The sequence below is a fragment of the Micromonospora sp. NPDC049374 genome (assembly GCF_040677165.1).
Lineage (GTDB): Bacteria > Actinomycetota > Actinomycetes > Mycobacteriales > Micromonosporaceae > Micromonospora.
In genome coordinates, this window is sequence record NZ_JBFAQH010000001.1 from 571783 (window position 1) to 628120 (window position 56338).

Annotated in this window: 53 protein-coding genes (1 of these 53 cut by a window edge); 20 read left to right on the top strand and 33 right to left on the bottom strand. The window is 70.2% G+C overall.

The features are described 5' to 3' along the window. The 3 genes from AB0J93_RS02660 to AB0J93_RS02670 form a co-directional block, all read right to left on the bottom strand. A partial coding sequence (locus AB0J93_RS02660; protein WP_363917394.1) for a lytic polysaccharide monooxygenase auxiliary activity family 9 protein occupies nucleotides 1–892 on the bottom strand: 892 nt, incomplete at its 3' end. Between the two features lie 207 nt (nucleotides 893–1099). Next, entirely contained in the window at nucleotides 1100–1540 is a 441-nt protein-coding gene (locus AB0J93_RS02665) for a GNAT family N-acetyltransferase (RefSeq protein WP_363917396.1), read from the bottom strand. Between the two features lie 124 nt (nucleotides 1541–1664). Then, complete coding sequence (locus AB0J93_RS02670; RefSeq protein ID WP_203994429.1) at nucleotides 1665–1925, bottom strand: Prokaryotic metallothionein; 261 nt, start codon at nucleotides 1923–1925, stop codon at nucleotides 1665–1667. Between the two features lie 151 nt (nucleotides 1926–2076). Between AB0J93_RS02670 and AB0J93_RS02675 the strand changes: the two genes are divergently transcribed. Beyond that, a complete protein-coding gene (locus tag AB0J93_RS02675; protein WP_332908026.1) occupies nucleotides 2077–2826 on the top strand; it encodes a lytic polysaccharide monooxygenase in 750 nt (249 codons plus the stop codon). 86 nt (nucleotides 2827–2912) lie between these two features. Continuing rightward, complete coding sequence (locus AB0J93_RS02680; RefSeq protein WP_363917399.1) at nucleotides 2913–3641, top strand: DUF305 domain-containing protein; 729 nt, start codon at nucleotides 2913–2915, stop codon at nucleotides 3639–3641. A gap of 85 nt (nucleotides 3642–3726) precedes the next feature. Here AB0J93_RS02680 and msrB read toward each other — a convergent pair whose 3' ends face one another. Beyond that, nucleotides 3727–4137 (bottom strand): peptide-methionine (R)-S-oxide reductase MsrB, encoded by a 411-nt coding sequence (msrB, locus tag AB0J93_RS02685; RefSeq protein WP_099846960.1) that lies wholly within the window; start codon nucleotides 4135–4137, stop codon nucleotides 3727–3729. Nucleotides 4138–4184: 47 nt separating this feature from the next. On the opposite strand from msrB, the gene ligD reads away from it, so the two are divergent. Continuing rightward, nucleotides 4185–5210, top strand: a complete 1026-nt coding sequence (ligD, locus tag AB0J93_RS02690; RefSeq protein WP_363917401.1) for a non-homologous end-joining DNA ligase — start codon at nucleotides 4185–4187, stop codon at nucleotides 5208–5210. 3 nt (nucleotides 5211–5213) lie between these two features. Here ligD and AB0J93_RS02695 read toward each other — a convergent pair whose 3' ends face one another. Genes AB0J93_RS02695 through AB0J93_RS02705 form a run of 3 tightly spaced genes read right to left on the bottom strand, consistent with a single transcriptional unit; the run spans nucleotide 5214 to nucleotide 6631 of the window. Then, entirely contained in the window at nucleotides 5214–5507 is a 294-nt protein-coding gene (locus AB0J93_RS02695) for a hypothetical protein (protein ID WP_363917403.1), read from the bottom strand. 58 nt (nucleotides 5508–5565) lie between these two features. Next, entirely contained in the window at nucleotides 5566–5760 is a 195-nt protein-coding gene (locus tag AB0J93_RS02700; RefSeq protein WP_363917405.1) for a DUF397 domain-containing protein, read from the bottom strand. After that, entirely contained in the window at nucleotides 5753–6631 is an 879-nt protein-coding gene (locus AB0J93_RS02705) for a helix-turn-helix transcriptional regulator (protein WP_363917407.1), read from the bottom strand. The genes AB0J93_RS02700 and AB0J93_RS02705 overlap by 8 nt, the downstream gene beginning before the upstream one ends. Before the next feature lie 389 nt (nucleotides 6632–7020). Here AB0J93_RS02705 and AB0J93_RS02710 point away from each other — a divergent pair, with 389 nt between their 5' ends. Further along, entirely contained in the window at nucleotides 7021–7305 is a 285-nt protein-coding gene (locus AB0J93_RS02710) for a hypothetical protein (RefSeq protein ID WP_363917409.1), read from the top strand. On the opposite strand, the gene AB0J93_RS02715 is transcribed toward AB0J93_RS02710, so the two are convergent. From AB0J93_RS02715 to AB0J93_RS02725, 3 genes are all read right to left on the bottom strand, one after another. Beyond that, on the bottom strand, nucleotides 7295–7747 hold the full coding sequence (locus tag AB0J93_RS02715) for a GNAT family N-acetyltransferase (RefSeq protein ID WP_363917411.1): 453 nt from the start codon (nucleotides 7745–7747) through the stop codon (nucleotides 7295–7297). The genes AB0J93_RS02710 and AB0J93_RS02715 overlap by 11 nt on opposite strands. Before the next feature lie 48 nt (nucleotides 7748–7795). Continuing rightward, nucleotides 7796–8164: a hypothetical protein gene (locus AB0J93_RS02720; RefSeq protein ID WP_363917413.1), complete on the bottom strand. Its 369-nt coding sequence runs from the start codon at nucleotides 8162–8164 to the stop codon at nucleotides 7796–7798. A 271-nt stretch (nucleotides 8165–8435) separates the two neighbouring features. Then, nucleotides 8436–9161, bottom strand: a complete 726-nt coding sequence (locus tag AB0J93_RS02725) for a DUF899 family protein (RefSeq protein WP_363917415.1) — start codon at nucleotides 9159–9161, stop codon at nucleotides 8436–8438. Between the two features lie 62 nt (nucleotides 9162–9223). On the opposite strand from AB0J93_RS02725, the gene AB0J93_RS02730 reads away from it, so the two are divergent. Then, on the top strand, nucleotides 9224–9898 hold the full coding sequence (locus AB0J93_RS02730; RefSeq protein ID WP_363917417.1) for a helix-turn-helix domain-containing protein: 675 nt from the start codon (nucleotides 9224–9226) through the stop codon (nucleotides 9896–9898). Nucleotides 9899–10304: 406 nt separating this feature from the next. After that, nucleotides 10305–11063, top strand: a complete 759-nt coding sequence (locus AB0J93_RS02735) for a hypothetical protein (protein ID WP_363917419.1) — start codon at nucleotides 10305–10307, stop codon at nucleotides 11061–11063. 18 nt (nucleotides 11064–11081) lie between these two features. On the opposite strand, the gene AB0J93_RS02740 is transcribed toward AB0J93_RS02735, so the two are convergent. Further along, nucleotides 11082–12644 carry an alpha/beta hydrolase gene (locus AB0J93_RS02740; protein WP_363917707.1) on the bottom strand — a complete coding sequence of 521 codons (1563 nt, stop codon included), beginning with the start codon at nucleotides 12642–12644 and terminating at the stop codon, nucleotides 11082–11084. Between the two features lie 54 nt (nucleotides 12645–12698). Further along, nucleotides 12699–13799: an ATP-dependent DNA ligase gene (locus AB0J93_RS02745; RefSeq protein WP_363917421.1), complete on the bottom strand. Its 1101-nt coding sequence runs from the start codon at nucleotides 13797–13799 to the stop codon at nucleotides 12699–12701. A gap of 136 nt (nucleotides 13800–13935) precedes the next feature. Here AB0J93_RS02745 and AB0J93_RS02750 point away from each other — a divergent pair, with 136 nt between their 5' ends. After that, entirely contained in the window at nucleotides 13936–14148 is a 213-nt protein-coding gene (locus AB0J93_RS02750) for a hypothetical protein (RefSeq protein WP_363917423.1), read from the top strand. A gap of 10 nt (nucleotides 14149–14158) precedes the next feature. On the opposite strand, the gene AB0J93_RS02755 is transcribed toward AB0J93_RS02750, so the two are convergent. After that, on the bottom strand, nucleotides 14159–15076 hold the full coding sequence (locus AB0J93_RS02755) for a DNA-3-methyladenine glycosylase 2 family protein (protein WP_363917425.1): 918 nt from the start codon (nucleotides 15074–15076) through the stop codon (nucleotides 14159–14161). A 450-nt stretch (nucleotides 15077–15526) separates the two neighbouring features. Here AB0J93_RS02755 and AB0J93_RS02760 point away from each other — a divergent pair, with 450 nt between their 5' ends. After that, the gene (locus AB0J93_RS02760) at nucleotides 15527–17326 is read left to right on the top strand and encodes a stealth family protein (protein ID WP_363917427.1); all 1800 of its coding nucleotides are present in this window, start codon (nucleotides 15527–15529) and stop codon (nucleotides 17324–17326) included. A 109-nt stretch (nucleotides 17327–17435) separates the two neighbouring features. Here AB0J93_RS02760 and AB0J93_RS02765 read toward each other — a convergent pair whose 3' ends face one another. From AB0J93_RS02765 to AB0J93_RS02820, 12 genes are all read right to left on the bottom strand, one after another. Further along, nucleotides 17436–20285 (bottom strand): stealth conserved region 3 domain-containing protein, encoded by a 2850-nt coding sequence (locus AB0J93_RS02765; RefSeq protein WP_363917429.1) that lies wholly within the window; start codon nucleotides 20283–20285, stop codon nucleotides 17436–17438. Beyond that, nucleotides 20282–20950, bottom strand: coding sequence for a hypothetical protein (locus AB0J93_RS02770; RefSeq protein ID WP_363917431.1), 669 nt, complete (start codon nucleotides 20948–20950; stop codon nucleotides 20282–20284). The genes AB0J93_RS02765 and AB0J93_RS02770 overlap by 4 nt, the downstream gene beginning before the upstream one ends. A gap of 314 nt (nucleotides 20951–21264) precedes the next feature. Continuing rightward, entirely contained in the window at nucleotides 21265–22908 is a 1644-nt protein-coding gene (locus AB0J93_RS02775) for a stealth family protein (protein WP_363917433.1), read from the bottom strand. A 553-nt stretch (nucleotides 22909–23461) separates the two neighbouring features. Beyond that, a complete protein-coding gene (locus tag AB0J93_RS02780) occupies nucleotides 23462–24121 on the bottom strand; it encodes a hypothetical protein (protein WP_363917709.1) in 660 nt (219 codons plus the stop codon). Nucleotides 24122–24349: 228 nt separating this feature from the next. Beyond that, complete coding sequence (locus AB0J93_RS02785; RefSeq protein WP_363917435.1) at nucleotides 24350–25126, bottom strand: zf-HC2 domain-containing protein; 777 nt, start codon at nucleotides 25124–25126, stop codon at nucleotides 24350–24352. Beyond that, nucleotides 25123–25815 carry a sigma-70 family RNA polymerase sigma factor gene (locus AB0J93_RS02790; protein ID WP_363917437.1) on the bottom strand — a complete coding sequence of 231 codons (693 nt, stop codon included), beginning with the start codon at nucleotides 25813–25815 and terminating at the stop codon, nucleotides 25123–25125. The genes AB0J93_RS02785 and AB0J93_RS02790 overlap by 4 nt, the downstream gene beginning before the upstream one ends. A gap of 83 nt (nucleotides 25816–25898) precedes the next feature. Next, nucleotides 25899–26756, bottom strand: coding sequence for a fused MFS/spermidine synthase (locus AB0J93_RS02795; protein ID WP_363917439.1), 858 nt, complete (start codon nucleotides 26754–26756; stop codon nucleotides 25899–25901). Further along, nucleotides 26756–27724: a hypothetical protein gene (locus AB0J93_RS02800; protein ID WP_363917441.1), complete on the bottom strand. Its 969-nt coding sequence runs from the start codon at nucleotides 27722–27724 to the stop codon at nucleotides 26756–26758. The genes AB0J93_RS02795 and AB0J93_RS02800 overlap by 1 nt, the downstream gene beginning before the upstream one ends. A gap of 7 nt (nucleotides 27725–27731) precedes the next feature. After that, a complete protein-coding gene (locus tag AB0J93_RS02805) occupies nucleotides 27732–30206 on the bottom strand; it encodes an SMC family ATPase (RefSeq protein WP_363917443.1) in 2475 nt (824 codons plus the stop codon). Then, a complete protein-coding gene (locus AB0J93_RS02810; protein WP_363917445.1) occupies nucleotides 30206–31354 on the bottom strand; it encodes an exonuclease SbcCD subunit D in 1149 nt (382 codons plus the stop codon). The genes AB0J93_RS02805 and AB0J93_RS02810 overlap by 1 nt, the downstream gene beginning before the upstream one ends. A gap of 21 nt (nucleotides 31355–31375) precedes the next feature. Beyond that, nucleotides 31376–33127 carry an ATP-binding protein gene (locus AB0J93_RS02815; RefSeq protein ID WP_363917447.1) on the bottom strand — a complete coding sequence of 584 codons (1752 nt, stop codon included), beginning with the start codon at nucleotides 33125–33127 and terminating at the stop codon, nucleotides 31376–31378. A gap of 169 nt (nucleotides 33128–33296) precedes the next feature. After that, nucleotides 33297–34043 carry a pyrimidine reductase family protein gene (locus tag AB0J93_RS02820; protein WP_363917449.1) on the bottom strand — a complete coding sequence of 249 codons (747 nt, stop codon included), beginning with the start codon at nucleotides 34041–34043 and terminating at the stop codon, nucleotides 33297–33299. Nucleotides 34044–34194: 151 nt separating this feature from the next. Between AB0J93_RS02820 and AB0J93_RS02825 the strand changes: the two genes are divergently transcribed. The 6 genes from AB0J93_RS02825 to AB0J93_RS02850 all read left to right on the top strand — a co-directional run bounded on the left by AB0J93_RS02825 (nucleotide 34195) and on the right by AB0J93_RS02850 (nucleotide 40787). After that, complete coding sequence (locus AB0J93_RS02825) at nucleotides 34195–34740, top strand: plasmid pRiA4b ORF-3 family protein (protein WP_363917451.1); 546 nt, start codon at nucleotides 34195–34197, stop codon at nucleotides 34738–34740. Nucleotides 34741–35007: 267 nt separating this feature from the next. Next, nucleotides 35008–36297, top strand: a complete 1290-nt coding sequence (locus AB0J93_RS02830) for an extracellular solute-binding protein (protein ID WP_363917453.1) — start codon at nucleotides 35008–35010, stop codon at nucleotides 36295–36297. Nucleotides 36298–36406: 109 nt separating this feature from the next. Continuing rightward, on the top strand, nucleotides 36407–37375 hold the full coding sequence (locus AB0J93_RS02835; RefSeq protein ID WP_363917455.1) for a sugar ABC transporter permease: 969 nt from the start codon (nucleotides 36407–36409) through the stop codon (nucleotides 37373–37375). Nucleotides 37376–37385: 10 nt separating this feature from the next. Beyond that, complete coding sequence (locus AB0J93_RS02840) at nucleotides 37386–38228, top strand: carbohydrate ABC transporter permease (RefSeq protein WP_363917457.1); 843 nt, start codon at nucleotides 37386–37388, stop codon at nucleotides 38226–38228. After that, nucleotides 38225–39658 (top strand): GH1 family beta-glucosidase, encoded by a 1434-nt coding sequence (locus AB0J93_RS02845; protein ID WP_363917459.1) that lies wholly within the window; start codon nucleotides 38225–38227, stop codon nucleotides 39656–39658. Before AB0J93_RS02840 ends, AB0J93_RS02845 begins: the two co-directional genes overlap by 4 nt. A gap of 82 nt (nucleotides 39659–39740) precedes the next feature. Next, nucleotides 39741–40787 carry a LacI family DNA-binding transcriptional regulator gene (locus AB0J93_RS02850; protein WP_363917461.1) on the top strand — a complete coding sequence of 349 codons (1047 nt, stop codon included), beginning with the start codon at nucleotides 39741–39743 and terminating at the stop codon, nucleotides 40785–40787. Nucleotides 40788–41347: 560 nt separating this feature from the next. On the opposite strand, the gene AB0J93_RS02855 is transcribed toward AB0J93_RS02850, so the two are convergent. Together AB0J93_RS02855 and AB0J93_RS02860 are read right to left on the bottom strand one after the other, a co-directional pair. Then, the gene (locus tag AB0J93_RS02855; RefSeq protein ID WP_363917463.1) at nucleotides 41348–42568 is read right to left on the bottom strand and encodes an acyl-CoA dehydrogenase family protein; all 1221 of its coding nucleotides are present in this window, start codon (nucleotides 42566–42568) and stop codon (nucleotides 41348–41350) included. Next, the gene (locus AB0J93_RS02860; RefSeq protein WP_363917465.1) at nucleotides 42568–43620 is read right to left on the bottom strand and encodes a phosphotransferase family protein; all 1053 of its coding nucleotides are present in this window, start codon (nucleotides 43618–43620) and stop codon (nucleotides 42568–42570) included. The genes AB0J93_RS02855 and AB0J93_RS02860 overlap by 1 nt, the downstream gene beginning before the upstream one ends. 148 nt (nucleotides 43621–43768) lie before the next feature. Between AB0J93_RS02860 and AB0J93_RS02865 the strand changes: the two genes are divergently transcribed. Next, entirely contained in the window at nucleotides 43769–44470 is a 702-nt protein-coding gene (locus AB0J93_RS02865; RefSeq protein WP_363917467.1) for an amino acid-binding protein, read from the top strand. Nucleotides 44471–44571: 101 nt separating this feature from the next. Next, on the top strand, nucleotides 44572–45630 hold the full coding sequence (locus AB0J93_RS02870; RefSeq protein ID WP_363917469.1) for a GNAT family N-acetyltransferase: 1059 nt from the start codon (nucleotides 44572–44574) through the stop codon (nucleotides 45628–45630). A 97-nt stretch (nucleotides 45631–45727) separates the two neighbouring features. Here AB0J93_RS02870 and AB0J93_RS02875 read toward each other — a convergent pair whose 3' ends face one another. Both AB0J93_RS02875 and AB0J93_RS02880 read right to left on the bottom strand, forming a co-directional pair. After that, entirely contained in the window at nucleotides 45728–47296 is a 1569-nt protein-coding gene (locus AB0J93_RS02875; protein WP_363917471.1) for an aldehyde dehydrogenase family protein, read from the bottom strand. Nucleotides 47297–47645: 349 nt separating this feature from the next. Then, nucleotides 47646–48407, bottom strand: coding sequence for an LPXTG cell wall anchor domain-containing protein (locus AB0J93_RS02880; RefSeq protein WP_363917473.1), 762 nt, complete (start codon nucleotides 48405–48407; stop codon nucleotides 47646–47648). A 460-nt stretch (nucleotides 48408–48867) separates the two neighbouring features. Between AB0J93_RS02880 and AB0J93_RS02885 the strand changes: the two genes are divergently transcribed. After that, nucleotides 48868–51720, top strand: a complete 2853-nt coding sequence (locus AB0J93_RS02885; RefSeq protein WP_363917711.1) for a glycoside hydrolase family 9 protein — start codon at nucleotides 48868–48870, stop codon at nucleotides 51718–51720. Between the two features lie 498 nt (nucleotides 51721–52218). On the opposite strand, the gene AB0J93_RS02890 is transcribed toward AB0J93_RS02885, so the two are convergent. The 3 genes from AB0J93_RS02890 to bioB are packed head-to-tail and all read right to left on the bottom strand — an operon-like array spanning nucleotide 52219 to nucleotide 53919. Next, nucleotides 52219–52722, bottom strand: coding sequence for a GNAT family protein (locus AB0J93_RS02890; RefSeq protein ID WP_363917475.1), 504 nt, complete (start codon nucleotides 52720–52722; stop codon nucleotides 52219–52221). 4 nt (nucleotides 52723–52726) lie between these two features. Further along, nucleotides 52727–52924, bottom strand: a complete 198-nt coding sequence (locus tag AB0J93_RS02895) for a hypothetical protein (protein WP_363917477.1) — start codon at nucleotides 52922–52924, stop codon at nucleotides 52727–52729. Next, the gene (gene bioB, locus AB0J93_RS02900; RefSeq protein WP_363917479.1) at nucleotides 52924–53919 is read right to left on the bottom strand and encodes a biotin synthase BioB; all 996 of its coding nucleotides are present in this window, start codon (nucleotides 53917–53919) and stop codon (nucleotides 52924–52926) included. Before bioB ends, AB0J93_RS02895 begins: the two co-directional genes overlap by 1 nt. On the opposite strand from bioB, the gene AB0J93_RS02905 reads away from it, so the two are divergent. The 3 genes from AB0J93_RS02905 to bioD are packed head-to-tail and all read left to right on the top strand — an operon-like array spanning nucleotide 53918 to nucleotide 55946. Then, a complete protein-coding gene (locus tag AB0J93_RS02905; RefSeq protein WP_363917481.1) occupies nucleotides 53918–54052 on the top strand; it encodes a hypothetical protein in 135 nt (44 codons plus the stop codon). The two genes, bioB and AB0J93_RS02905, sit on opposite strands and share 2 nt — an antisense overlap. A 32-nt stretch (nucleotides 54053–54084) precedes the next feature. Next, on the top strand, nucleotides 54085–55221 hold the full coding sequence (locus tag AB0J93_RS02910) for an 8-amino-7-oxononanoate synthase (protein ID WP_363917483.1): 1137 nt from the start codon (nucleotides 54085–54087) through the stop codon (nucleotides 55219–55221). After that, nucleotides 55209–55946, top strand: a complete 738-nt coding sequence (gene bioD / locus AB0J93_RS02915; RefSeq protein WP_363917485.1) for a dethiobiotin synthase — start codon at nucleotides 55209–55211, stop codon at nucleotides 55944–55946. Before AB0J93_RS02910 ends, bioD begins: the two co-directional genes overlap by 13 nt. A 13-nt stretch (nucleotides 55947–55959) precedes the next feature. Here bioD and AB0J93_RS02920 read toward each other — a convergent pair whose 3' ends face one another. Then, nucleotides 55960–56338, bottom strand: the final stretch of a protein-coding gene (locus AB0J93_RS02920; RefSeq protein WP_363917713.1) for a cytochrome P450. 776 nt of this gene lie beyond the right edge of the window; the window shows 379 of its 1155 coding nt (coding positions 777–1155); its start codon lies off the right edge, out of view — the gene reads right to left on this strand; its stop codon occupies nucleotides 55960–55962.

Consider the following 56338-nt stretch of genomic DNA (forward strand, 5'->3'; position numbering starts at 1 on the left):
CGCGGATGGCCGCGTTGCCGGCGGTTACCTGGACCTCGCCCTGGAATCCGCCGGACCAGGTCGAGGTGACCCGGTACGTCGCCGAGCAGGCACCCGCCGGGGGCGGGTTGGTGGGCGGCGGCGTGGTCGGCGGGGCAGTGGTGGGCGGCGGCGTGGTGGGCGGGGGTGTGGTCGGCGGCGGCGTGGTGGGCGGAGGGTTGGATCCGCCGCCGAACTGCACGTCGCTGCAGATGTAGTACGACTGGTCGGAGTGACTGGCCTGCCAGATCGTGTAGATGACGTGCCGGCCGGTGCGGCCCGGGGCGTTGACCGGGATCTCGATGGAGACCCCGCCCGGCTCCTGCTGCCACTGCGAGGCCGGCGTGTTGCCGATCTGACCGACAAGTTCCAGGTGCGACCAGGCCAGCGGCGTGTTCAGCGCGTCGTAGCCCTGCCGGGTGGCGTACACCCGGATGTAGTCGGCACCGTGGCTGGCCTGGTCGTAGAACTTCAGCCGGAAGTTGTTGCCGACCGAGGTGGTCCGCCAGGCACCCGGCACGTCCATCGCCCGGTAGCGCCCGTTCTCGGTGCGCCCGCCGGAGCAGAGCTGGCCGTTCGGGATGGCGGCCTGGTGGTTACCGGCCACGCCCTCGCGGTAGAGGCCGTTCCAGTTCCACATGGCGTTGGTGTCGGTCTGCCACGCCTGCCAACACATCGGGTCCTCGGTGGCCATCCGCGGGTTCTGGAAGTCACCGCCCCAGCGCTGCCAGCAGCCGTAGTTGCGGGAGATGGGGTTGGCCACCGAGCCGTGCGCGGAGGCGGATGGCACAAATGCCGTGGTGAGCAGCAGAGCGGCGACGGCCGCGACGGCCAGCAGCCAGAGCGCCCGCGATGATCTGAGTGAATTGGACATGGAGCCCCCAGGGGGAGTCGTCGGATCTATCTCGACATCGCCCGGACGCTCGGGAGTTGCCCTCTCCCGTGCTGTAAGCGTCGCCCTCGTGTACTGGCTCGACCGGAAGGATGGCACGTTAGATCGTCACACGTCAATGAGGAAAGCGATTTCCAGCACGGTGTGCGAGGCGTCGTCGAAGCGCTTCCACCACCGGGTTCGGGCGTCTCACCACTTCCGGCGCATCGGTGTGTGGGGGATGCCGTCCTCGACGTACTCCGGCCCGCTGACCGTGAAGCCGTGCCGGGTGTAGAAGTCGACCAGATGCGACTGCGCGTCCAGCACGCACGGCCGGTCACCGATCTCCGCGAGCGCCGCCGTTATCAGATGTCCCGCGTGCCCGGCACCCCGGGCCTCCGGGGCCACCACCACCCGTCCGATCCTGGCCACCCCGCCGGGGTCGGCCAGGATCCGCAGGTACGCCACCGGAGCGTCGTCGCGGGCAAGCCACAGGTGTCGGGTGCCGGGTTCGACGTCGCGCCCGTCGACCTCCGGGTACGCGCACTCCTGCTCGACCACGAAGACGTCGACGCGCAGCCGCACCAGGTCGTGGAAGGTGCGGGCGTCCAACTCGGCGAAACTGGCTGCCCGCAACTGTGTACTCGACATCCCGTCAGGCTAGTGCGGTGCCCAGGATTCCTGCCGGCCGCCGGTGTGGCATTGGTGCTGGTGCTGGTGCTGGTGACCTGCGGCGCTGGTGCTGCTCGTGCCGCGGTCTGTCGGCGCGGGGCGGTCAGGCGGGACGGGCACCCACCGCGTCGCGGATCTCGGCGCCGCGCTCGGCCTCCACTGCCCGGGCGCAGTGACCACAGCAGAAGAACCGGCCGGAGACCTCGACCCCGTGGCCCGAGATCTTGATGCCGCAGTGCTCACAGATCGGTGCCAGCTTGTGGATCGCGCACTCGAAGCTGTCAAAGGTGTGCACGTCGCCGCTGACCGTACGCACCTCGAACGCCAGCCAGTAGTCGTTGCCACAGACCTCGCAGGTAGCCACGCCCCGTACCTCCATCAGAAGACCTTTTGTCCATCTTGCGGCATGACGTCGGGCGGCTCGTCTTTTATCGACAGTGGTCTTTACTGTTAACAAGGTTTAAATTATGTTGGTGGCACCTCACCAGGCATCACGCCGACAAGGAGCTGCCGCCATGCGCCGAAGAATCACCCTTCCGCTCGTCGCGACGGGCGCCATGGTCTCCACCCTGGCCGTCGCCACCCCCGCCCAGGCCCACGGCTACGTCTCGTCGCCGCCGAGCCGCCAGGCGCTCTGCGCCCAGAACCGGGTGCCCGACTGCGGGCAGATCAGGTGGGAGCCGCAGAGCGTCGAGGGCCCCAAGGGGCTGCGCAACTGCCACGCCAACATCTCGCACTTCGCCGTCCTCAACGACGACAACCGTGGCTGGCCGGCCACCTCGGTCGGTACCACCGTGACGTTCACCTGGGTCAACACGGCCATGCACGCCACCCGCGACTGGGAGTACTTCATCGGCAACACCCGGGTCGCGGTCTTCTCCGGCGGCGGACGCCAGCCCGGCGCGACCGTCTCGCACACCGTCAACCTGTCCGGCTACTCGGGTCGGCAGAAGCTGCTGGCGGTATGGAACATCTCCGACACCGCAAACGCCTTCTACTCCTGCGTTGATCTGCAGATCGGCGGTGGCGGCGGCAACCCCACGCCCAGCCCGAGCCCGACCACGAACCCGCCCGCCCCGTCGCCCACGCCGACGGTCGCACCGACCACCAACCCGCCGACCGGCGGCACCTGGGCAGCCGGTCGCGCGTACGCCGTCGGGGACCAGGTCACCTACGGTGGCCGCACCTACCGCTGCCGGCAGGCGCACACCGCCATCGCCGGTTGGGAGCCGCCGAACGTACCGGCGCTGTGGAGCCAGATCTGACCAACGGGAGGTGCGACCGGACCCGGCCGCACCTCCCGTTCGCCGTACCGTCGCTCCTTCGTGCCCTGCTGTGGGCGGGAGCTGGTGTGCTGTCGGCCGGAGCCGCCGTGTCGCGGGCCGGAGCCGCCGTGTCGCGGGCCGGAGCCGGCGTGCTGGGGGCCCGAGTCGTCGTGTCGTCGGCCCGGCCGCCCGAGGGGTGCGCCGTGGTGCGGGCGCGGCGTGCCACGCTGCGTGTGCTGCCGCTGCACCTGCTCGCGGTGCTGCTGGTTGCCGGCTGCGGCGGCTCGCCCGCGCCGTCCGGGCAGCCCGCGCCCACCGACGCCACGCCTCCGGTGGCCGCCGCCCCTGCTCCGGCGCCTGTAGTCACGAGCGTGATGGCCGGCATCGACCTGCTGTTCCTGTCGATGATGGCCGGGCACACCGAGCAGACCCTCCAGATCGTCCGGCTGGTCCGGGACCGGCTGACCGACAGCGAACTGCGCACCCTTGTCGCCGCCGTCGAGGCGACCGAGTCCGACGAACTGGTCACCGCGCGCGGCTGGTTGGCGCAGGCCGGGCGCAGCGCCCGTGCCGACGACCACGCTGGGCACGGCACCGGCCCCGAACAGTTGGCGCGGCTGCGCGACGCCCCGGACGCCGAGGTCGACACGGTACTGATCGAGGTGTTCAGCGCGCACCAGCAGGCCGCCGCCGACCTGGCCCGGGCGCATCTGGCCGCCGGTACCGACGCGCGGGTGCTCGACCTGGCCCGGCGCGTCGAGCAGTCGCGTACCGCTCAGGTTGCGTTGATGGCCGGCCGGCCCGCAGCCGGTTGACCGCCCGGCCGCGCGGATCCCGGCCGGCGCGGCGCGGGCCGGCACCGGCTTGCGCGGCCGGAGTGGCCGCGGGCGGGGTGCCTGGTCAGGCGTCGTTCGGGTCCAGGCGGATGGAGAGCGAGTTCACGCAGTGCCGGGTGTCCTTCGGGGTGAAGCCCTCACCGCGGAAGACGTGCCCGAGGTGGCTGTCGCAGCGGGCGCAGCGGATCTCGGTGCGGCTCATGCCGAGGGAATTGTCCTCGATCTCCTTGATCGCGCCGGGGATGGCGTCGTCGAAGCTCGGCCAGCCGCAGTGCGAGTCGAACTTGGTGTCACTCGGGTACAACTCGACACCGCAGGCCCGACACCTGTACATGCCGGGCGTCTTGGTGTCGACGTACTCACCGGTCCACGCCGGCTCGGTGCCGTGCTCACGCAGCACCCGGAACTCGGCGGGGCTGAGCCGGACCCGCCACTCGTCCTCGGTGCGGGGCAGTTCGCTGTCGGGAAGAGTCACAGGTCAACGGTACGCCGAAGGTCGGACCCATCGCATATGGTCGCGCAATGGGTGGCACGAAGGCTGCGGCCGAGCAGATCGAGGTGGCCGGGCAGAGCGTACGACTGTCCAGTCCTGACCGGGTGATCTTCCCGGAGCGGGGCTTCACCAAGGCCGACGTCTTCCACTACTACGTCAGCGTCGGCGACGGCATCATGCGCGCGCTTGGCGACCGACCCACCACGTTGCAACGCTTCCCCGACGGCATCGAGGGGGAGATGTTCTTCCAGAAGCGGGTGCCGACCCGGGGCGTGCCGCCCTGGGTGCAGACTGCCGAGATCAGCTTTCCAAGCGGCCGAAAGGCCGCCGAGCTGTGCCCGGCGGACCTGGCCCACGTGGCCTGGGCAGCGCAGATGGGCACCGTGGTGTTTCACCCGTGGCCGGTACGCGCCGCCGACGTCGACCAGCCCGACGAGTTGCGGGTCGACCTCGATCCGCAGCCCGGCACCGACTTCGCCCACGCGGCGACGGCCGCCGCCGAGCTGCGCGCGATCCTCGACGAGCTGGGCGTACCGGGCTGGCCGAAGACCTCCGGCGGTCGGGGCGTGCACGTCTACCTGCGCATCCAGCCACGCTGGACGTTCGTCGAGGTACGCCGGGCCACAATCGCGCTGGCCCGGGAGTTGGCCCGCCGCCGACCCGACCTGGTCACCACCGCCTGGTGGAAGGAGGAGCGCGGCGAGCGGGTCTTCGTGGACTACAACCAGATGGCGCGGGACCGCACCATCGCCTGCGCGTACTCGCTGCGCGCCAACGCCCGGGCGACAGTCTCCACCCCGGTCACCTGGGACGAACTGCCCGACGTCGACCCGGACGACTTCGACCTGCGTACGGTGCCGCAACGGCTGACCCAGCGGGGCGACCCGCACGCCGGCATCGACGACGCCGCGTGGGACATCACCCCGCTGCTGGAATGGGCCGAGCGGGACGCCGCCGCCGGCGAGGGTGACCTGCCCTACCCACCCGACCACCCGAAGATGCCCGGCGAACCAAAGCGGGTCCAACCCTCCAAGGACCGCGACCGCCCCCGCTGACGGTCACCTGCGCGTGTCGCCCGCCTCCACCACGGTCTTGGCGGTCAGCAGGTCCGCGCCGGTGATCTTCCGGTACTCCGCGATCGCCTTGATCTTGTTACCGCGGGCGAGGTGCTCCCGGACGACCGGGGGCAGCGGGTCGGTGTCGGCGACGCCGAGATGATCCATCACCAGGGTCAGCCGCCGCTCCAGCTCGGTCAGCCGGTATGCGGTGCGGGCCACGTCGCGACGGCTCGGTGCCTGCGCGAGCAGAAGGCCGACGACCAGGGCGAGGAGTGTGGCCAGAACGATGTCCATGCCGGTGATCGAACCAGCCCCGCGCTACGGCGGGCAACGCGCCCGCGCCGATCGGGCGTCAGCTCGGGGTGCCACCCTTCACACCGTTCACGAAGGAGCGCCACTGGGCGGGGGCGAACAGCAGCACCGGCCCGCCGACGTCCTTGCTGTCCCGCACCCCGACCGCGCCGGCCAGATCGTCGGCCACCTCGACGCACTCGCCTTCACCGCTCCGGCTGCTCTTGCGCCACCGGGCATTGGTCAGGTCATTCATCGAAGGTCTCCTTGATAACCGTCCCGATCAGATCTTCAGACTCGCGCACGCCCAGTGAAAGGTCCAGAAGGGTGGTCCAGGCGTCAGCGTACGCCGCCACTTCTGTCGGCTTGTCCAGGTAAAGGCTGCCGGTCAGCGACTCGCTGTAGACGGTCGACGGCTCTGCGGGCCGTGTGCCGACCGCTGGAAAGTCCAGCATGATGAACGACCCGGCAACGGATGCCGCGTGGGGGCCGCTGCCCAGCGGCAGCACCCGGACCGAGACGTTCGGTCGCTGTGCGGCGTTCACCAGGTGTGCGAGTTGGCTGCGCCAGGCGTCCAGGTCGGTGATGGGGCGGCGGATCACGGCCTCGTCGATGATGGCTTCGAAGCTGGGAGCCTTTGGGCTGCGGCGAGCGAGCAGCTTCTGACGCTCCATGCGTAGTGCGACCTTCTGCGCAATCTCATCCTGGCTCCGGCCAGCCTTGGCGCTGAAGATGACCACAGCGTATTCGGCGGTCTGGAGCAACCCAGGGATCAGCGTCGGCTCGTACTGACGTACGCGGCGGGCCGCCGCCTCCAGGCCGACGTACAACTCGAACCACGCCGGGATGGCCTCACCGTAGGCGTGCCACCAACCCCGACTCTTGCTTTCCCGGGCCAGGCTGACCATGACCTCGGTCAGCTCGGCGGAGGTGCCGTAGTGCTGGCACATCAGCGTCACATCGTGGGTACGCAGCGAGGTCTGTCCGCTCTCCAGGCGGTACATCTTGGCGCGCGACCATTCGAGGGCCTCGGCGGCAGCCTCCAGGTTGATGCCGGCTTCCTCCCTGGCCTGGCGCAGCAACCTACCCAATTGCCGCCGTGGCACCGAAGACCCAACGTCGCTCATGTCACCCCGTCTCACATCGGTGCTGCCAGTGTCTCGTTTGGAACAGCATCGAGGCCCAGATGACACACCGTAAATTTTTTATCCCGAATCTCCGTATGAGACGTTGCAGATTGGCGAAGCGCGGGCCGATGGTGGCGGGCATCGGCGATATCGATGCGTGTTCGCGGGAGGCTCGTGGTGGCTCGGTGGAAATGGTTTCAACGGCAGGACGAACCGATCGATGTGGTGCAACGGCCCGCGTACCACGAGCGGGCCGGTGCGTACCGCGCCGTTCAACCGGAGCGGAACGCCCCGACGGCGGGCCAGCCGCAGCAGCGGCTGTTGCTGCGGCTGGCCAGGCTGTGGCGGTCCCACCACACCGTGCGGCGATGCCACCGGCGGAGCTACCGGTGAGCGGGGATCAGGGGATCAGGTTCGTCGAGGTGGCGGACCTGCCCGAGATCGAGGTCGACAGCAAGCCGGAACTGCTGGTGCTCGTGGCGGAGAACGACATCCCGATCGGCTGGGCGGTCGTTCTGCCCGAGGGGGACTTCTGGCTGATCCGGAGGTCTACCCGACACTTGACCCACGGGTCGAGTCTGGCAACGCTGACGACCTTCTGGGCCACCGTCCTCGGTTGCGACGTGGGACGACCCAGGCTGGCCGGACCCCCGTCCGCCGGTGTCAGAGACTGAGCTTCATGCCCTCGTGGCTGGCGACGAAGCCGAGACCGAGATAGAAGCGGTGCGCGTCGTGGCGGGCCTTGTCGGTGGTGAGCTGCACCAGGCCGCAGCCGCGCTGCCGCGCCTGGTCGATCGCCCACGTCATCATCTGCCGGCCCAGGCCCCGTCCGCGCTGATCCGAGCGGACCCGGACCGATTCGATCAACTGCCGCTCGGTGCCGTGCCGGCCGAGCCCCGGAATGTAGGTGAGCTGCATGCAGCCGAGCAGCTCACCCCCCGCCTCGGCCACGACGAGCTGGTTACGCGGGTCGGCGGCGATCTCCGCGAACGCCTTCTCGTACCTGGCGTCGACCTCGCCGACGTCACGGGTACGCCCCAGCATGTCGTCGGCGAGCAGGTCGAGGATGGCCGGCAGGTCGGCCCGGACCGCCTCACGGAAGATCACGTCGCTCATCCCGCGAGCGTCCCACAACGGCGCGCCCTGATGCGCGGCAGAGCACCGTCAACTGTCGCTGTGCCGGGTGACGCGTTCGAGCACCGCGACGAAGGTGCCGACGGAGGCGCACGCGACCGGGACGGGTGGCAGATGTTCCGGCGGGCCGTCCTCGGTGAGCGGAGCCTCGAAGAATCCACCGCTGCCGTCGACCCGATCACCCACGACGATCTCTCCGACGTCAGGCACGTGTACGCCCGCCCGGCCGTGCGGAAGCAACGTGGTGCCCGGCGGCCAGACCACTACCTCTACGGCCCCTGCCTCGTCCCGCAGGGTCAGACAGCCGCCATCACCGACGGCCACTCGACCGTGCATCGCCGCGAGAAAGTCGTACGTCGCACCGGCGACCAGGGTCCGGTAACCGTTACCGTCCAGCACCCGGCCGCTCCCGACCGCCGGGGCAGGCGCCGGTTCCGGCACCTGCCCCGGCGAGATCCCAGGGGCCTTCTCGGTGTTGGTAGGTGTCCGAGGGCTACCGGTGCAGCCGGTCAATGCCAGCAACGACCCGGCAGCAACGACATTGATCCTTAGCACCGACCCATCAGATCCGTAATGTCCACGTCCATCCCTTAGCGACATGCCGGTCGGTGTGGCGTGGTCTCTGCCGCCGATGGCCCCGGGGTCGGTGGCAACCGTTCGGCTCAGGTCTTCAGTGGCAGTGGTGCTGGTCCGACTGGACGGGCGTGGCGCCGGGGCGGGTCCACTGGGCTACCGGGCGGCCGTCCTTGCGCCACCAGCTGTACGTCGGGTCGGCCTGCGGCCAGCCGTCGGGGGAGTCCTCCCAGGCTTCCTGTCGTCCGTAGGCCGTCATGTCGAGCAGCTTGAGCGAGCTCATGATCGCCTCGACGCCGCGTCCGGTCGTCTCGTAGGTGAGGAACACCCGGTCACCCCGGCGCAGGTAGCAGGCGATGTTGCCACCGCCGGCCACAGCGGGCTCGTCGATGCCGTACGTCGAGTACCACGGGTGGAGGTAGCCCATGAACTCGCGGAACGGTGCAATCTCCTCGTACGGTCCCTCGGCGAAGACCGCGAACCTGATGCCCCGTGCCTCCAGGTAGCTAGCCTCGTGGAAGTTCCAGATGCTGATTGTGCAGCCTTCGCACTGCTCCTCGAACGGCTTGCCGAGGTGCCACATGTGCTTGTAGACCACGAGTTGGTCTTGCCCGTCGAAGAGGTCCAGCAGCGGGACCGGGCCCTGCTCGCCGACCAGTTTGACCGGGTTGACCTCGGTCATCGGAAGGCGACGGCGGGCAGCGGCGATGGCATCACCCGCCCGGGTGTGCTCCTTCTCCCGTACGAGCAGTGCGTTGCGTTCCCGGAGCCAGGTGTCGCGGTCGACCACTGGAGGTGCTGGCTGGGTATCCATACTCGACATGCCACTACTATAAACATAGCGTCTACTCGTGTGAAAGAAGTTGATGAGGATTGCCTGCCAAGTTGACCTACGCGCACCACGGTGACGCCTGCCGGGCCGCCAACGCCCTCGACCTGGTGGGCGACCGGTGGACGCTCATCGTCGTCCGCGAACTGCTCCTCGGTCCGAAACGCTTCGCCGACCTCCAGGAGTCGGTCCGTGGCATCACCCCGGCCGTCCTCAGTGACCGGCTCAGATCCCTGCGTCAGGCCGGCATCGTCGACCAGGTGACGCTTACCGACCTGGCGCGCACCCGCGCGTACGCCGTCACCGAGTGGGGTCGCGGCCTGGAGTCGGTCCTCGCGTCCCTGGGCCGCTGGTACACCTCCGGACCGGACCCCCGCACCAGCGGTGGCATGACCCCCGACGCCATGGTCCTCGCCATGCGCACCATGGCACCCTCCGTCCCCGAGGGCCTGCCACCGACCGCCCTGCGCCTCTACGACGCCCGCCAGCCCGACCCTCCCGTACGCGAATATCGGCTGGCCGCCGTCGACGGGCTGCTGGACGTCCGCCCCGGCGCTGCCGTCGAGCCGGTGGCGATCGTGACCGCCGACTCGACGGCCTGGAGCGAGGTGCTCTTCGGTGGCCTGCCGCTCACCGACGCCGAACGCGCCGGCACCGTACGCGTCGAGGGCGACCGCGACACCGTCCTCGGCGTCGTACGCCACTACCTCACGGCCGTAGCCCCCTCATGAGACGCTACGGCGACCTACCCGCCCTGTAGCGGGTTGCTGCAACGCCTTGTTCGGGTGCGGGATTGGATCTCAAGATTGACGGAATGGCCTTCATGTGAGCGCTTGTGACTACTCGAACTGGACGGTTCGGGCGATCCTTGTTCCGGCCTTCGGAAGAGCGTCACATGGCGGTCGAGCATCCGTCGGATCGGGTGACCTGCTGCTGGAGTGCTGTCGGAGGATGGGCCGCAAGGTGCCCCTCCTGAGGTCCGTCCTGAGGTCAGACGGTCCGGCGTCAGACGGCGCGAGGTTTGACAACAAGGGAAGCGCTGGAACCGTAGACCCGCTCTCGTTGTACGGGGCTCGTGCCGTCCTGCGCGAGGTTGTGCGCGAGGGATCGGACTTTCTTCTTGGTGAGCAGCCCTCGATGTCGCCCGCGTGGACGGCGGGAGCCGTGCAGGTCCTGGCCGATGCGCGAGCAATGTCTGCGGAGCGGGGACTTCCGTGGGTCGGCGACCGCGAGGTGCTACTCGCGCTTCTCGCGAGCGAGGGAACGACGGCGAGTGTCCTCGTGACGCGTAGCGGCGTCGATCGCGGTGAGCTGTTGTCGGAGGTCGGCCGGTTGAAGCCATTCCAGGGTAAGCACCCGTGGGCACCTGCGGTCGATTCGCCGGAACGGACAGGTTTCCTGCGGGTGAACGTGGTGAGCCGCTTCCTGATGTGGCCCATCACCGTGCTTTCGAGGAAGGTCGACGGGCCGAGTTCCGGCCTGCTGACGACGCTGGAGGAAGAGGCTAGCCGCCAGGCGGTCCGCGAGGGGACTACCGAGGTTCATTTCGAGCACGTGGTGCTCGCTGCGGCTTCGATCATCCATCAGTTGGCGCTGAGTGAGATTACTGAGCCGAAGGAGTTGCATCGATCCCGGCCCATACTTGACGGGTACGGCCTCGCCTACGCCGACTTGATGGGTCGCCTCGTTGGCCGCGCCGGATATGTGCTGTCCCCGTCCACTGCGGAAACAATCCGCGTCCCGGCCCGCCCTCCGGCCGCCTCGCCCGAAGTTGAGACGGCATTAGGACTAGCGCGTGGCCGAGTCGCGCAGGGTGCTAGTTACCCGGAGGTCCTGGAGCAACTGTTCGCGATACCGCAGGCGAGGTCCGCGATCTCTGCGCTCACTGCCGAGTAACCCCGATGTCTGAACGACCTAGCGCGCTGGGCAGCGTTTGCCGTCGGGCGGGACGGTCAGGTCGATGAGGTACGCGTTGACGGCCTGGGTGATGCAGGCCGTCTGCGGGTAGGCGGTGTGGCCTTCGCCCTCCCAGGTGAGCACTCGCCCCACGCCCAGCATCTCGGCCAACGCCGGGGTCTGCTCGTACGGGGTGGCGGGATCGCCTGTGGTGCCGACGACAAGGATCGGCGGGGCGCCCTCGGCGCGGCCGGTCGGGTAGGGGTCGCTGCCGCCGGGCCATTCGGTGCAGGAGACCAGGCCGGCGGCGAGCGGTGCGCCGAAGAGTGGGTACTGCGTGCGCCACTCGGACTGGAGCTGGCGGATCCGCTCCAGGTCGGGGCGTTCCTCCTCGTCGGCGCAGTTGATGGCCAGGTTGGCGTCGAAGAGGTTGCTGTAGTTGCCGTCGGAGTCGCGGTCGGTGTAGTTGTCGGCGAGCCGGAACACGTCGGTCGGGTTGCCCTCGTTCAGCCTGTCGATGGCCTGGGCGAGCTGCTCCCAGCCGGGTTCGGAGTACAGCGACGAGACGATGGCGTAGAAGATCCAGCCGGCGGTGGCCTCCCGGCCGTCGGCGGAGCGGACGGGGGAGACCTCTGCCTTCTCGATGGCTGAGGTGACAGCCGCGCGGGCGTCGGGGGCGATGGGGCAGCGGCCCGCGTTTGCCGCGCACCAGCGGGTGAAGTTGTCGAAGGCGCGTTCGAAGCCCTTCGCCTGGCTCTCCGAACCTTCGATAAGACCCTGCCGAGGGTCGACCGCGCCGTCGAGCACAAGCGCCCGCACCCGCTGCGGGAACAACTGGGCGTACGTGGCACCCAGCAGGGTGCCGTAGGAGTAGCCGAGGTAGGTCAACTTCTCGTCGCCGACGGCAGCCCGGATCGCGTCGATGTCGCGGGCCGCCTGCTCGGTGCCGTACAGCGGCAGCTGGTCGCCGTACTTGGCGCCGCAACCCTGACCGATCTGCTTGTTGAGCGCGACGAAGTCGTCGAACGACGGCTGGCTCTCCGGGTCGGGGTTGTAGCCGAAGACGGCGTCGAGGTCGGCGTCCGGGATGCACTCGACCGGGCTGGACCTGGCGACCCCGCGGGGGTCGAAGCCGACGATGTCGAAGCGTTCGAGGATCGCGTCGGGCAGGCCGCCGTACTGTTCGCCGAAGGTGAGGTAGACGGCGGTGTCGACGCCCGAGCCGCCGGGACCGCCCGGGTTGATCAGCAGCGAGCCGATCCGGTCGCGCTGGTTCGTGGAGCGGGCCCGCAGCAGCGCGATCTCGAAGGTTTCACCGGCACCCGGACCGGCGGTGGCGGCGCTGCCGCCCGCCCAGTCCCGCGGTACCTGGATTCTGGTGCACTCGTACCGGATGTCCGGAGCGCGTCGCCCGACCACCTCGTCGGCCACCTCCGGGCAGGACCGCCAGGTCGGCGCGGCCCCCGGTGCCGCGGCCTCGCCGTCGACGTCGGCGCGCGGCGCGAACGCCGGCAGCGTGCAGCCGGCGGTGACCACGACGGCGGCGGTCAGGCCGGCCACGGTGAGCCGGAAACGGCGGATCCGGTCGGGCGTACGGGTCACGAACGAGCCTCCGTGATCAGATCGACGGCCAAGCTATGCGGACCCGGTCGACACCGCCGGGTCACCCCGCAGCACCTGGTCCACGTCGAACCGGACCGGCCGGTCGAGTTGATCGTATCGGCAGGAGAGCGGGTCGCGGTCGGGTCGCCAGCGAACGAAGCGCGCGGTGTGCCGGAACCGGTCACCCTCCATCGCGTCATACGCCACCTCGACCACCAGTTGCGGGCGCAGCGGCTCCCATTCCAGGTTCTTCGTGCCGGTCCAGCGGCTGACCCCGCCGGGGATGCGCTGCCCACGCTCGTGGTCGCCGTGCACCCACGGGTGCTCGGGCCCGGCGTCGCGGTAGGGGGCCAGTTCCTCCAGCAGCTCGGCGCGGCGGGCCATGGTGAACGAGGCGCTCACCCCGACGTGGTGCAGCACCCCGGCGTCGTCGTAGAGGCCGAGCAGCAGCGACCCGACCACCGGACCGGACTTGTGCCAGCGGAACCCGGCCACCACCGCGTCGGCGGTGCGGGCGTGCTTGACCTTGGACATGAGCCGCTTGCCCGGCTCGTACGGCAGGTCGGCGGGCTTGGCGATCAGCCCGTCCAGGCCGGCGCCCTCGAAGACGTCGAACCAACGGCGCGCCACCTCGGCGTCGGTGGTGATCTGGGTGACGTGCACCGGGGGCCGCACCCCGGCCAGCGCCTGCTCCAGCCGGGCCCGGCGGGTCGGGTAGGGGGCGTCGAGCAGGCTCTCGTCGTCGAGCGCGAGCAGGTCGAAGGCGACGAAGTCGGCGGGGGTCGTCTCGGCGAGCAGCTTCACCCGGGAGGCCGCCGGGTGGATGCGCTGGGCCAGCAGCTCGAAGTCGAGCCGGGGTTGCCCGTCCGGGCCGTCGCGGCGGATCACGATCAGCTCGCCGTCGACCGCGCAGCGCGGCGGCAGTTGCCGGCGGGCCTGCTCGACCACCTCGGGGAAGTAGCGGGTCATCATCTTGCCGCCCCGGCTGGCCAGCTCCACCTCGTCACCGTCGCGGAAGACGATGCAGCGGAAGCCGTCCCACTTGGGCTCGTAGGTCATCCCCGGGGCGGTGGGGATCGAGTTGACACTGCGGGCGAGCATCGGCTCCACCGGCGGGTTGATCGGCAGGTCCACGGCGATCAGTCAACCAGACGGCACCGACAGTGGTGACCCGGATCACGGCCGACCGGTGGGCGGCGTGTCCGTCTCAGGTCCGTCACGTCCCACCCGGGCGAATCGGAAAACCGCAGGTCAGAGCTACTTTCGCGAGGTGGCGGAGTGGGCGTGCGGGTGCTGCGGACGGTGGCGGGTAAGCGTCGAGCTGATCCACGGCCGGTACCTGTACCGGTTGGTGCACCGCTATCCCCGGCGCTTCGGTGGCGGCAAGAACGTGCTCGGCGAGGTGGGGTCGGTGGACGAGTTGGCCGAGCTGCTGCGTCGGCGTACCCCGGTCAGCCTGGCCGACCTGCGCGAGGCCGCCTGATACCGGCCTTTCAGTAGTGGGCGAAGGAGCGGATCGGGGCGCGCGGGCCGAACTTCGGTGCCTGCACGGCGGCGGCCTCCAGCAGCCAGCAGACGCGGCCCCGGTGGCCCCGGAACGGCTCCAGCAGCTCCAGCATCCGGGCGTCGTTGCCGCGCGGCTCGCCGGCCAGGGCCCAGGCGACCGTGTTGGGTACGTGGTAGTCGCCGACGCTCACCGCGTCGGCGTCGCCGTACGCGACCCGGACCACCTCGGCGGTGGTCCACGGCCCGATGCCCGGGATCGACCGCAGCAACCGGGTGGCCTCAGCCGAGTCGGCGCATCGTTGCAGGCGGTCGGCCACCCGCGCGGCCCGCGTCAACGTCTCGGCCCGTCGCTGCTCCACCCCGAACGGATGGAAGACCCAGTACGGGGCGGAGGCGACAGCCGCCGGGTCGGGTGGCAGCAGCAGCCGCACCGGACCCGGTGCCGGCTCGGCGAAGTGGCGCACCGTCGCCGCGTACCCCCGGTAGGCCTCCTTGCCGGTGACCTTCTGCTCCAGCACGGCCCGCAGCACCCGGGGAAAGATCAGCCCGCTGGCCGGCATCCGCAGCCCCGCCTGCTGGCTGGCCAGCCGCGCCACCACGGGGTGGCTGGCGGCCAGCTCGGCGAATCCGGTCAGGTCGTCGCGGAGCCCGGCCACCGCGTCGGCGTGCTCGACCATCCAGTCGGCGCCCGGGCCGTGACCCTCGGCGATCAGATCGCCGCCCTCGGGCCGCAGGGCGAGGGTGGCCGGCCCGTCGGGCGTGCGCGCCGCCCACCAGAAGACGCCCGCGACGATTCGCGCACACGGGTCGTACGGGCTGAAGGTGAGCGGGCGCACCGAAGCGGTGAAGCGGTAGCCGGCTGGTGTTCGCAGCACCCGACGCGCTTTCGGTTCGTTCCCGGTCACCCGGTCACTGTGCCACCTGGTGCGGGCGGATCGTCGTGGACCCACCCGGACGCGATGGATAGACGTTGCTCGGTCAATTCTCGGTAGCCATCCGTGCGGTTTTCGGACCGCCTGATCGGCCAGGATTCTTAGGGCAAATCCCCGCATCAGCGGACCTATCTGGCCTGCGGTGTGTCGACACGGTTACTGGCCGGAGGAGCGCGGCTGTCCCGCAGGTGAACACGCTGCTATGGTCCGACCTGCGCAGGGCCAGATCCGTCCGGAAACGGACGGTGAGTCGGATGATCCATCGACCGGTCGCCCTTCGCGCATCACGGGGAGCTGTGCAGAAGGGTAACGGGGATGGCTGCCGCTGCGGTTGTTCACAGAGAGCGCCTGGCGCACGGTGTTCGCTTCAGCGCACCTCCGTGCTGATCGTGCCGTGACCGTCCACACTGAACGGCTCGCCGGATGATTGCGCTGCGCGTCTACCGTCTCCTGCCGCCCGCCCTTCGGCGGCGACTCCTCGATCTGCTCCCCGAGCACCGGCGGCTCGGAATGGTGCGTACCTTCACCCGGCCGCGTGGCAGTGACTCACTGCACCCGGTCGGCACGCGGGTGCCGGTGACCGACGACGGTTCCCGTACCGAGGCCGAGGTGGTGGCCGCGGCGACACCGCTGGAGCTGTGGCACCGCAACCTGACGGCGGTCACCGCGGCCCTGGAGAACGCCGGAATCGAGTACCACTGCCTGCGTAACGACGACTACCTGCGTAGTTCGGTGGCGATCCTGGAAGACCAGCGGGATGCCGTCCGCCGGCTGGTGCGTTCGGCGCCGGCGCTGTCGGGCGCGCACGTACGCACCGTCGAGGTACGCCCCGGGCGCAACCAGCCGGACCTGGCACCGACCGAGGTCATCCAGGTGTGGTTCCCGGTGACCGACGTCCGGGCCGGGCTGGTGCTCGGTGCCCAGTTCGCCTGCGAAATCGAGTTCTGGAGCCGGGCCGGCGACGTCGTCCGCGCCCCTCGGCACAACGCGGTGATCGACGAGGCTCCGGCCCGGGCCGAGCGGGTCCGGGTCGCCGCGGCGCTGCTCAGCCATTTCGTGCCGGAGGCGGACGATCACACGTACGGCACCCGCCGCGACCTCACGGTCCGCGCCCCGGACCGGGTGGGGTTCCCGATCGACGCGGTCTACACCTGGGTGGACGGCTCGGATCCGGAGTGGTTGGAGCGCAAGCGGGCCGCGCTGGGCGCCCCGGGCGGTGCGCTGCACGCGATCGCGGCCAACGAGTCGCGCTACCACAACCGGGACGAGCTGCGGTACTCGATGCGCTCGCTGCACAGCTTCGCCCCGTGGCTGCGGAAGATCTTCCTGGTCACCGACGGCCAGCTGCCCAGTTGGCTCGATCCGAGCCATCCGATGATCACCGTCGTGTCGCACGCCGAACTCTTCGCCGACCTCGGCGGGCTGTCGTCGTTCAACTCGCACGCCATCGAGTCCCGGCTGCACCGCATCGAAGGGCTGGCGGAGCACTTCCTCTATCTCAACGACGACGTTTTCCTGGGTCGCCCGTTGCTGCCGACCCACTTCTTCCACGCCAACGGGATCGCCAAGTTCTTCCTCTCACCCGCCCAGTTCGGGCTCGGCGAGGCGAAGCCGACCGATCCGCCGGTGAACGCCGCCGGGAAGAACAACCGCCGGCACATCCAACGTCAGTTCGGTGTGACCATCACTCAGAAGATGAAGCACACGCCGTTCGCCCTGCGCCGCAGCATCATGCATCAGATCGAGGCGGTGTTGCAGGCCGACGTGACGGCCACCGCGCAGCACCGGTTCCGCCACCACGAGGACCTGTCGATCCCTTCGTCGTTGCACCAGTACTGGGCGTACCTGACCGCGCAGGCGGTACCGGCCGACATCGAGTACGAGTACGCCGACCTCGGCCACCCCTCGACCCCGGCCCGCCTCGCCGAGCTGCTCGAACGACGCCACCGCGACGTGTTCTGCCTCAACGACACCGACTCCGATCCGCGTGCGCTGGCGGAGCAGGAGCGGATGCTTGCCGACTTCCTGCCCCGCTACCTGCCCTTCCCGGCGCCGTTCGAACTGCCCGAGGAGGCGGTGGCCGAGCGCCGCAAGCAGGGCGCCAGCGCCCTGTGGCGCCGCTCCCGGCAGACCGTCCCGACAAGCCGGCGGGCCAACCAAATCGATGCACCGACCCTGCCGAACTCCCGCTTCAACAGGATCGGCGACAGCAGGACGCCCTGACTCTGCCTCAATCGTTCCAACTACCGCTTGAGGGGTCAGGGCATGCACCGCTGCTGTTGTTCAACGAGCTCCCGTGCCGGCGGGAACGTGCCCCGCCGGCACGGATGATCTACAACCGCGCCCGAAGGGCTCGGTTCCGCACGCTGCCGCGCTCGAACTGGCTGGCGACTGGGAAATAGCTCTCCAGGAAGCCAGAGACGACTCGGTTCTGCTCCGTCTCGTCGAGGTTCCCGTGGTGGGTGTCGTTGAGACAGAACGCGTCGTAGCCGCGGGTAACGAGGATCTGGGTCAGCTGCGGATGCTGGCTCGGATCGCCAGTGTTCACGTAACCGACCCGGATGTGTCCCTGCACGGAGCGCCCGGTCAGGTAACCGTAGTAATGGTGCAGCGAGGAGGCGATCGAGACGTCGGTGAGGTCGCGTAGCCTGTTCGCCGCAGTCTGGTTGACCTCTTCGGCGAATGCGGCGTCGAGGTCGTAGGCCACACTACGACGCATTGGGTGCGGCACATGCAGTAGTCCGTGCGTAAGCGTACGCCCGAATGCTTCCTGGATCAGCCGACGGTTGTTCTTCGCCGCGCTGAAGTTGAAGTCATCCTCCGCGCTTATGTCGACCATTGGAATGGGGGTCGGGGAAAGGAAGAAGTGCGCTAGACCGTTGCTCTTGAAGAACGTCGTCGGCTGGACCGACCGCCCTAGGAAGACGTCATCGTTGAAGTAGAGGAAATGCTCAGACAGCCCATCGATCTGGTGCAGTTGCGATTCGATGGCGTGTGAGTTGAAGGTCGGCAGCGCGCCCCGAGAACCGAACACCTCTCGATGGTCGACAACGGTCACCTGCGGATGGTCGGTGTCCAACCATGTCGGAGTCTGCCCAGCGGTGACCAGATAGATGTTTCGCACCCAGGGTGCGTACATGTCGATAGAGCGCAGCGAATAACGCAACTCAGAACGGTCCCGGAAACGAGCGATGCTCTCCGCAGCGTCGATCAGCGTCCGCCCCGAAGCCGCCAGGGTGCTGTTCTTACTCGCCAACCACGCCGGATCAGCGCCATCGACCCATGTGTAGACGACATCGATGGGGAAGTCCACGTCGGAGACGAGCCGGCGGGTGAACGGTTCGATCGTGGGGTGTCGCCGGTCGCGGATTGTGACTGTTGCCGGGACCATCGCCGCGACCGGCACGGTGTCACCCAGCAGTGTGCGACGGGTAGCGGCGAGCGAGTCGCCGTCCTCTGTGGGACTCCAGAATTCGACATCGCAGCCGACGGCGGGGCCGTAACGCAGAGTGCGGGAGGTCGAAACGATCGGCTGGAACATGCGTAGACCGGCCGCATCCACCGCCCGTGCCTCCGTGGACAGGCACGCTGCCAGCGTCACCGATGTCACTTTAGCGCCGGCGGCCAGAGTCTCGGCGTAGCAGGGAACGGTGGCGAAGGCGGTGGCGAAGGCTTCCAGAGCCACGTCACGCTGGTCGAAAGGAACGACAACCCGGTACCGGACGCCCGGGTCGCGGGCGAGCCAGTACGTAATGCTGCGCTGCTCCAACGCGTCGACCACGGCAGCGAAATTGACGTACGCGACATCGGCGGGTGTCAAGTCGTCGCGGACGACGCTAAGCCTGCCGCCGCTGCGGACCAACCCGGGCACCGCTTCGTTGATCTGCTGCTCCAGCGACTCCAAGTCTGGACCGGTCGTGACATGGCCGGGTCGGGGAGCGACGGGTGCGAAACCAGACCCACCGGCTCGCGCCAGCCAGATCGCGAGCCGGTCAGCGCGGGTCTGCTCGTTGCTTGCGTGTTCGGCGACTAGCTCAGCGAAGAGATTCTCCCACCGCTGCATGATCGGCTCGATGCGGTAGCGCTCGGAGGCGACGAGGGCATTCGCCCCGAAACTGCGGCGCAACTCGTCGTCGGCGACGAGTTGAGTCAGCGCTTGCGCGAGCTGATCCTCATCGCCTGCACTGACCAGTAGGCCATCAACACCGTGGGTGATGATCTCCGCCGGACCGGTCTGAATGTCGTAGCTCACCGCTGGGACACCTGCTGCGAACGCCTCAAGCAGCACCAGCGGCAGCGCCTCGCCGTCTCTTGACGAGAGCAGCGCGACGCTCGCCTTCGCCCACTCCTCAGTCATCCGGTCGGTCGCGCCAACGAGCTGAACATTGTTGTGTAGACCGAGGTCGGCGGCGAGCCGGCGCATTTCCGGCAGCAACGGGCCGTCACCGTAGACCCGCAGCGTCCAATCTGGGTGGGCGGCGGCGACCTTGCCAAAGGCGCGAATTGCGTGGTCGATCCGCTTCTCCGGCACCATGCGTCCGGCGATGGCCACCACGGGGTTGCGTAGGTCGGAGCGAGGTCGGAAGCCGTCGGGAATACTGTTAGGGATGACCTCTAGCCGGGGGGCGGAGGCGCCGAAGGTGTCGACGAACCAGTCCTTTGTCCGGTCAGTGAGGACGACCAGGGCATCAAGCCGTGGGGTGAACTCGAACAGAGGTCGTCCGGTTCCGCCGCGCAGCTGCGATGGCCGGTGCTCCTGGTGCACGGTCACCACTCCAGGAGGCGCCAACGTGGTCGCCAGGGACATCAGCGCGGGTGACGAGGAGACCAGGACATCGGTGTCGAGGGTTCGGAGTGCCCGTTCGACCTCTAGGTCGGCCAGCCGGTTGAACTGCTTCTCCCAATGCGGCGAGATCAGCCGGCTGGTGCCGCGTACCAGGGCGTCGTAGGTGGCGTCGTCGACCGGCGTCGATCGGTGTGGCCGGGCGGTCGGTCCGGTGAGGTCGACCAGGTAGCGCATACGCACCCGCTCGTCGATGGCGAAGAAGCTCGTCCCGCTGGTGCGGAGGACGCTGATCACCTCGACATCGTGCCGCCGCGCCAGGTAGTCGGCCTGAGTCAGGATGGCCCGTTCAGTTCCACCTAGCTCATCGGCCGTGGTCAGGAGGAATGTGATCTTCATGTTGGTGTCCCCGTGAAGTGCAGGCAGGCCACGGCCAGGTTGCCGGCCTTGGTGTAGTAGGGCCGGTATCCCACAAAGCGTCGGTCGTCGACCGTCACGGTGGTCCGGCTGACCCGTAAGACGGTCCGCGGGTCACGTAGGTCATGCAGGTAGCGGCCTAGGCGGATCATGCGAGCGGGTGCGGTGCGTACCCAGGCGTCCCAGATCACCTCGGTGCCGGGCGCTCCAACGGACAACTCGGCCAACGGGACCGAGAACTCGAACCGCCCGCCGGTCGGGTCGATCGGTACCGTTAGGTCTGGTCCGCCACCGCGCGGTGTGAACACGATTACCGGATCTTGCAGGGATCCCACACCGACCAGCCGCGCGTGAATCCGTGCTTCGGTCGGCCCGGTTTCCAGTCTGATGACTTCGGCTCGGGACTTCGCAGCCATCACGGTGAGTTGTGCCAGACCTTGGTTGCCACAGCCGGGTTCGTATCGCCAGCCGGAGACCGGATGTGGCGGATTCGATACCGTTGGCCCGTCGTGATCTGTCAGCTCCGTGGTCTGCAACGCAAACTTTCGTTCACCGGCTGCCTCCAACACCGCGAGCGCAAGCGACCAGATGCCCTTGCTCAGCGAAATCTCGTCAGAGGCAGCTCCGAACGTGACCCTGACCGTCACCGAGACCCTGTCGCCGACCGCTCCGACGGACGCTGGGCACGACACCACTCGCTGCCCCTGCACAAGCTGCAAAGTCGCCCGCTTGACGTGCACAGTGGAGGCGGGTAGCAGGGCGTGTAGATGCATCGTTCGTCCATCGAGCACTGCGAAGTAGTCGCAGGTGGCTCGGGCGAGTTCGGAGACGGGCTCCCGGCGCAAACGGGCGGTTCGCTGGGCGAACCGATCCGCCACCACGCCTGCCCGTCGGCGAGCGCCATACACCACCTGAAGGAGCCGTAGCGGGGGACGGGAAGACCTCCGCCGATCATTCGGGCTCATCGAACCGGCTCGCGACCGTTGACACTGGCAGTTGCCTGGCTGTTCCCGGAGCTCGGAGGGGTCTGGCCGATCGCGCGCTCCAGCGGCAGGCTCGCCGCAGCGAGCGCAGTCGCGGTGTGGCGGGCTCGCTCCACCTCTTCGTGGGCAGGCAGCTCGAATGGCGTACGGAACGGGAAGTACGCCGAGAGGAACTCGCTGAGCATGGCGTGTTGTTGGGGAAGTGAGACCTCTGCCGAGTCGGTGTCGTTCAGGCAGAAGGCGTCTCGATCACGACGGGTGAGCAACCTCGCCAACTGAATCGGCGCGGATGGGTGACCCAGGTCGGCGTAGGAGTAGGCGATCGATCCAGGCGCCGCCTTCCCCGACAGGTAGGACCAGTAGTGCTGCAACGACGAGGGGATGGACAGGTCAGCCGGGTGCCGGAACTGGTGTTCGGCCGTCGCGAGTACCTCGTCGGTAAGCTCCCGCTCGATGTCTTCCAAGACGCTCTTGCGGAGCGGGTAGGGCACGTGACGCATCTTCTGCGTGATCGTGCGTCCAAATCGTTCCTGAATGTGCCGGCGGTTGTTCTTGCCGGCTGCGGTCACCGGCGCGTCATAGATCGTCGCTGGTCCGACATCGAGTTGGGCCGGAGAGGGGAAGAACTTCGCGAGCCCGTTGGCGTGGAAGAACTTGGTCGGCAGGAGTGGACGACCGAAGAACATGTCATCGTTGATGTAGATGAAGTGCTCGCTGAGGCCGGCGATGCGGTGTAGACGCGATTCGATGGCATGAGAGTTGAAGCTCGGAAGCCGGCCGGTGTCGCCGAAGATATCTCGGTGAGGTACGACTTTGATCATGGGATGCGCGACATCCAACCAGGGGGGCACCTGGTCATCCGTCACAAGGTAGATCGTCCGGATCCAGGGCAGGAAGGCCACAAGTGAGCGGAGCGAGTAGCGGAGTTCGTCCCGGCTGACATAGCGGGAGGCGTTGGCGGCAACATCGCTGATCTCAGAGCCTGGTTGCTGCTCAAGCAGCGCCAGGTTTTTCCGCTGCATCCAGTCGGCATCGTTGCCGTCCACCCAGGTGTAGACGGCGTCGATCGGGAAGGTTATGTGCTCGTATCCCAGGCCCGCGAACTCCGCCCGACTCCGGTAACGACCCGGCTCGCCGCGTTCTGGAGCGAGTCGGGTCAGGCGCGAGGCCGGCACGGTGACGGCTTGGCCCTGGGCCGGCAGGGAACTGGCGACCTGGTTGCCACGCGGTGCGACGATCTCAGCGATTGGTCGGTCGGTCGGTGTTGTCACCTGCCAGAATTCGACCTCGCAGGCAAATTCGCTACCGAGGACAGTGACGCTGTCAGGATCTGACACGGAGCTGAACACCTGGACGACTACGGCACGCTGTTTGGCGCTTGCGCGCTTTCCCTCACCGTTGGTCAGGCGTACCGTGACCTGCGGCTGTTGGGTGAGTTGTTGGAGCACCCGGAGCGCCTCGCCCTTGTGTGCCAGCGGCACGGCGACCGCACTTTGCAGGTCGTTCTTGTGGGGGACGCAGAAGTAGTCGATGCCCGCTCTGTCGAGCGCGTCGGTCACCAGATCGAGGTTGCGTTGCCACATGGCCAGCGGGGTCGCCTGCTCCACCACCTCTGCGACCACCCAGCTACCGCGGTCGCGGACCCGGTGTACCCGTCCGACAGGGGTATGGGCCCGAGGCGGTGCCAGTCTGGTCAATCGTCGGACGAGCCAGAGTTGCCGCTGCGGGGGAAGGAGCTGGACGAGCCGGACTCGATAGCGCCGAGGCAAGGTCCGGTAGATGCGCAGCGCGATCATCGCAGGTTCACTTCTGGCAGGGCCGAGCCGTGCTGATCGTGTTGCCGGAAAGGTTCAGCAGACAAGCCGAGATCCCCACGTGTATCACTCCGGGCACGCCGGAGACTCCCCGATTAGTTCGTCGGTCGCGGAGCGGTGTCAGGCTCGGCATGCCGTGGCCGGACGCGTCGGCGCGCGACGTGTGGCAATGTATCAGCCTGGAGATCCTGGGGATACTTGCCGTTCGTCCATGCGTTGCCCACTGTTCGGCTTAGCGGTGATCTTCAACCAAGCGGTCGTAGTCGCCGTGTCCCGCGCGCAACGGCTGAATGCGCCTGAGAGGCGCCGGTGGCCGGCTGCGCCATTGCTGGCTGCGGCCGGCCACCGATGTGCTGACAGATCAGTAGTCGTAGTCGGAGTCGGAGTCGTTCGACTCGGTCTTCGACGGCGGGGCGACCGCCTTCGGGGTGCCCTTGGGCAGGCACTCCAGGTTCTTGCTGCCGTCCGGGTTGACCACGAACCAGGTGCCACCGACGCCCTGGCCCTTCCAGGCGCCCGGCTTCTTGTCACCGATGTAGGTGTAGAGCGGCCAGCCGTCGAGGGTGATCTGACGGGTGCCGTCCTCCCGGGTGATGGTGCCGACGGCGTCGTCGGAGACGCCCTTGAGCTTCGGGGCACCGTCGGTCAGCGCCGGCGGCCACACCTCGGCGCACTGGCCGTCGCAGTTGGACGCCGGCGGGTCGTTGCTGTCGCGGTCAAAGCGGTACAGGATGAATCCGTCCTGGTTGACCACGGCGCTACCCATCCGGGGGAACTTCTTGCCGGTCAGGCTGTCGGTCAGCTCCACCCCGTCGGGCAGGGGAGCGTCGGTCTCGGCCTCCGCGCCCGGTGACGCCGAGGCGCCCGGCTCGGCGCTGGCCTCGGGGTCGGCGGTCACGGTGGGCTCGGCCGCGGCGACGGCGACCGGCTCGGCCGCGCCCGCGTCCGCCCCGCCGTAACCCGCGGGAGCGCAGGCCGTAAGTGCGAACATGGCGCCCACGGCGATGACGGTCCGCTTCATCTGTGCCACGTGCCCTCCTCATACTTGACAAGTTCACCGGGAAATACGGGACGAGCGCTGTCAAGGTTGAATCCAAAAGGGTGGGCAAGTTCACAAGAAGCAGTTGAACCGTCTGTGCCATCTGTGCGTGTGAGTCCGTATCCCCAGGTCGCTGTGCCTGCCCGGTGAGGGTGAACCTGGACGCGAAAGGCCCGCCTCGATCGAGGCGGGCCTTTCGTGCACAGTGGATCAGGCCGTGGGGACGGTCACCAGAGTGTCGGTGGCTCCCCGCGAGTCGATCTCCTGCACCTCGAAGTGCTTGATGTCGTCCAGCTTCGTCGACGTGGCCGCCGACAGGGCGAGCAACTGCGGGTTGGCGTTGGTGCCGTACCCGCCGTCCGGTACCGACCAGGTGGAGACGACCTCGGTGGAGCCGTCCTCGCGGACCACCACCAGGCGGCAGGTACGCGGCCCCGGCAGCTTGCTCAGGCTGAAGTCCATCCTCGTGCCGAAGTCCTTCGAGATGAGGAAGAACGTCGCGCCGACGCCGGTGGTCGAGTCGGTGACGTTCACCTTGTCGCCCTCCTGCTCGTTGCCGCCGAAACCCGGGTCACCGGGGCTGCCGGGACGGTTGCTCGGCGGGTCCACCGGAGCCGTGGTCGGCCCGGCGAGCGGCGGTGCCGTGCTGCTGTCGGCGAGATTGCTGAACACGACACCGGTCAGCCCACCGAAGACCACCACGGCCGCCGCGGTCGCCAGGACCTGCCGGAACCGGGCCCGCCGACGGTGCGTACGCAGCGCCACGAGCGTCCGGTCCAACAGGACCGGATCCGAGTGGGTCTGCTCCAACGCCGTGATCGACTCCTCGTCGATGTCGGACAGCAGCCCGACCACCGGCACCATCGTTTCCAACTCGCCGGCACAGGCCCAGCAGGTCGCGAGGTGTTCCTCGAACCGCTCCATGTCCTGTTCGTCAAGCACGCCGAGCGCGTACGCGGCGACGTCCATGTGGTCAACCCGGCTCATTCCGTCACCCCCCTCTCCTGCAGAGCTGTGCGCAGCGCGCGCAGCGCGTAGTAGACCCGCGACTTCGCGGTGCCCAGTGGCAGACCGAGTTCCTCGGCCGCCTCCGGCACCGTCCGGCCCCGGAAGTACGTCGCCACCAGGATCTCCCGGTGCGACTGACTCAACATTCGCAGCGCGTCCGCCACCGTCATCGACCGCAGCACCCGGTCGGTGCTGTCGGCCTCGGCGAACGCGGTCAGGTCCCGGTCGTACGTCTCGGCCGGGCGGGCCTGCTCGCTGCGGTGCTCGTCGATGGCGATCCGTCGCGCCACCGTCACCAGCCACGGCCGTAGCGACCCCTGTCCCTGTGCACCCAGCCGGTGCGCGTTCTTCCAGGCCCGCAGCAGCGTCTCCTGGACGATGTCCTCAGCCCGCTGCCGGTCGCCGCCGGTCAACCGCATCACGAACATCAGCAGCGGTCCGGCGTGTTCCGCGTAGAGCGTGCGGACCAACTGGTCGGAGTGGGCGGCTTCGGTGGTGGAAGCCTGGTGGCGGCCAGGGGTGGGTCGCGGCGTCACCGGGCTATTCTGGCGAGCCGCCGCACGAGAGTCGACCCCACGGGTGGACGTGGTCGGCCGCGACTGGGACCGGGCGGACATCCAGTCCACCCGCACCCGGTCGCCCTGCCAACCGACCGCCAGTGCGTGCATGCAGACCTCCGACGTCCATGGACAGAAAGCCGTCCCCCCACGGGCATGGCTGCTGACTGGTACGGAAGGCGGCACCGAACGGATCAACGTCGGGTGGAAAAAATCCCCGGCGGCGGTGGCGTCGAGTCGACGGCGTCGGCGTCACGCACCACCGTGGCGCCTCCGGTGAAGCGGTCGAGCTCCGCGTCGGCCAGCACCCGGCCGGGAAACCAGTCACCGGCGGCCCGGCGGGCCAGCGCGGCCACCGGCGGGTCCTGACGGCCGGCGAGGAGCACCAGGTTGCCGTAGCGCCGGCCCCGCAGCACGGCGGCGTCGGCGACCAGACACGCCCGGGGCAGCACCGTCCGCACGGTGGCCACCTGCCCACGGGCGTGGCGCAGCGGCGGGCCGTCGGCGACGTTGGCCAGGTACCAGCCCGCCGGGTGCAGCACCCGGGCCGCCTCGGCCGCGTACTCCACCGAGGTCAGCCGGGCCGGTGTCCGGGAACCCGCGAAGACGTCGGCGACCACCACGTCGTAACTGGCATCCCGACCCGAGGCGAGCACCGCCCGAGCGTCACCCACCCGTACCTTCAGGCGCGGATCGGGCCGCCACGGCAACGCCCGCCGAACCAGATCGACAAGCGCCCCGTCCACCTCGACCACCCGCTGCGTCGAGCCCGGACGGGTGGCGGCGACATACCGGGGCAGGGTCAGCGCACCACCGCCCAGATGCAGCACCCGCAGCGGGGCACCCTCGGGTGCCACCAGGTCGATTGCGGCGGCCAGCCGACGGACGTACTCGAACTCCAGGTGCGTCGGGTCGGTCAGGTCCACATGCGACTGCGGTGCGCCGTCGAGCAGCAGCGTCCACGAGCCGGACCGGTCCGGATCCGGCACCAGCTCGGCGAGCCCCGTGTCGACAGGCTCGGTGATCCGGTCGGCGTCGCGCCGCCGGCCCATCAGCGCCCAGCCCGGGCGGCGGCGGTACGGGCGGCGACGGTCAGCGCGCGATGCAGTAGCCGCGCGTCGCCCAGCCGGGAACGCAGCAGCCGCTCCAGCCCGGCGATCGGAACGAGGTTCTGCGGGGCCCGGGGATCCTTGTACGGGGTGGAGGCGAAGCGGGGCAGGGTGACAAGCGACAGGTCGGCCAACCGCACCGCCTCGGCGATCTCCAGGTCGGCGGAGCACTCCAGCCGTACGATCCCCGCCCAGGGTGCCCCCGCGGCCACCGGTAGCCGCAGATACCAGGACCAGCCGCCCCAGGCGGTGCCGAGCCGGAACACCGGCGAGCGGTGGCCCGGCGCGAGACCGGTGACCACGGCGGTGAGCCGGGCGTCGAGGTACTGGCTGTGCTGGGTCTTGATGTAGCCGAGCGTGCGCGGCAGCTGCCGCCGGTTACGCAACGGCCCGTCCACCACCAGCAGATCGTCGTCGGTACGCGCGGCGGCCGAGACCTGCACCTCCAGGGCGGTCAACGGCCCCTGCACCGCCGCCGGGAGCTTGGCCAGCTCACCGCTGCCGCTGAGCCGGTGTACCGGGTAGCGGACGTTGCCGGCCACCACGTCGGTGGCCGACGGGCTGGCGGTGAACAGGCCGCGCTGCACCGTGGCGCCGGCCAGTTGCGCGGCACCGCGATCCAGGTCGCAGCGCACCACCCCGGCCGCGTACGAGGCGGCCAGCCCGGGAAACGAACCGCCGTCCTCCTCGGCTGTCCAGATGCTGGCGTCGATCCGGCGTACCCCGTCGACAAGCAGCACCACGTCCGGTGCCCGGACACTCGGACGCGGGCCGATCGCCCGCCAGTCCACCGCCGGCAGCTCGTGCTCCGCCTCGACCTGGGCGCTGCTCGGCGCGGCCGGACCGGCCGGTGACGCCTCGAAGGACGCCCCGTAGCTCGGATCCCAGGCATCGACGAAGAAGCGGTTCACGTCCGCATCACCGGCCGGTCCGTTCCACCCGGGCGGAGCGGGCGTCCTTGTGCACCTCGAAGCGGACCGGGATGCGCTCGGCCAACGCCGGTACGTGGGTGACCACGCCGACCATCCGGTCGCCCCGGGCGGCGAGATTTTCCAGGGTGGCGGCGACCGTGTCGAGGGTGGCCGCGTCGAGGGTGCCGAAACCCTCGTCCAACACGATCGACTCCAGGCTGGCGGCGGTGGTGGACATTCCGGCCAACTGCTCGGACAACGCCAACGCCAACGCCAGCGACGCCTGGAACGTCTCACCGCCGGACAGCGTCCGCACCCCGCGACGCAGCCCGGCGTCGTGGTGGTCGACCACGAAGAACTCGCCCTTGTCGTGAACCAGGTCGTACTGGCCGCCGGAGAGTTCCCGCAGGATCCCCGACGCGCCGTCGACAAGCAGGTCCAGCGCCTCGGCCAGCAACCACCGCTCGAAGTTGTTGGCCCGCAGGTGCCCCGCCAACGCCCGAGCCACCTGTGCCTCGCGTTCGTGCCCGGCCCGCTGCTCCCGCAGCGTCCCGGCCTGCTCACGCCGCTCGGTCAGCCGGCGCAGCTCGGCCTCGGCCCGCTCCACGGCGACGGTCGCGGCGCGCACCGGGTCGTCCGGTGCGGGCAGCCCGGCGTCGGCGAAGATGCCGGCGATGCGGTCCGTCGCCGCGCCGGCCGCCGTCTCGGCCTCGACCACGGCCGTGGCCAGCCCGTCCCGTTCCGACCGACGACGCTTCGCCTGCTCCCGCGCCCACTCGGCCAGCGTGGCCCAGGCGGCGGCGACATCGTCGCGGTCGGTGGCCGGCGGCCCGAACCGGGCCACCGTGTCGCGGGCACCGTCGAAGCGGCGCCACGCCGTCCGGAGCCGGTCCTGCGCCGCCTCCACCGCCGCCCTGGCCTGCCGGGCGGCGTCCCGGCCGGCGCGGACCGCCGTGGTCGCCTCGTCCAGCCCCTGCCGCAGCCGGGCCAGCTCCGCCAACCGCGCCCGCAGCGCCTCAGCGGTGGCCGCACCGGCGAGCCGTTCGTCCAGCTCGACGAGTCGGGTCCGCAGCCCGTCATGTTCGGTACGGGCGCGCAGCAGCACCCGTTCCAGCTCACGCGCGGCAGTGTCCCGCTCGGCGACGACCTTCCTGGCCGCCTCGTTCGCCGCCCGAGCCGCCTTGCCGGCCGCCACCGCCCTCGCCACCGCCGAGCCGGCCGGAATCGCCGGCACCCGGGCCACCGTCTGCTCGCAGACCGGGCAGGCGTCCCCGTCGGTCAGGTGGGCCCGCAACGCCGTCGCCTGATCGGCGGTCTTCGCCTCCTCGTGCGCCTGGAACGCCGCCGCCAGCTCCGCCTCGGCACGCTCGGCCGCCGTCTGCGCCCCGGTCAGCGCCCGCACCGCGGCGTCGTGCTCGACGCCGGCCGCTTCCATCGCGGCCCGCGCCTGCTCCGCCTGAGCGGACAACTGCTCCCGGTCGGCGTACGCCCGCAGCAGCATCCGCAGGGCACTCTCGTCGCCGGCGGCGGCCAGCTCGCCGCGCAGCTTCTCCTCGCGCTCCTCGGCCAGCGACACCGCGGCCGCTGCGGCGTCGGACTCGGCCCGCGTCGCGGTCACCGCCCGGGCCACCTCGGCCACCCCGTCCGGCGCCCGAACCTCGTCCAACGCGGCCAGTTCGGCGTCGAGCGTGGCCAGGGCCGCATTGGCCTCCCGCACCGTCGTACGCGCCGCTTCCAGTTCCGGTACGGCGGCGGTCACCGACCCGGCCAGCTCCCGCATCCGGTCGACCTGGCCGGCGGCCCGTTCCAGCGCGACGTCGTCGACGTCGGCCAGCCCGGCGAGCAGCTGATCGACCGCCTCCAGCTTCGCCTCCGCCTGCCCGGCCCGGGTCGTGGCCCGCTGCTGCACCTGCTCGTACACGCCGAGACCGAGCAGGTTGACCAGGATCTGCTGCCGGGTGGCCGGGCGGGCGTGCAGGAAGTCGGCGAACTGGCCCTGCGGCAGCACCACGCAGCTGGTGAACTGCTCGTACGGCAGCCCGACCGCCGCCAGCACGGCCGCGTCCATCTCCGCCGGGGTCCCGGCGACCACCTCGCCGAGATCCTCCGGGCTGAGCCCGGTGTCCAGCTTGGTGACGTCGAACCCCTCCGGCATCAGCTGCAACCCGGCACCGGCGGTCTTGACGTTGCCCCGGCTGTCCCGACGCACCACCCGGGTGGCGACGTAGCGGGCGCCGCCGGACTCGAAGACCAGCCGTACCCGCGCCTCGGTGGCCGACGGAGCGAGCGCGTTGCCCAGCCCGCGGGTACCGCCCCAGCGGGGCACCGTGCCGTAGAGCGCGAAACAGATCGCGTCGAGCACCGTCGACTTGCCCGAGCCGGTCGGCCCGACCAGGGCGAAGAAGTCCGCGTCGGTGAAGTCGATGGTGGTGGCGTCACGGAAGACGGTGAAACCGGCCAGGTCCAGCCGCATCGGCCGCATCAGTGATCAACCTCCTCGAGCAGCTCGTCGAAGAGTTCGCGGACGCCCTCGTCGGCATGCCCCCGGCTGTCCAGGTAGTCGGCGAACAACTGCCGGGGCGACCGGCCGGACCGTTGGGCCACCCGGGTGCCGGTGCCGGGTGCCGGCACCAGCTCCGGGTCGATCCGGATCTCCAGGGCTCGGGGCAGCAACTGCTGCACCTCCTCCCGCAGGCCGGCGCGGGGCTGCTCGCGCACGTACACCCGCAGCCAGCCCTCCGGCGGGGTGATCTCGGCGAGTTGGGCGAGGGTGCCGCGTACGGTGCGCAGCGCGGTCGCCGCGGTCACCGGTTCCTCGCGGATCCGCGCGGCCGTGGTCGCGGTGACCTCGACCAGGGTCACCGCCGGGACGTTCTCCTGCTCGCCGAAGTCGACCGCGAGCGGGGCACCGCTGTAGCGGATCGGGCACGGCCCCTGCACCCGCTGGGCGCGGTGCAGGTGCCCGAGCGCCACGTAGTGCGCGGTGCCGGGAAAGACCGAGGCGGGCACCGCGTAACCCATGATGGTGTGCGCGTCCCGTTCGCCGCCGCCGGTGGCCGCGCCGACCACCGTGAGATGGGCGGTGACCAGGTGCACCCGGTCCGGCTCGTCGAAACCCTCGGTCAGCCGGGCCAGGATGCGGCCCAGGTGGTCGGCGTACGTCTGGGTGGTCTCGGCGGCGGTCAGCTCGTACATCTCCACCGCGCGTACCGCGTACCGCTGGGACAGGAAGGGCAACGCGGCCAGCCGCCAGCGTTCCCCGTCGGCGGTGGTGCCGTCGATGACGTGTTCGGCCGGATCCTCGCGTACGCCGCCGCGCAGGGTGATGCCGGCGGCCTCGGCCCACGGGCGCAGCGCGTCCAGGGCCGGACCGTTGTCGTGGTTGCCGCCGATCGCCACCACGTCCGCGCCGGTGCGGCGCAGCGCGGTCAACGCCCGGGTGACCAGGCGGGTCGCCTCCGGGGTCGGTGCCGCGGTGTCGTGGAGGTCACCGGCGATGACGACCAGGTCGGGCCGTTCCCGCCGGGCGATCTCGATGACCCCGGCCAGCACCTGCTTGTGCTCCTCGGCCCGCGACTGCCCCTTGAGGACCTTGCCCACGTGCCAGTCGGAGGTGTGCAGGATCTTCATGCTGTTACCCCACCCCCCGGGCTAGAACGGGATGTCGTCGTCGGTGCCGCCACCGGACCCGACCACGGCGAACGGATCGGCGGACTGGGTGATCGACCGCAGGGTCTGTGACGGCGCGGCCCCGGCCTCGGAGACCCGGGTGGCCCAGGCGGGGAACGGGAACTCCAGACAGAGCGGCACCGGGATGTCCGGCTGGTTGACGAACATCGTGCCCGGCTTGGCCAGCAGCGCGCGTTGCCGCTGGGCCGGCGGGAGGAAACCGTACTCCGGGCGGGACGCCTCGGCCGGATCCAGCCGGCCCACCACCCGGATGGCCGAGTTGGTCACGATGCGCCGCTCCACCTCGCTGGCGGTCTGCTGCGCGCCGATCAGGATCACCCCGAGCGAGCGGCCCCGCTCGGCGATGTCGAGCAGCACCTCCTTGATCGGGGAGGAACCCTCCCGGGGGGCGTACTTGTTCAGCTCGTCGAGCACCACGAACAGCAGCGGCTTGGCGGTGCCGGACTTCTCCTTACGCTCGAACTCGCTCTTGAGCGTCACACCGACCACGAAACGTTGCGCCCGGTCCGGCAAGTTGTGCAGGTCAACGACGGTGACCTGGGCGCTCTCGGCGGTGTTGATGCTGTGCGGGCGGCGGGTGGCCAGGTCGCCACGGATCAGCCGGGACAGGTCCTTCTTGCTGCCGATCAGCCGGCGGGCGAACGCGTTCACCGTGCCCAGCCCCACCGCGCTGCCCGCCCAGTCGCCGCGCGTCTCGTCGTCGCTGAGCTGCTCGACGATGTGGTCGACCAGATCGCCGTAGCTGCCCAGCCGGACGCCGTCGATGCTGACGCCGCCGTCGGCGGGCTGGGCGTACCGGGCCAGGTGGGCGGCGACGGAATGGACCACCATCGTGTACTGCTGTCGTTCGTCGTCGGCGTCGGCGAAGACGTACGGCAGCAGGCGGTCGGCGCAGAACTCGGTGAGCGTCCAGTAGAAGCTGTCCACGCCGGTGAGTCGACTGCTCACGTCCGGCGTGCCGGACGAGTCACCGACCCGGGGTGGCGCGTAGACCCGTACGTCGGGGAAGGCGTCCGCGGCCAGGCCGAGCCGGGCGTACGCGGCCCGGGTCGGATCGTCGAGCCGGGCGTTCGGATGGTCGAGGAAGAGCAGATCCTCGCCCTTCACGTTGAAGATCAACGCCTTGGCGTTGACCGCGTCGCCGCCGAGCTGGCCGGAGCGGAACACCGAGTAGAGAAGAAAGGTGGCGAAGCTGGTCTTGGTGGCCACCCCGGAGATCCCGGAGATCGACACGTGGGCGCCCCGGCTGCCGTCGAGGAAGTCGGCGTTCAGGTAGACCGGAACACCGTCCCGGCCGGTGCCCATCGGGATCCGCCGTTCCATCCGGTCGAAGTGCAGTGCCCGGGCGCGGGCGTCGCCTTCGGCCCGGTGCACCACGGCACCCGGCTGCGGCGGCACGTAGAACTCGGGATCGACCCGGGTGGTGGTGATCTCGGCGGCCTCCTGCACCATCGCCGGCAGCGTGCCGTCGGCGATGGCGAAGACGTCGGAGTCGAACTGCGCGCCCTCGTGCCGCGCCCGGACCTGGGTGACCACCCCGGCGATGGTCACCGGCTCCCGGTCGGGCAACTCCCGCCGGGTCACCACCACGTCATCGAGCTGGAGATAGCTGCCCGGGGCGACCGCCGTCCAGAACTGAAGGGGAGTGGCGTCGGCGGTGCCCAGCACCCGGCCCACCCCCTCGCCCGGGCCGTCGAACCCCTGGTCGGTCATCGGGCAACTCCGCTCGATCGGTCGTCGCGGTCGGCACACACGCCCTGCATCCTGCCGGAGGAGTACGACAGGCCGCCACGCGACGCGGCGCAGGCCACGTAACGACATCGCGCCGAACGCGCACGGCGATCGGATTCTGACGGCGGGTGTCCGTGACGGATCGGTCGTCTCAGTGCCGGGCGTGGCGGAGCAGCAGGGTGCCGTCGTCGGCGCGGAGGACGTGCCGCAGCGGCAGGCTCCGGGCGGGACTCGGTATCCCGGCGGTGATCCGGCCCGGTCCGGCCCCGGCGAGCAGCGGCGCGACCGAGAGGCACACCTCGTCGACCAGGTCGGCGGCGGTGAGGGCGCCGAACAGTTGCGGACCGCCCTCGCAGAGCAGTTGACCGAGCCCGCGACGGCGCAGTTCGGCCAGGCCGGCGACCAGGTCGACCCGGTCGTCACCGAGGCGTACCAGGTCGGCCACGGCGGTCAGGCCGGGAGGTGCGGGCGCGTCGCGGCGAGTCAGCACCACCGGGCGCACGGGTGCGTCGGCGAAGGCGGCCTGGGCCGGATCGAGGTTGAGGGTGCCGGAGACCACGACCAGGGTCGGATACTCGGTCAGCCCGTGCGCACGTCGCCAGGCCCGGCGTCGCTCGTCGAGCCGGATCGCCCGGTAACCCTCGTGGCGCAGCGTGCCGGCGGCCACCAGCAGCGCGTCGCAGAGCATCCGGAGCAGCCCGAAGACCCGCTTGTCGGGTGCGCCGGACAGCCCGGCCGAGTAGCCGTCGAGACTGACCGCGCCGTCGACGCTGGTCACGAAGTTCATCCGCAGGTGTGGCCGGTCGGCGCGGCCGTACCGGGCGATGAGCGTGTCGTCGTCCACCGGCTCGGGTGACGGGTCCGGCCAGAGGACGGAAACCGGCGCTCCGTCGTTCATTCGCCGGCCGGACCGGTGACGGGAGGGGTGGGTCGGGGGGTACGGTGCTGGCAGTCGCACCAGTTCCGGCCCGGGCAGTCGTCGTGCCGCCGCGCCCGGCACGCTCGGCAGATCATGCTCGCAGCCTATGCCGAGGGAGGATGGCACACCCATGCCGCGTCAGATCTTCCAGCTGAGGATGTCCCTGTCCGGGGTTCGTCCGCCGATCTGGCGTCGGGTGCTGGTACCCGGCGGCTACACCCTGGATCGACTGCACCGGGTGGTGCAGCACGCGATGGGCTGGCGCGACTGCCACCTGCACTCGTTCGAGATCGACGGCGTGCAGTACGGCGAACCCGACCCCGACGGCGAGCTGGCCCTGCACGACGAGTTGGACGTCCGATTGGACGCGGTGGTCGGCAAGGGCAGCCGGTTCCACTACACGTACGACTTCGGCGACTGGTGGGAGCACGATCTGCTGGTGGAGGACGCCTTCGGCGCCGAGGCGGACGAACGCTATCCGAGTTGCCTCGACGGGGAGCGGGCCTGCCCGCCGGAGGACGTCGGCGGGCCGCAGGGCTACCTGGTGCTGCTCGCCGCGTTGGCCGAGCCGGACCACCCGGAGCATCGGACGATGCGGGACTGGGTGGGTGCCGGCTTCGACCCGGCGGCCTTCGACGCCGGTCGGGTGGACACCCTGCTGCGTCGTCTCTGCTGACCACCGCTGCCAAACCCGCAACCTGTCTCCATTTCCCGATTGTTTGCCGGGTCAAACGAGCTGCGTGGTAACGATCTGGGATCGCTCCCACTGGACTATTGACACTCCCGACACCTGCCGGCAATCTCATGGGAGCGTTCCCAAGAGGCGTGGATCACACACCGCGCCCTTGGGCGCCGACGCCGACTGACCGAGTCGGTGCCGGCAGGCGCTGCGGCACCCCCCACCACAGACAAATGCAGCCTCACCATCGAAAGAGGGGTCAGGATGAGCCTCACCACGCGGCGTGCCCGCATGGCGGCAGCCACCCTGGCCGCGATCACCGCCATCGGCGGGCTCGCGGCCTGCGGCAACGACGACGACACGCCGGCCGAGGGCGAGAAGCCCGCGAAGCTGGTCGTCGACACCTTCGGCGAGTTCGGCTACGACGAGCTTGTCAAGCAGTACGAGCAGCAGACCGGCATCAAGATCGAGCTGCGCAAGACCGCGCAGCTCGGCGAGTACCGGCCGAAGCTGGTCCGCTACCTCGCCACCGGTAAGGGCGCGGCCGACGTGACCGCCCTGGAAGAGGGCATCCTCAACGAGTTCAAGGCCAACCCGCGTAACTGGGCCGACATGACTCCGCTGGTGTCGTCCGAGATCGCCGACGACTACCTGCCCTGGAAGTGGGAGCTGGGCAAGGCGCCGGACGGCCGGCTGATCGGCCTGCCGACCGACGTCGGCAGCCTCGCGGTCTGCTACCGCAAGGACCTGTTCGAGGCGGCCGGCCTGCCCACCGAGCGGGACGCGGTCTCGGCGCTCTGGCCGGACTGGAACGGCTTCCACCAGGCTGGCCAGAAGTACAAGCAGGCCACCGGCAAGGCGTTCATCGACTCGATCACCGCGGTCTCGAACGGCGTGCTGTTCCAGCAGGGCAGCGACCTGTTCTACGACAAGGAAAACAACATCATCGCGGACTCCAGCCCCGCGGTGAAGGCCGCCTGGGAGACCGCCACCTCGATGGTGGACATCTCCGCCAAGGCGTCCACCTGGTCGCCGGAGTGGTCCGGTGGCTTCAAGCAGGGCACCTTCGCGGCCACCTTCTGCCCGTCCTGGATGCTCGGCATCGTCGCGGACAACTCCGGCGAGGCCAACAAGGGCAAGTGGGACGTTGCCGCAGTGCCGGGTGGCGGCGGTAACTGGGGCGGCTCGTGGCTGGCCGTGCCGGAGCAGAGCAAGTACCCGGAGGAGGCGGCGAAGCTCGCCGAGTTCCTGACCAACGCCACCAACCAGGTGGAGGCCTTCAAGGCCAAGGGCCCGCTGCCCACCAACCTGGAGGCGCTGAAGAACGAGGCCTTCCTCAGCTACACCAACGAGTACTTCAGCAACGCGCCGACCGGCAAGATCTTCGGCGAGAGCGTCGCCCAGATCCAGCCGATCCACCTGGGCCCGAAGCACCAGGCGGTGAAGGAGAACGCGTTCGAGCCGGCCATGCGGGCGTTCGAGAACGGGCAGGCCAGCAAGGATGCGGCCTGGGAGCAGTTCACTAAGGATGCCCAGACCCAGGGCGTCTTCTGAGTGATTCCCTTCCGGTGGCGTTCGGGACTACCCGGACGCCACCGGTCGGTCCCCACCGCGCAGCATGCTGCGCGAGGGCCCCCGGGCCTCGCTGGAAAAGGAAACTCGCATGAGCCTGTCGGCCACGACGGCGCCGCCGTCGCCAGCAGCACCACCCCCCGACGTCCCCTCACGACGCCGCCGGGGCTATCTCTTCAACCGCCTGGATCTCAAGTACTCCCCGTACCTCTACATCGCGCCGTTTTTCCTGATCTTCGGAGCCTTCGGGCTGTACCCGATGCTGCGCACCGCCTGGATGTCACTGCACGACTGGGACATGATCGGCGAGCACACGTTCATCGGGTTCGACAACTACACCGAGTTGTTCTCCGACGAATACTTCTGGAACGCGCTTGTCAACACGTTCGGCATCTTCGCCCTGTCGACCATCCCGCAGTTGCTGATGGCGCTGTTCCTGGCGAACCTGCTCAACCAGACCCTGCTGCGCGCCAAGACCTTCTTCCGGATGGCCATCTTCGTGCCGAACGTGGTTTCGGTAGCCGCCGTCGCGATCGTCTTCGGCATGCTGTTCCAGCGCGACTTCGGCCTGTTCAACTGGCTGCTCAGCCTCGTCGGCGTGGACCAGATCGACTGGCGCGCACAGGAGTGGAGTTCCTGGACCGCGATCGCCACGATGGTCAACTGGCGGTGGACCGGCTACAACACCCTGATCCTGCTCGCCGGCATGCAGGCCATCCCGAAGGATCTGTACGAGGCGGCTGCGATCGACGGGGCCAGCCCGTGGCGGCAGTTCTGGCAGATCACCCTGCCGATGCTCAAGCCCACCTTCATCTTCGTGGTCATCCTCTCCACGATCGGCGGCATGCAGCTGTTCACCGAGCCGCTGCTCTTCGCCAACGGCAGCATCATCGGCGGCAACCAGCGGGAGTTCCAGACGCTGGCCATGTACATGTACGAGAAGGGCATCTACAACCTGAGTACCGCAGGTTACGGAGCCGCGGTGGCCTGGGCCATCTTCATGATCATCGTCTTCGTGTCGCTGATCAACTTCGTACTCGTCCGCCGCGCGGCCAAGTGAGGAGAGATCGATGATCTCGGCTTCAAAGCGCCTGTGGCGCACCAGTCCACTTACCTACATGGCGCTCGTCCTGGCGGCGCTGCTGTCGATCTACCCCTTCTACTACATGATCGTGATCGGCACCCGCAGCCTGGAGTCGATCAACGACGTGCCGCCGCCGATGACCCCTTCCGGCGCGTTCGGTGACAACTTCGGCCGGGTGCTCGACAACGACGCGGCCAACTTCCTCAAGGGCCTGATGAACTCGATCATCGTCTCGTCGGTGGTCACCGTGTCGGTGGTGCTCACCGGCTCCCTGGCCGGCTTCGCCTTCGCGAAGCTGCGCTTCCGCGGTCGCAACGTGCTGCTGCTGGCGATCATCGTCACCATGATGATCCCGACCCAGATGGGCCTCATCCCGCTCTGGAGCATGATGCAGTCGTTGGGGTGGTACGACACCCTCTACGCGGTGACCGTGCCGTTCCTGGTCAGTGCCTTCGGCGTGTTCATGATGCGGCAGTACGCCAGCCAGGCGATCTCCGACGAGCTGATCGAGGCCGGCCGCGTCGACGGTGCCAGCACCTTCCGGATCTACTGGAACATCGTGCTGCCCGCGCTGCGTCCGGCGGCCGGCGTGCTCGGCCTGCTCACCTTCATGGAAACCTGGAACTCCTTCCTCTGGCCGTACGCGATCCTCACCCCGGAGAACCCGACCCTTCAGGTCTCGCTCTCCTTCCTCTCGTACGCCTACTACACGGACTATTCCCAGGTCTTCGCCGCCACGGCGGTCGGCACCATCCCGCTGGTGCTCGTCTTTCTTCTCTTCGGCCGCCAGATCATCGGCGGGATCATGGAAGGTGCAGTCAAGTCGTGAGCAACCCCGCCACCCCGCCCGCCGTCGGTGTCCTCGACGAGCGTCCGCCGCTGACCTTCCCGCCCGGCTTCCTCTGGGGCGCGGCGACCGCCGCGTACCAGATCGAGGGCGCGGCGAACGAGGGCGGCCGGACCGCGTCGATCTGGGACACCTTCAGCCACACCGAGGGTCGGACGGTCGCCGGGCACACCGGCGACGTGGCCTGCGACCACTACCACCGGCTCAGCGACGACGTCCGGCTGATGGCCGAGCTGGGGTTGAAGTCGTACCGGTTCTCGGTGTCCTGGCCCCGGGTGCAGCCGGGCGGGTCGGGTCCGGCGAACGCCAAGGGGCTCGACTTCTACCAGCGGCTGGTCGACGAGCTGTTGGCCAACGGGATCGAGCCCTGGCTCACCCTCTACCACTGGGATCTGCCGCAGGAGTTGGAGGATGCCGGCGGCTGGCCGGCCCGGGACACCGCCGCCCGGTTCGCCGACTACTCCCTGTTGGTGGCCGACGCCCTGGGTGACCGGGTGAAGTACTGGACGACGCTCAACGAGCCCTGGTGCTCGGCCTTCCTCGGATACGGCTCCGGGGTGCACGCCCCGGGTCGTTCCGACGGGGCCGACGCCGTCCGTGCCGGACACCACCTGATGCTCGGGCACGGCCTCGCCGTGCAGGCGCTGCGTACGGCGGTGCCGCAGGCGCAGCTCGGGGTGACCGTCAACCTGTACCCGGTCACCCCGGCCAGCGACGCGCCGGGCGACGTCGATGCGGCCCGGCGGATCGACGCGCTGGCCAACCGGTTCTTCCTCGACCCGATGCTGCGCGGCGCCTACCCGGACGACCTGGTGGCCGACCTGGCGAAGGTGACCGACTTCGGCCACGTTCACGAGGGTGACCTGGCCACCATCTCCACCCCGTTGGACGTGGTGGGCGTCAACTACTACAGCCGGCACGTGGTGGCTGCGCCGATCCCCGACGAGCAGCCGGAAGCCTACTGGCGGGACCAGGCCTGCTGGCCGGGCAGCGAGGACGTCCGGTTCGTCACCCGCGGGGTCCCGGTGACCGACATGAACTGGGAGATCGACGCTCCCGGTCTGGTGGAGACGCTGCGCCGGGTACACGAGGAGTACACGGACCTTCCGCTCTACGTGACCGAGAACGGCTCGGCCTTCGTCGACGAGGTCGTCGACGGTCAGGTCGATGACGTCGATCGGCTGGCCTATTTCGACGCCCACCTGCGCGCCTCGCACGAGGCGATCAGCGCGGGCGTCCCCCTGCGGGGATACTTCGCCTGGTCGCTGATGGATAATTTCGAGTGGGCCTGGGGCTACACGAAGCGGTTCGGCATGATCTACGTCGATTACGACAAGCAGACCCGCATCCCCAAGTCCAGTGCCAGGTGGTACGCGGAGGTGATCCGACGCAACGGTCTGGCCGCACAATAGGGCGATGGCCAGCCAGTAACGGGCGGCCCGGCACCAACGCTGATGAAGGTGCCGGGGCCGCCTGACGTCGGAGGAGCAGACGATGACAACGCAGCGCACCCGGTCGCTCGGGCGGCCGACGCTCGACGCGGTTGCCGCCCGCGCTGGAGTGGGCCGCGGCACGGTCTCCCGCGTGGTCAACGGCTCCCCGCAGGTGAGTCCGGAGGCCCGGGCCGCCGTGCAACAGGCCATCGCCGAACTGGGGTACGTACCCAACCGCGCCGCTCGGGCGTTGGTCACTCAGCGGACCGACTCGGTGGCCCTGGTGGTCAGCGAGTCCGGTGAGCGGATCTTCGCCGAGCCGTTCTTCGCCGGCATCGTCCGGGGGATCAGCTCCGCCCTGCTGGAGACGCCGTTGCAGCTCTGGCTGGCCATGGCCCAGTCGCCGCTGGAGCGGGAGCGGGTCGAGCACCACCTGACCAACCAGCACATCGACGGCGTACTGCTGCTGTCGCTGCACGACGACGATCCGCTGCCCACGCTGTTGGAGGAGCGCGGCCTGCCCACCGTGCTCGGCGGGCGGCCCGCGCGGATGCTGCACCCTGAGGCGCAGCCAGCCTCGTTCGTCGACGTCAACAACGCCGGTGGGGCACGGCAGGCCGTCGAGTACCTCGCCGGCCGGGGACGGCGACGCATCGCCACCATCGCCGGCCCGCAGGACATGGGCGCCGGCCTGGCCCGGTTGTCCGGCTATCGGGACGCGGTCCGCACCGCCGGGTTCGGCGTCAACCCCGACCTGATCGCGTACGGCGACTTCAGTGAGGAGAGCGGGGCGACGGCCATGCGCGGGCTGCTGGAGCGCTGCCCTGACCTGGACGCCGTGTTCGTGGCCGCCGACCTGATGGCGTTCGGTGCCATGCGGACGCTGCGGGAGGCCGGCCGTCGGGTGCCGCAGGACGTGGCCGTGGTCGGCTTCGGCGACGAGCCCATCGCCCGGCAGGCCAACCCGCCACTGACGTCGGTGTTTCAGCCGGTGGAGGAGATGGGCCGGCAGATGGCGCGGCTGCTGGTCGACCGGATCCGCGGTGACGAGATCGCCACTCCGCACGTCGTCCTGGACACCCAGTTCGTCGAGCGCGCCTCCGCCTGAACCCAGCACCCGACTGCGCTGTGCCCCGGGCTGCGCTGTGCCCCGGGCTGCGCTGTGCCCTGGCTGTGCCGTGCCCGGGCTGCCGTGCCCGGAGACTGCCGCGACGCGAGCCAGCCTGCGGGCCGCCGTCGGCGTCGGCCCGATCAGCAGCCGATGACTCCCCGTGTTTCTGACGCTGCGTGACAGCGCTGCCGACTCCCCACATGCCACCTCGCACGCTTTGCTCTGCTTCAACTGACGCACTGGTGCGTGACCAGCGGTAATGCGGAGGCGGGATTCGGCTATCGGCCGGGCATCGAAACTGAGCGTGACTGTTGCGTCAGTTGAAGCAGAGCAAAGGACGTGAAGTAGTTACCTCGGGGGCGGCTTGGTGCATACGGAAAGTGATGCTCGAGATCTCGCCCGTTCTGTGGCTCCGGTCCTGAGGGCGGCGACGCGGTGGCCCGCTCGCTGAATTGAAGCCGACCCGTGCGGGCCCGGTCGTGCCCGGGTGAGGTGCCCAGTGCGGGCGGTCCAGTGACGGGGAACGGTCTTTCGCGTGGTGGGTGGCCTGGCTGTGGTCAGGCGGGGGCGGTCCAGCGGCGTAGCTCGCGCTTGGCGAGGCTGTTGCGGTGCACCTCGTCTGGGCCGTCGGCGAGGCGCAGCGTCCGGGCCTGGGCCCAGAGCTGGGCGAGAGGGGTGTCCTGGCTGACCCCGGCCGCGCCGTACGCCTGGATGGCCTTGTCGATGACCCACTCGGCCATCGCCGGTGTGGCGATCTTGATGGCCTGGATCTCGGTGTGCGCGCCCTTGTTGCCGACCGTGTCCATCAGCCAGGCCGTCTTGAGGACCAGCAGCCGGGCCTGTTCGATGCGGACCCGGGCCTCGGCGATCCACTCGCGTACCACGCCCTGCTCGGCGAGCGGGCGACCGAAGGCGACCCGCTCGACGGCCCGGCGGCAGAGCAGTTCCAGGGCTCGCTCGGCCATCCCGATCAGGCGCATGCAGTGGTGGATCCGGCCGGGGCCGAGCCGGGCCTGGGCGATGGCGAAGCCGGTGCCCTCGGCGCCGACCAGGTTCTCCGCCGGCACCCGTACGCCCTCGAAGTCGACCTCGGCGTGGCCGCCGTGCGACGCGTCGCTGTAGCCGAAGACCCGCATGCCCCGGCGGACGGTGACCCCCGGGGTGTCGCGGGGGACCAGGATCATGCTCTGCTGCCGGTGCCGGTCGGCGCCCGGATCGGTCTTGCCCATCACGATGAGGATCTCGCAGGCCGGGTCCATCGCGCCGGAGGACCACCACTTGCGGCCGTCGATGACGTAGTGGTCACCGTCGCGGCGGATCGACGTGGCGATGTTCGTCGCGTCGGAGGAGGCCACCTCGGGCTCGGTCATGCAGAACGCGGAGCGGATCTCGCCCGCCAGTAGCGGGGCGAGCCACCGTTCCTGTTGGGCGGGGGAGCCGAACTCGGCGAGCAGTTCCATGTTGCCGGTGTCCGGTGCGGCGCAGTTGAGCGACTCCGGAGCGAGGTGCGGGCTGTGCCCGGTCAGCTCGGCCAGCGGGGCGTACTGGAGGTTGGTCAGCCCGGCACCGTGGCGCGGATCGGGCAGGAAGAGGTTCCACAGGCCGCGCCGACGCGCCTCGGCCTTCAGCTCGGCCAGCACCGGCGGGCGAGCCCACGGGTCACCGGCGGCGCTCACCTGGGCGGCGTGCACCGCCTCGGCCGGGTACACGTGCTGCTCCAGGAATTCGGTCAGCTCCGCGCGCAGCTGCTCGGTCCGGGCGTCGTACGCGAAGTCCATCAGGTCTCCTTCACCGCGGTCAGTCCGTGTGCGACAAGCGGGGCGACGAGGCCGCCGATGGTGTCGAAGCCCTCGCCGAGGGTCTGGCCGAGGGTGTGCCGGTAGTGGATGCCCTCGCAGATGACGGCGAGTTTGAAGCAGCCCAGCGCGATGTGCCAGTGCAGCGGACCGACGTCGACGTCGCTGCGGCCGGCGTACCTGTCGATCAGCTCGGCACCGCTGGGAAAGCCGGCGCGCGGGCCGAGGCCGTCGGCGACCGGATTACCGTCGGAGACCTCACTGCCGCCGAGCACGTCCCAGTAGGTCAGCAACAGCCCCAGGTCGGCGAGCGGGTCGCCGAGGGTGGCCATCTCCCAGTCCAGCACCGCCGTCACCGTCACCGGGTCGACGGTGGCGAGCAGGTTGTCCAGCCGGAAGTCCCCGTGCACGATCCGACCGGCGTTGGCGCCCTCAGGCGCGGTGGCGGCGAGCCGGTCGCGCAGCTCGTCGATGCCGGGCAGCGGCCGGCTGCGGGAGCGGTCGAGCTGCCCCGACCAGCGGCGGACCTGCCGCGCCAGGAACCCCTCCGGGCGGCCGAAGTCGGCCAGGCCGACCGTCGCCGGCTCGACCGTGTGCAGCGCCGCCAGGGTGTCCATCATCGTCATGGCCAGCCCGTGTCGCTGCTCGCCGGTGAGCCGGTCGGTGCGGGAGCGGCTGCGGAACACCTCGCCTGGCACCCGTTCCATCAGATAGAACGGCGCCCCCAGTACCTCCGGCTCGGCGCAGAGTAGCAGGGCGCCGGGCACCGGGACGTCGGTCGGGGCGAGCGCCGAGATGACCCGGAACTCCCGGGCCATGTCGTGCGCGGTGGCCAGCACGTGCCCGAGCGGTGGGCGGCGCAGCACCACCTCCCGATCGCCGGCGTGCACCAGGTAGGTCAGGTTCGACCGGCCACCGGCGATCAGCTCGGCCCGTAACGGGCCGGCGGCCAGATCGGGGCGGCGCGCCGCCAGGTAGCCGCGGAGCCGGTCCAGATCCAGACCGGCGGGCGAGCCGGCGGTCGGTTCGGTCATCCGGACAGTTCATGGCAGCTCCGGCGGGTTGTCAAGGTCAGGTTTGACCCTCGGGACATGCCGCCGCAACAGGGACGAAATGGTCAACTGCCAGGCTGACACCAGCCTGCCGGCCAGTGTGCCGGCCCGCCGAGCGGAGGGGTTTGAGATGTTGCTGCGCGTTCGGGTCACCCTGCCGGACCGTCCAGGCACGCTCGGTCAGGTGGCGCGCACCCTCGGCGTGTCCGGGGCGGACATCGTCCAGGTGGTCGTGCTGGAACGCCTCGGCGGGCGGGCGGTCGACGATTTCACTGTGGTGTGGCCGGGCGCCGCGCGGGTGGAGCGGCTGCTGGCCGGCCTGGCGGCGATCCCCGGCGTACGGGTGGACGGGGTCTGGCGGGCGATCGGCGCGCCCACCACCACCGGTCAGGACGCCGAGCTGCTGGCCCAGGTCGCGGCCAACCCGGCCGACGGGCTGGCCACCCTGGTCGACGCGGTACCCGGGCTGCTCGCCGCCGACTGGGCGGTCGCCGCGGTGGTGCCGGTCGACTGGGCCTCCCGCACCGGGGGCGGCGGTGCGACGGTCGGGCACGCCAGTTGGCGTACCCCGGTGCCGCCGAAGCTGCCGGAGGTGACCCCGCTGCGCGCCCGGTCGATGACCGCGCTGGACGGCGGCCATTTCGCGGTCGCGCCGTTCGGCCGGGCCGGGCTGGTGCTGGTGGTGTCCCGTGAGCACGGCGAGACCCTCACGCCGGCCGCCTTCCACTCCACCGAGGTGGACCGGCTCGCCCAACTGGTCCGCGCCTGCGCCGTGATCCTCGGCGACCGGCTCGACCTGGTCGGCGCTCCGCCGGTCAGCGCCAACCCCTGACCGAATGTGACGCAGACCGCAGGGCCGGACGCGGCTGGACATGGTGAGGCAACCGACCGGCAACAGCCGCGGACGAGGGTGGCACGCGAAGGGAGGCAACGATGACGCTGTGGCGGATCCGAGCCACCGTGGACGACCGGCCGGGTTACCTGTCGGTGCTCACGGCGAGCCTCGCGTTGCGTGGAGTCAACATCCTCACCGTGCAGGTGCACACCACCGAGCACGGTGCCGTCGATGATTTCCTCGTCGACGCGCCGGACACACTCGACGAGGCGGGACTGCTCGCCGCCGTCGAACGCGGCCGGGGGCGGGACTGCTGGGTGGCGCGCAGCGAGGCGCGTGGCCTGGCCGATCAGCCGACCCGGGTGCTCGGGCTGGCGACCCGGCTGGTGCATGACCCGGACGCGACAGGTGAGGTGCTACGGGCTCTGCTCGGTGCCGACGAGGTGACCTGGCGGGCCGCACCGGCCCTGGCCCGCCCGGGAATCGACGGCATGACGATGCTGCTGGCCGACCCGAACGGCGGGTCGTACACCCTGCGCCGGGTCGCGCCGAGCTTCACCCCGGCCGAGTACGCCCGGGCCCAGGCGCTGCTCGAACTGGGGGCCACCGCCGCCCGCCGCAGCGCTGAGCAGGTCACCGTGGTCCTGCCGGATGGTGCCGAGCTGACCGTACGCCCGGCCGTCGCGGACGACCTGACGGCGGTGGTCGAGTTGCACCAGGCCTGCTCGGTGCGCAGCCGGCAGCGCCGTTACCTGGGGGGTGCGGGTCTGCCCTCACCGGCCCGACTGCGTCGACTCCTGGAGCCGGCCCGCGGGCTGACCCTGGTCGCCGCGACGACCGGCTCCGGCGGGGCGGCGGAGTCGGTCGTCGCGATGGCGAACCTGCTGGCCGAGGGCGACGAGGCCGAGTTGGCGCTGTTGGTACGCGACGACTGGCAGCGCCGTGGGCTGGGCTCGACGCTGCTGCGTCGGCTGACCCGGCAGGCCGAGTCGGCGGGTTACGCGGCGATGGTGGCGCACGTCCAGGCGGACAACGCACCGATGCTGCGTACGCTGCGCCGGTTGTCCCGGCCGACCACCCTCCAGCGGGACGGCACCCTGCTGACCATGACCGTGCCGTTGGCCGCCGAGGCACCGGCGGCGAAGAGCGCCGGCTGACGGCTCAGACGACCGACCTCCGGTGCGGAGGCCGGTGAGGTGGGCAGGACTCCCGGTGCGGGAGTCCTGCCCACCGCGTGCTTCCTGGCCGATGCGGTCAGATGTTCGGGGGCAGGGCGGTGCGGTCCTGGAAGTTGCCGTAGAGGCGGTCGTCGTCGCCGACGGTGACGGCCTGGACGAGCAGGTCCCCGCCGACGAAGGCACCCTTCCAGGAAGCACCCCGACCGCCGAACGGCTCCTGGCGGTCGCCCCGGGAACGGGGCTTGTTGATGCCCACCTTGAAGGCCTGGAGGTCGACCGCCAGCTTCGCCGCCTCGTCGGTGTCGTCGCAGGCGAGGGAGGCCACCAGCGCGCCGTTGGAGGCGTTCATCTGGGCCAGCAACTCGTCGGTGGTGTCCACCACGACGATCGTGTCGACCGGGCCGAACGGCTCGGCGTGCATCAGCCGGGACCGGCCGGGCGGGGCGAGCAGCACCGACGGCGCGACGTACGCCGAGGTGTCCTGCCCGGGCGGGAACGGCGCGCCGTCGAGTTTGCCCCGGTACAGCGGGACGGCGCCGCCCCGTACCGCCTCGTCGACCTTGCGGTGCAGCTCGTCGGCCTTGGCGGCGCTGATCAGCGGGCCGAAGTCGAGCTCCGGCAACGGGTCTCCGACCTGCCAGGTCTCGTCGACCGCGAGCGGGTGCCCGAACCGGACCGAGCGGACCACCGGCAGATACATGTCGAGGAACTCGTCGACCAGGTCCCGCTGCACCACGAACCGGGGGTACGCGGTGCAGCGCTGCTTGCCGTACTCGAAGCCCTTCTTCAGGTGGGCGGCGAGCAGGTCCCACTGGGAGAAGTTCCAGACGCCCCAGGCGTTCAGGCCCTCCTGCTCGATGAAGTGGCGCTTGTTCGAGTCGAGCAGTGCGGCGGCCACCTTGCCCCCGTTGGAGCGGCCGCCGACGAACGCCACCGCGCCGATCTCGGGTGCCCGTACCAGCACCTCGGACAGCGCCTCGCCGCTGCCGGAGAGCAGGGTGGCGGGTAGTCCGGCACGGTGCAGCAGCGCGTGCGCGACGGTGAGACAGACCGCGCCGCCCTGCGACGGTGTCTTGGCGATGACCGCGTTGCCGGCGAGCAGCTGCACCAGTTCGGCGTGCACCAGCACGCTCATCGGGTAGTTCCACGAGGCGATGTTGCTGACCGGGCCGGGTAGCGGAGCGCGACCGTCGGCGAGCATCCGATCGATCTCCTCGACGTACCAGCGCACCCCGTCGAGTGCGCGGTCCACGTCGGCACAGGCCAGTCGCCACGGCTTGCCGATCTCCCAGACGAGCAGCATTGCCAGCAGGTCGCGATGGTCGGTGAGGGCGTCCAGGGCGTCGGTGACCCGCGACTTGCGTTCGGCCAGCGGGGTGTCGGCCCAGGTGGTGTGGGCCGCGGCGGCGTGGGCGACCGCGTCGTGGGCGGTCGCCGCGTCCAGCCGCGGCAGGTTGACAAGCACACTGTTGTCGACCGGGGTACGCGTCGGCGTCGGCACGCCACCGGTGCGCCACTCGCCGCTGACCAGGTTCCGCAATGTGGTGGTGCCGTCGACCGGGCGGTCGAACGCCTCGCCGGTGGCGGCCACCGCCCGGGCGAGGGTGTCGGACCAGGAGGTTCCGTCGGCGAGTCGTAGAGCCATCGCGATCTCCTCAGGTGGGCGGGGAGCGGCCATCGACGGGTGCCGCCAGGTGCCGCGTACTGTCGCGTGCCGCCGAGCGCGACGGCAACAGCACGTTCCGTATCGCAGGACACCCGGTTCGGTTTACTCCTCAGTGGAGGATCGCCCGCGCCTCGATTCACCCGCTCTCACCTGCCGATTCGCTGTCTAAATATCGAGCAGTTTGAATGATGTGAAGAATCCCCCTTTGTTACTGGCGAGTACGGCCGCGGTTACCCGGCGGTGGCATCGACCAGGGGCGGCCCGCCGGTGCCTCCACGACGAGAACGGCCGCCGGAGGGACGCCGGCGGCCGTTCTCGGATGGTGGTGTCAGCTGGTGAAGGTGATCCCGTCGCGGCGGCGTCGCAGCGCGACCAGGGCGACACCGCCACCGATCAGGCCGACGCCGACCAGGGCCATGGTCGTCACCGCCGTGCCGGTGACCGGCAGGTTGCCGTCGTCGTCACCGCCGCCACCGCCGGTGCCGTCCGACGGTGTGTCCGACGGAACCGGCGACTCGGGAGCGGTGGGCGTCGGCGTGGGCGACTCCGGGGTGGGTGATTCCGGAGTGGTGGGCGTGGGGGTCGGCGACTCCGGGCTGGTTGGCGTGGGGGTCGGCGACTGCGGGGTTGGCTGGCCGGCGCAGGTGTGGCTGAGGTTGAACGCGTTGGACTGCCCGCTGATCGTGGCCGTGCCGTCGCTCAGGGTCCAGCCGGCAGGGGTGAACAGGTATGCGTGGATCACCCGGCCGTTGGCCGAGTAGAAGGCATCCGGGTAGGGGTCGCCGGCGTCGGGGATCGTCACGGTGACGGACTCTCCGCCGCTGGTGGCGAAGGTCAGTTCGATGCTCTGGAAGCTGCCCGCGGACGCGCCGCCGGGCAGGACGAAGTGCCAGCCGTCCTGGTCCGCCGTGAGTCCCTCGAACCGGTCGTCGTCGCAGTTCTGCGTCTCGAAGCCGGCGGCGGTGGCCCCCTTGTGGGGCGAGTGGAGTGGAGCCGTGCTGCTCGCCCAGGCCGGAGCGGCGAGGGCGAGGAGGGCCGTGGCGGCGGCGCCAGAAACGGCCGCGCGCGCCACGTGCCGACGCTGTGGCATGAGAATTCCTCCGGATCTCAGCGGGATGACGGCACATGCTCGCACCCGGACGGCCGGTTCTGATCTCGGGTGAACGGTCTGACCTGGGCAGACCTGAGGCCGCGATGTGCCCGCGGGGGTGTCTCGGGGGCTGTCTCCGCGCGTGTCGGTGTAACGCCGCAAGGCTTTCCGACGCCCCACGTCGCCGTTGGGCGGGCTTCCCAACCGTCGGTGCCCGGATTACATTGTCAGCTATCCATGGGAGCGCTCCCGGTCCTGTTGGAGCCACCTCGCCGCCACCACCACCGCCGGCAGCCGTCCAGTCCGACGCGGGCACGCGTCCGGTCGATGCCGTCGGGCACGCATCGACAGGAGTAGTCGCATGCATCTACCCCCAGGGTCGGGCCGCTTCCGCGGCGATCGACCGCTGCCGGACCAGCCGTCTCCGCACCACCGTCCCGACCAGCCCTGGCCCCGCCGAATGCTGGCCACCGTCACCGCACTCGCCGCCGGTCTCGCACTCGCGATCGGCGTACCCGCGACCGGTGCCGCCGCCGCGCCGACCGACGGCGCCGTGACCGCCGCCGCGGCACCGACCTTCAACTACGCCGAGGCGCTACAGAAGTCCCTGCTGTTCTACGAGGCGCAGCAGTCCGGGGAACTACCGGACTGGAACCGCGTCTCATGGCGCGGCGACTCGGCGCTCCGCGACGGCTCGGACGTCGGAGTCGACCTCACCGGCGGCTGGTACGACGCCGGTGACCATGTGAAGTTCGGCTTCCCGATGGCGTTCAGCGCCACCATGCTGGCCTGGGGAGCGGTCGAGTACCGGGCCGGGTACGCCGCCTCCGGTCAGCTCACCCACCTGCTCAACAACCTCCGCTACGTCAACGACTACTTCGTCAAGGCGCACCCGTCGCCGAACGTCCTCTACGGCCAGGTGGGCAAGGGCGACGACGACCACAAGTGGTGGGGGCCGGCCGAGGTGATGCAGATGGCGCGGCCCGCGTACAAGATCGACGCGAGTTGTGGTGGCGCGGACCTGGCGGGGGAGACCGCCGCCGCGATGGCCGCCTCCTCCATGGTGTTCCGGCCCACCGACGCCGCGTACGCCGACAAGCTGCTGACCCACGCGCGGCAGCTCTACACCTTCGCCGACACCGTGCGGAAGAACTACCACGAGTGCATCACCGACGCGACAAGCTTCTACCGCTCCTGGAGCGGCTACCAGGACGAACTGGTCTGGGGCGCGATCTGGCTGTACCGGGCCACCGGCGACGCCGCGTACCTGGCCAAGGCGGAGAGCGAGTACGACAAGCTCGGCACCGAGCCGCAAACCACCACCCGCTCCTACAAGTGGACCGTCGCCTGGGACAACAAGCAGTTCGGGGCGTACGTGCTGCTGGCCAACCTGACCGGCAAGCAGAAGTACGTCGACGACGCCAACCGGTGGCTGGACTTCTGGACCGTCGGCGTCAACGGCGAGCGGGTCCGGTACTCGCCCGGCGGGATGGCGGTGCTCGACTCGTGGGGTGCGTTGCGGTACGCCGCCAACACCGCGTTCGCCGCGCTCGTCTACAGCGACAAGACCACCGACGCGACCCGCAAGGCGCGATACCACGACTTCGCCGTCCGGCAGATCAACTACGCGCTCGGCGACAACCCGCGCAACTCCAGCTACGTGATCGGGTTCGGGGCCAACCCGCCGAAGAACCCGCACCACCGCACCGCGCACGGCTCCTGGTGGGACAGCATGACCGTACCCACCGAGACAAGGCACACCCTCTACGGCGCGCTTGTCGGCGGGCCGTCGTCACCGAACGACGCGTACACCGACAACCGGTCGGACTACGTGATGAACGAGGTCGCCACCGACTACAACGCCGGCTTCACCTCCGCGCTGGCCCGGCTGTCCCAGGAGTACGGCGGCACCCCGCTGGCGAACTTCCCGGTTCCCGAGCAGCCCGACATCGACGAGCTGACCGTGGAGACCACGGTGATGCAGAACGAGACCCGGTCCACCGGCATCAAGGCGATCGTCTACAACAAGTCGGCCTTCCCGGCCCGGGCCCTCACCGACGCGAAGTTCCGCTACTACTTCCGGGTCCCCGGCCTGGGTCTCTCACCGGTGCAGGTCACCCCGGGCTACACCCAGGGCTGCCCGTCGCCCAGCACCGCCCGCAACGTCCAGGGTGACCTCTGGTACGTGGAGGTCGACTGCACCGGGCACACCATCGCCCCCGCCGGCCAGTCACAGCACCGGATGGAGGTGCAGTTCAAGATCGGGGTGCCCGAGGGGGTCGCCTGGGATCCGAGCGACGACCCGTCGTTCCAGACCACCGCCGGGCCGAACCGCAACGTGCCGCTCTACGTCGGTGGCGTGCGGGTGTGGGGCGAGGAGCCCGCGTCCAGCAGTGACACCACGCCACCTACCACCCCCGGCACGCCGGTGGCCACCTCGGTCACCTCCCGCTCGGTGAACCTGACCTGGGCAGCGTCCACCGACGCGGGCAGCGGGATCGACGTCTACATCGTCAACACCCACGTGGTCGGCAGCGACACCTACAGCTGGTACCCCTCCAGCACGAACTCGCTGGTGCTCGACGTCTCCCCGGCGCGAACCTACGAGATCACCGTGCAGGCCCGGGACAAGGCCGGCAACACCTCGACCGCGTCGCCGATGCTGACCGTGACCGTCCCGGCGGTCGACGACGGTGACACCGTCCCGCCGAGTGCGCCGAGTTCGTTGACGGCGTCGGCGATCACCACCACCGGTGCGACGCTGAGCTGGGCCCCGTCGACCGACAACGTCGGTGTGACCGGGTACCGGATCTACCGGGGGCCGGCCCTGGGTGACGTGCTTGTCGCCACGGTCACCGGGACCACGTACGCGGTGACCGGCCTGCAACCCGAGAACACGTACTCGTTCTACGTGGTGGCGATCGACGCGGCCGGCAACGCCTCGCCGCCCTCGGGCACGGTGACGGTGACCACCTCGGCCCCGCTGCCCACCTCACCCTGTCGGGTCACCTACGGCAGCAACGACTGGAGCACCGGCTTCACGGCCAACATCACCATCACCAACACCGGCACCACCGCGATCAACGGTTGGACCCTGGCGTTCAGCTTCCCGAACAGCGGGCAGCGGGTCGGCCAGGGCTGGTCGGCCACCTACGCCCAGACCGGCGCGGCGGTGACCGCCACCAACCTGTCGTACAACGGCAACCTGGCGGCGGGCGCGTCGGTAGGCATCGGCTTCAACGGCACCCACACGGGCAGCAACCCGAAGCCCACCTCGTTCACGCTCAACGGCGCCACCTGCACCGTCGGCTGACACGAATACCGGTTCCCCCGGTCGCAGCCGGGCCGACCGGTGTAACGCTCCGTGCTGGCATGTCACACAGGAACGATCGCGCCTGTGTGACATGCCAGCACAGCGGCGTCAGCTCGGGACCGCTGCTGCGGCCGGGCGTGCTGCGCGGCGGAGGCCGACCTGTGGCTGATGGCGACCTGCGGCTGGCGGCGCTTCCCGACAGGCCGAACACAGCGAGCAATGCTCACTCTGCGTGGCATAGGCGGCGTAAGACCTTTACCTCACCTCGCACGCTTTGCTCTGCTTCAACCCACGCAATAGCGCCTGAGCAGGGGATCCGCATCGGCCGGTGGCCAAGCAGGCGACGATTGCCGCCACTGTCGGTGAGCGTTGCGTTGGTTGAAGCAGAGCAAAGGGCGCGGAGTGGAGTGGCTGGAGGGGGGCAGACGTCACGGTCTGTCAGGAGCAGTGCGTCGGGGAGGAACGCAGGCTCCGCCGGACGAGTCCGCCCGGGCGGCGTCAGCGCAGGTCGTCGGCGAGGAGGTCCATCAGCAGGCCGTCGTGCCAGCGGCCGTCCTCGCCACGCTCGTAGCGGCGCATCACGCCGACCGTCCGGAAACCCACCTTCGCGTACGCCCGGATGGCGGCGGTGTTCGCCGCCGCCGGGTCGATGGTGAAGCGGTGGTGGCCGTGGTCGTCGATCAGGTGGCGGATCAGGACGCGGATGGCGTCCCCGGCGAGCCCGGCGCCGCGTACCGAGGGGTCGAGGAAGATGTCGAGGCCGGCGTGCCGGTAGTCCGGGTCGTCCTCGGCGTGCCACTGGATCGCGCCGACCACCCGGTCGCCGTGCTCGATGGCGTACACCGAGACGCCCTCCTCGGCGAGATCCGCCTCGACGGCGGCGACCAGGTCGTCGCCGCCGCGCCACCAGCGGCGCACCTCGGGCTCGGCGCGGATCCGCGCCAGTACGGGCACGTCGGCGGCCGTCGCCGGTCGTAGGGTCACCGCCTTGCCGCGCAGCATCCGCTCAGCTCCGAATCTCCCCGTGTTCGACGCAGATCGCCGACCAGCCGACCGGCAGTACCTGCACCTTCATCCGGCGTCGGCATTGGGCGCAGTACCGGGGCGGCTCCAGGGCGCGGGCCGCCGCACACTGCTCGTGTGCGCCGGACGCCGCTGCTTCCCCGCACCTGTCGCACCAGGTCTGACCTGCCACGGCTGGCATCACAGCGTCGCTGACAGCGCCTTGACCGGCATCTTCAACTCGTCGAGCAGCTTGAGGTCGTCCGTGGCCGGTCGACCGAGGGTGGTCAGGTAGTTGCCGACGATCACGGCGTTGATGCCGCCGAGCAGCCCGTCGCGGGTACCGAGATCACCCAGGGTGATCTCCCGCCCGCCCGCGTACCGCAGGATGGTGCGCGGCATGGCCAGCCGGAACGCGGCGATGGCCCGCAGCGCGTCCCTGCCCTCCACCACCGGGCGGTCGCCCAGCGGCGTGCCGGGCCGAGGGTTGAGGAAGTTCAGCGGCACCTCGTGCGGATCCAACTCGGCGAGCTGCGCGGCGAACTCGGCCCGCTGCTCGACGGTCTCGCCGAGGCCGAGGATGCCGCCGCAGCAGACCTCCATGCCGGATTCGCGGACCATCCGCAGGGTCTCCCACCGCTCCTCCCAGGAGTGCGTGGTGACCACGTTCGGGAAGTACGACCGGCAGGTCTCCAGGTTGTGGTTGTAGCGGTGCACGCCCATGTCGACAAGCTCGTCGACCTGCTCCTGGGTGAGCATGCCGAGCGAGGCGGCGACCTGGATGTCGACCTCGGCCTTGATCGCCGCGACGCCCGCACGCATCTGCTTCATCAGCCGGGCGTCCGGGCCGCGGACGGCGGCCACGATGCAGAACTCCGTCGCCCCGGTCGCGGCGGTCTGCTTCGCCGCCTGCACCAGCGAGGGAATGTCCAGCCACACCGACCGCACCGGCGAGGTGAACAGGCCGGACTGGGAGCAGAAGTGGCAGTCCTCCGGGCAGCCGCCGGTCTTCAGCGACACGATGCCCTCGACCTCGACCTCCGGGCCGCACCAGCGCATCCGCACGTCGTGGGCGAGCTGGAGCACGGCGGACAGGTGCTCGTCGGGCAGGTTCAGCACGGCGAGGACACCGGCCTCGTCGAGACCGACGCCGTTGTGCAGCACCTGGTCCCGGGCCTGGTCGAGGATCTCTGGCATGGCACGTACCCTACAAGGCCGCCGCGCCGCCCGATCCGACCCGGCCGCCCGGGTGACGCAGCGCGGCGAGCCGTACGCCGCCACGCCGGTGCGGGCGTCCCGGGTGGTAACTTCGCCCGGCGGAAGCGCCTGACGGGCGGAGACCGGCGGGGAAGGGACGTGGCGGTGGCGGACTGGCTGGCGGCACTGGACCGCCGCGCCGAGCTGCGAGCGAAGGCGGGACTGACCCGCCGACTGCATCCGCGCGCCGCCGCCGACGGCGTGGTCGACCTGGCCGGCAACGACTACCTGGGTCTGGCCGCGCACCCCGAGGTGGTCGCCGCCGCGACGCGGGCGTTGGCCGCGTACGGGTTGGGTGCGACCGGATCGAGGCTGGTTCGTGGCTCCACCGACGCCCACCACACGTTGGAGGAGACGCTCGCCGGCTGGCTCGGCACCGATCGGGCCCTTGTCTTCTCCTCCGGGTACCTGGCCAACCTCGGTGCGGTCCGCGCGCTGGTGCGCCCCCGTACGCTGCTGATCTCCGACGCACACAACCACGCCTCCCTGATCGACGGCTGCCGGATCTCCGGTGCGGAGACGGTGGTGACCCCGCACGCCGACGTGACGGCGGTCGCCGCCGCCCTCGCCGCCGCCCCGGGCCGACCGGCGGTGGTGGTCACCGAGTCGGTCTTCTCCGTCGACGGTGACCTCGCCCCGTTGGCGCGGCTGCACGCCACCGCCCGCGAACACGGCGCGTTGCTGCTCGTCGACGACGCACACGCGCTGGGCGTGGTCGGTCCGGACGGTGCCGGCGCGGTCGCCGAGGCCGGGCTTACCGGCGAACCCGACGTGGTGGTCACCGCGACCCTGTCCAAGGCACTCGGCGGGGCCGGTGGCGTGGTGGCCGGCCCGGCCGAGTTCGTCCGGCACCTGGTGGAGACCGCCCGGACCTTCATCTACGACACCGCACTGCCGCCCGTGGTGGCGGCCGGGGTGCAGGCCGCCGTCGGGCTGACCCGCTCCGGTGCCGGCCTGCGCGCCGAACTGGCCGAACGGGCCGGCCTCGCGGTGGGTCGGCTGCGCGCCGCCGGCCTGGACGTGTCCGCTGCCGACGCCGCCGTCGTCTCGGTCACCGCACCGGGCCCGGAGGCGGCGACGGCATGGGCCGCCGCCTGCCGGGACCGAGGGGTGGCGGTCGGCTGTTTCCGCCCGCCGTCCACCCCGGACAGCCGGTCGAGGCTGCGACTGACCGTCAGCGCCGGGGTGCCGCGAGCGGACTTCGAACACGCCCTGGAGGTCATCGTGGAATGTGCGCCATGACGGATCAGTGGCGCGGACCGGTGCTGGTCACCGGCACCGACACCGAGGTCGGCAAGACGGTGGTGACCGCGGCGATCGCGGCCGCGGCGCAGGCGGCCGGGTTGCGGGTCGCGGTGATCAAACCCGGCCAGACCGGTACGGCCACCGGCGAACCCGGTGACGTCGAGGTGGTCACCCGGCTGGCCGCCCCGATGACCGGGCGTACGCTTGCCAGTTTTCCGGACCCACTCGCGCCGCTGGCCGCCGCCCGGGTGGCCGAACTGCCACCGCTTGAGCTGTACAACGCGGTCGACGCGGTGCGGGAAGAGGCGGACAAGCACGACCTGGTGCTGGTCGAGGGGGCCGGCGGACTGCTCGTACCGATGGGACTGCGGCCGTCGGGGGAGCCGTGGACCGTCGCCGACCTGGCCGTGTCGCTTGGCGCTCCGGCGGTGGTGGTGGCCCGTGCCGGTCTGGGCACCCTCAACCACACCGCGCTCACCCTGGAGGCACTGGACCGGCGGGCCGTGCCGGCCGGAGTGGTGATCGGCGCCTGGCCGGCCGAACCCGAGCTGGTGCACTGGGCCAACCTCAGCGACCTGCTGCCGAACCTGCTCGGCGCGCTGCCGACCGGGGCCGGTTCGATGGACCCGGGAGTGTTCCGGCGCTCCGCGCCGGGCTGGCTCACCCCGGCCCTGTACGGCGTGCTCGACGACTGGAGGGCCTGGGCCGACGAGACCACCTGAACCACGGTGCCGGTCAGCGGCGGACGACGAAGGTGTCGGGCATCCGGAAGGTGAGGTTGTCGGGATAGTGGGGCGGCCGCACCACGCTTACCCCGGTCAGCATCGGTGCGGCCTCGGTCACCAGCGTGGTGGCTTCCATCCGGGCGAGTTGGTCGCCGACGCAGCGGTGCACGCCCGCCCCGAAGGCCAGATGCCGGCGCGACCCGCGCTGCCCCGGGCGGAACTCGTCCGGCGACTGCACGACCTCCGGGTCCCGTCCGGCCCGGGCCAGCCACAAGACCACACTGGTACCCGCCCGCACCACCGTCCCGCCCAGCGTGGTGTCCACGGCGGCGACCCGCCGCCAGGTGACGATAGGCGGTTCCAGCCGCAGCCCCTCCTCGACCACGTCG

Bases quoted from the DNA above. Each gene is read 5' to 3' on its own strand.
- AB0J93_RS02665 (WP_363917396.1), bottom strand. From the start codon at position 1,540: ATGTCGAGTACACAGTTGCGGGCAGCCAGTTTCGCCGAGTTGGACGCC.
- AB0J93_RS02675 (WP_332908026.1), top strand. From the start codon at position 2,077: ATGCGCCGAAGAATCACCCTTCCGCTCGTCGCGACGGGCGCCATGGTC.
- ligD (WP_363917401.1), top strand. From the start codon at position 4,185: ATGGGTGGCACGAAGGCTGCGGCCGAGCAGATCGAGGTGGCCGGGCAG.
- AB0J93_RS02695 (WP_363917403.1), bottom strand. From the start codon at position 5,507: ATGGACATCGTTCTGGCCACACTCCTCGCCCTGGTCGTCGGCCTTCTG.
- AB0J93_RS02700 (WP_363917405.1), bottom strand. From the start codon at position 5,760: ATGAATGACCTGACCAATGCCCGGTGGCGCAAGAGCAGCCGGAGCGGT.
- AB0J93_RS02705 (WP_363917407.1), bottom strand. From the start codon at position 6,631: ATGAGCGACGTTGGGTCTTCGGTGCCACGGCGGCAATTGGGTAGGTTG.
- AB0J93_RS02715 (WP_363917411.1), bottom strand. From the start codon at position 7,747: ATGAGCGACGTGATCTTCCGTGAGGCGGTCCGGGCCGACCTGCCGGCC.
- AB0J93_RS02725 (WP_363917415.1), bottom strand. From the start codon at position 9,161: ATGTCGAGTATGGATACCCAGCCAGCACCTCCAGTGGTCGACCGCGAC.
- AB0J93_RS02735 (WP_363917419.1), top strand. From the start codon at position 10,305: ATGTCGCCCGCGTGGACGGCGGGAGCCGTGCAGGTCCTGGCCGATGCG.
- AB0J93_RS02760 (WP_363917427.1), top strand. From the start codon at position 15,527: ATGATTGCGCTGCGCGTCTACCGTCTCCTGCCGCCCGCCCTTCGGCGG.
- AB0J93_RS02765 (WP_363917429.1), bottom strand. From the start codon at position 20,285: ATGAAGATCACATTCCTCCTGACCACGGCCGATGAGCTAGGTGGAACT.
- AB0J93_RS02780 (WP_363917709.1), bottom strand. From the start codon at position 24,121: ATGAAGCGGACCGTCATCGCCGTGGGCGCCATGTTCGCACTTACGGCC.
- AB0J93_RS02785 (WP_363917435.1), bottom strand. From the start codon at position 25,126: ATGAGCCGGGTTGACCACATGGACGTCGCCGCGTACGCGCTCGGCGTG.
- AB0J93_RS02790 (WP_363917437.1), bottom strand. From the start codon at position 25,815: ATGCACGCACTGGCGGTCGGTTGGCAGGGCGACCGGGTGCGGGTGGAC.
- AB0J93_RS02795 (WP_363917439.1), bottom strand. From the start codon at position 26,756: ATGGGCCGGCGGCGCGACGCCGACCGGATCACCGAGCCTGTCGACACG.
- AB0J93_RS02805 (WP_363917443.1), bottom strand. From the start codon at position 30,206: ATGCGGCCGATGCGGCTGGACCTGGCCGGTTTCACCGTCTTCCGTGAC.
- AB0J93_RS02810 (WP_363917445.1), bottom strand. From the start codon at position 31,354: ATGAAGATCCTGCACACCTCCGACTGGCACGTGGGCAAGGTCCTCAAG.
- AB0J93_RS02815 (WP_363917447.1), bottom strand. From the start codon at position 33,127: ATGACCGACCAGGGGTTCGACGGCCCGGGCGAGGGGGTGGGCCGGGTG.
- AB0J93_RS02820 (WP_363917449.1), bottom strand. From the start codon at position 34,043: ATGAACGACGGAGCGCCGGTTTCCGTCCTCTGGCCGGACCCGTCACCC.
- AB0J93_RS02825 (WP_363917451.1), top strand. From the start codon at position 34,195: ATGCCGCGTCAGATCTTCCAGCTGAGGATGTCCCTGTCCGGGGTTCGT.
- AB0J93_RS02830 (WP_363917453.1), top strand. From the start codon at position 35,008: ATGAGCCTCACCACGCGGCGTGCCCGCATGGCGGCAGCCACCCTGGCC.
- AB0J93_RS02835 (WP_363917455.1), top strand. From the start codon at position 36,407: ATGAGCCTGTCGGCCACGACGGCGCCGCCGTCGCCAGCAGCACCACCC.
- AB0J93_RS02840 (WP_363917457.1), top strand. From the start codon at position 37,386: ATGATCTCGGCTTCAAAGCGCCTGTGGCGCACCAGTCCACTTACCTAC.
- AB0J93_RS02850 (WP_363917461.1), top strand. From the start codon at position 39,741: ATGACAACGCAGCGCACCCGGTCGCTCGGGCGGCCGACGCTCGACGCG.
- AB0J93_RS02855 (WP_363917463.1), bottom strand. From the start codon at position 42,568: ATGGACTTCGCGTACGACGCCCGGACCGAGCAGCTGCGCGCGGAGCTG.
- AB0J93_RS02860 (WP_363917465.1), bottom strand. From the start codon at position 43,620: ATGACCGAACCGACCGCCGGCTCGCCCGCCGGTCTGGATCTGGACCGG.
- AB0J93_RS02865 (WP_363917467.1), top strand. From the start codon at position 43,769: ATGTTGCTGCGCGTTCGGGTCACCCTGCCGGACCGTCCAGGCACGCTC.
- AB0J93_RS02870 (WP_363917469.1), top strand. From the start codon at position 44,572: ATGACGCTGTGGCGGATCCGAGCCACCGTGGACGACCGGCCGGGTTAC.
- AB0J93_RS02875 (WP_363917471.1), bottom strand. From the start codon at position 47,296: ATGGCTCTACGACTCGCCGACGGAACCTCCTGGTCCGACACCCTCGCC.
- AB0J93_RS02880 (WP_363917473.1), bottom strand. From the start codon at position 48,407: ATGCCACAGCGTCGGCACGTGGCGCGCGCGGCCGTTTCTGGCGCCGCC.
- AB0J93_RS02885 (WP_363917711.1), top strand. From the start codon at position 48,868: ATGCTGGCCACCGTCACCGCACTCGCCGCCGGTCTCGCACTCGCGATC.
- AB0J93_RS02890 (WP_363917475.1), bottom strand. From the start codon at position 52,722: ATGCTGCGCGGCAAGGCGGTGACCCTACGACCGGCGACGGCCGCCGAC.
- AB0J93_RS02895 (WP_363917477.1), bottom strand. From the start codon at position 52,924: ATGCCAGCCGTGGCAGGTCAGACCTGGTGCGACAGGTGCGGGGAAGCA.
- AB0J93_RS02905 (WP_363917481.1), top strand. From the start codon at position 53,918: ATGGCACGTACCCTACAAGGCCGCCGCGCCGCCCGATCCGACCCGGCC.
- bioB (WP_363917479.1), bottom strand. From the start codon at position 53,919: ATGCCAGAGATCCTCGACCAGGCCCGGGACCAGGTGCTGCACAACGGC.
- bioD (WP_363917485.1), top strand. From the start codon at position 55,209: ATGTGCGCCATGACGGATCAGTGGCGCGGACCGGTGCTGGTCACCGGC.